Origin of the sequence: Streptomyces sp. TG1A-8 (assembly GCF_030499535.1) — a bacterium.
Taxonomy (GTDB): domain Bacteria; phylum Actinomycetota; class Actinomycetes; order Streptomycetales; family Streptomycetaceae; genus Streptomyces.
In genome coordinates, this window is record NZ_JASTLB010000001.1 from 2530576 (window position 1) to 2585863 (window position 55288).

Consider the following 55288-nt stretch of genomic DNA (forward strand, 5'->3'; position numbering starts at 1 on the left):
CCACCGCCGAAACCGCCGTGGACACGGCCGAGGCCACCGAAGCCAAGCCGCGCCGCCGCACCCGCAAGACGGCCGAGCCCACCACCGAAACGGCCCTGGACACGGCCGCAGGCACCGACGAGACCGCCCCGGAGACCAAGCCCCGCCGCACCCGCAAGACCGCCGCCACCGCCGAAACCGTCGAGGACGGTGCCGAGGTGGCCGCGCCCCGGGCGCGGCGGACCCGCAAGGCCGTTGCCGAGGCGGCTGTTCCGGAGATTCCGGCGCAGGCCACCGAGGAGCCGGAGGTCAAGCCGCGGCGCCGCACCCGCAAGGTCGCGGCGCCGGCCGCCGAAGCCGCCGGCGGGGCGGCCGAGGCCCGGCCCAAGGCGCGCCGGACGCGGAAGGCGACGGCGGCCGTGGAGGCTCCCGAGGCCTGATCCGGCACGCGCCGAACCCGCGCGCCACGTCCTCACCCGGTGGCCCGGTCCCTGCCCAGGGACCGGGCCACCGGTGCGTCCGCACGTGGAACCGACACCCCGCCCCCCACCCACATACACAGGCCGGCCCCACAGCCCGCGGCACTCCGCCCCTCCCTCCCCGGGGCCGCGAGGAGCCGAGCGACCGGCACCCGCACGCCGGTACCCGAGGGATCACCCCACCCCGCCGGGCGTCCCGCACTCCGCGCCCCCGATACCCTCTCCGCATGAGCAGGCCCCCCACCTTCGTCCCGCCCCCCGGCGCCCGTGCGTACGCGCTGCGGACCGCGCGCGGTGAGTTCGCCGTCGTCGACGCGCCCGTGGCCGACGGGGTCGAACCCAGGGGGGTCGCCCTGCTGGTGCCGGGGTTCACCGGGAGCAAGGAGGACTTCAACCCGGTGCAGGCGCCGCTGGCCGGGCGCGGGTACCGCACCGTCGCGGTGGACGGGCGCGGGCAGTTCGAGTCGGACGGACCCGACGGCGACGAATCCGCCTACGCCCAGGAGGAGCTGGCGCGGGACGTGCTGGCGCAGGCGGAGGCGGTCGGCGGGCCGGTGCACCTGCTGGGGCACTCGCTGGGCGGCCAGATCGCGCGTGCGGCCGTGCTGCTCGACCACTCGGCGTTCGCGTCGTTCACCCTGATGGCCTCCGGCCCGGCGCAGATCTCGGTCTCCCAGCAGCAGCGCGTCGAGCTGCTGCGGGACGCCCTCGCCGTGATGACGATGGCGCAGGTGTGGGACGCGATCCAGGCGATGGAGACGCCCGAGGAGACGGCCACGGGCGGCCTCGACGGCGGCCTGGACGACCGGGAGGATCTGCGGCGCCGCTGGCTGGGCACCAGGCCCGCCCAACTCCTGTCCACCGGACGCCAGTTGTGCGTAGAGCCGGACCGGGTCGCGGAACTGGCCGCCGTACCGCTGCCGTTCCACGTCCTGTCGGGCGAGCGGGACGACACCTGGCCGCCGGCGCTGCTCGACGACATGGCCGTACGGCTGGGCGCGCGTCGGACGGTCGTCGAAGGGGCCGGGCACTCGCCCAACACCGACCGCCCGCTCGCCACGGCCCGCGCCCTCGCGGACTTCTGGGACGGGTCCGCGAACCGGGACCGGACGGCGACCCCCGGGGGGTGCCCGCCCGAGCCGGAGGGGACCGCCTAGTACTGCGCCTGCAGGTGCTCCCAGAAGCCGTCGCGCAGGGCGCGGCGCAGGTCGGCCTGGCCGCGCAGGGAGTACTGGAGGAGCCCCTCGGCCTCGACCAGCAGGTCCTGGTCGACGGAGCCGGGCAGGTAGGGGTGGCCGGGGAGGAGTTCGGCCAGGGGCTCGCGGCCCCGTGCGGCCAGCCACTTGGCCGCGATCTGGGCGCCGACGAAGCGGACCTCCTCGCGGGTGGGCCGGGCCCCGGCGGTGGCCTCGTAGGCGGCGGCCGTGCGGCGCGAGACGTAGGGCTTGAAGAACTCCAGGTCGAGGGTGCGCTGGCTGTCGACCTCCCAGAGCAGCGGTTCGGCCTGGTTGCGCCCCTCGGGTGCCTCGATGCCCCACAGGTGGACGCGGGCGCCGTAGCCCTGGGCCGCCTCGACCGCGGACACCAGGTCCTCGTCGCCGCCGAGGAGGGCCGCGTCGCTGATGGCACGGTGGCGGGCTAGGGACTCCAGGTCGGAGCGGATGAGCGAGTCGACGCCCTTTTGCTGGTTGTTGGCGTTGAGGTTGCCCAGGCGGACCTTGACGTCGGGCAGTTCGGCGATGGTCTGCTGCTCGGCGGTGTGGATGCGGCGGCGGGCGCCGTCGTACCAGTAGACGCGCAGCAGGCGGCTGTCCGCGAAGATCGTGCGGGCCCTGTCGATGAGCGCTTCGATCAGGCCCTCGGCGTCGAGGTCGAAGGCGCGCCGGTCCTCCGTGCCGGCGACCAGCCGGCCGGCGGCCGCGTACAGGTAGCCCGCGTCGACGAAGATCGCGTGGGTGGAGGGCGTCTTCGCCACCTCGGCGAGCATGCGCTGCAGCAGCTCGTTCGTGCGGTCGATGCGGGCGCCCATGGCCGCCAGGTCGTCGTTCATCGCCTCCATTGTCCCGGTGGTCACGCTGCGAACACAACCGGTCCCGATCAGTTCCACGACTACCACTTACCGGTCAGTAATTAGTTGTTCGAAAAATTTTTTTAGCGTAGGGAATGTTTGTAACGTACGGACCGTTGGATACGTACGACACCACGTCACCCCAAGTAGTTCTCCGCAGGAGGATGACCAGACGAAGGGAGAAGCCATGCGCTTCGAAATCATGCGACTCGACGAGGTCGACGGCACCACCGTGGACAGCACCGTCGTGGACGCCGCCTCCGTCAACCGGATCGTGCAGCAGGCCGCCGCCATAGGGCAGCGCCTGTGGATCCGCCCGGCCGACACCCCGGCCTCGTAGCAGACACAGACGCGGATCACCGCAGACGCCTTCGAAGCCCCCGCACGGACCGACGCCGTGCGGGGGCCTCGTACGTCCGGGCACCGTGCGCCGGGGGCTCAGGCGCCCCTGATCACCTGCGTGACCCCGTTGATGATCTGCTGCACGGCGATCGCGGAGAGCATCATGCCCGCGAGCCGTGTCACCAGGACCACCCCCCCGTCCTTGATGACCCGGATGATCAGCAGCGAGTAGCGCATCACCAGCCACAGCACGACGTGGATCGCGAGGATCGCGGACCACACCGAGACCTGCGTGGACACGCTGTCGGCCCTCTGCACGGCCAGGATCACCGACACGATGGCGCCCGGGCCCGCCAGCAGCGGCATGCCCAGCGGGACGAGGGCGACGTTCACGTCCTTGGTCTGCTTGGGCTCGTCGGTCTTGCCGGTGAGCAGGTCCAGCGCGATCAGCAGGAGCAGCAGCCCGCCCGCGATCATCAGCGCGGGGACGGAGACGTGCAGGTAGTCCAGGATCCGGTGGCCGAGGACACCGAAGACGGCGATGACGCCGCCCGCCACGCAGACGGCCTGGAAGGCCATCCGCCTCTGCACCTTGGCCGGCCGTCCGGCGGTCAGGGCGAGGAAGATGGGGGTGATCCCCGGGGGATCCATGATGACGAAAAGGGTCAGGAACAGGGAGCCGAAGACGGCGGCGTCGAACATGGCGGTGCGCAAGGCCTTGCGGAAGAGGGGGTGACGGGGGGTGCGGGCGCGAGCGGGTGAGGCGCGCCGGCCTCGGCCTCAGGCTCCGCCGGTCCCCGGCACCGGGAACGCCCCGGTCGCGCGCCGGGTGATCTCCCCGTACACCTCGGGGTCCGTCGTGTGCGCGCCCAGCGACACGGTCTTGCGGCTGCCGTGGTAGTCCGAGGACCCGGTGACCAGCAGCCCCAGCTCCTTCGCCAGGCCCCGCAGCCGGGCCCGCGCGTCGGCGTCGTGGTCCATGTGGTCGACCTCGACGCCGTCCAGACCGGCCGCGGCCATCTCGGCGATCGCCGCCTCCGGGACCGTACGGCCGCGCTTGGCGGCGGCCGGGTGCGCGAAGACGGCCACGCCGCCCGCGCCCTTGATCAGCCGGATCGCCTCGAAGGGGTCGGTCTCGTGCTTCGCCACGAAGGCCCGGCCGCCGTCGGCCAGCCATTCCGGGGTGAACGCGTCGCCGACGGTGGGCACCACGCCCAGTTCGACGAGCGCGGAGGCGACGTGCGGGCGCCCCACGGAACCGCCGGCGGCGATCCGCTCGACCTGCTCCCAGGTGACGGGCACGCCCAGCGCGTTGAGCCTGGTGACCATGGCCCGGGCCCGCGGCACCCGGTCGTCCCGGACCAGTTCGCGCTCGGCGAGCAGGGCGGGCTCCCCGGGGTCGAAGAGGTAGGCCAGCATGTGCATGGAGACGCCGTCGATGCGGCAGGACAGCTCGGCGCCGGTGACCAGCGTGAGTCCCGCGGGCAGCGCGGCGATCGCCTCGGCGTGACCGCGGGTGCTGTCGTGGTCGGTCAGCGCGACGACGTCCAGTCCGGCCGCGGCGGCGTTGCGCACCAGCTCGGCCGGGGTGTCCGTGCCGTCGGAGGCCGTGGAGTGACAGTGCAGGTCGATGCGCACGGTGACTCCAAGCGGTGCCGGGGCGGAGGGGGACACCCAAGGATAACCGCAGCACGACATGCCCCGTCACACCCGCAGCGGGCCCGCACCCCCTACAACCCCCGCCCGCCCGGGTGCCGGGCCGCGTCCGGCCGGCAGCCGCGCGCCGGCCGGACGCGGGTCAGGGACGCAGCAGCCTCGGTGACAGCGCCCCGCACGGGACCAGGTCCAGCTCGGCCCCCGCCTCGCGCAGGTCCGTCAGCACCACTTCGTCGTACATCAGCAGCCCCGACTGCTCGGGCCACATCACCGCCCACAGCCACATGCCGAGGGCCTCGCCGGCGAAGACGGCACGGTCGTCGGGGGTGCGGAAGACGTGCCAGAGCGGGGTCGGGCGGCCGGCGGCCAGGACCTTCGCCTGGGGCGGCTTCTCCACGTTCATGTACGAACCCGGGTCCGGGCCGTCGATGCCCGCGTACCGGGCGCCGAGGCCGACGCCGAGCTCCTCGGCGACGAGGATCAGCTCGCCGGGTCCGCCGAGCGGGCCGGGTCCGGAGCAGGCCACGGCGGTCGCACGGCCCCCGGTGCGTTCGTCCCCCGCGTAGGTCACGCCCGTGAACAGCCAGCCGACCGGCAGCGGCCAGGGCATCCAGACCGGGACCCGGGTGCGTTGGACCACGACGCCGAGCGCCTCGACGCTGGGCGGGATCACGGGCTGCAGCGGATGCACCGGACCGTGCGCCTCGCACTGCCAGGTGTCGGCGAAGAGGCCGGGAGCCCTGACCCGGCCACCACACTTCGGGCAACTGGGTTCGCCCCTCATAGAGCTCCACGCTCCTACCCCGGCCCGCCCGCGTCAAGGACGATCACCCGTCCGGACGGAACCGGGCACCCGGCCCGGCCGGACACCGACTGGATGCACCTTGCATTAGTTAGCCCGGCTAACTTACTATGTGCATACAGCAACTACTTGTTCGCCGTGATGGGAGAAGCACATGGACCCCTTCGACGCGGGAGCCGGCGGCATCCTGCGACAGCCCAAGGCGGTCTGGGCCACGGCCGGCGCCTCGGTCGTCGCCTTCATGGGCATCGGCCTCGTCGACCCGATCCTGCCGTCCATCGCGCAGGGGCTGCACGCCACCGCCAGTCAGGTGTCCCTGCTCTTCACGTCCTACTTCCTGATCACCGCGGTCGCGATGCTGCTGACCGGCTTCGTCTCCAGCCGCATCGGCGGCCGCAGGACCCTGCTGCTCGGACTCGCCTTCGTGGTGGTCTTCGCGGGGCTGGCCGGCACCTCGGACACGGTCGGCCAGCTCGTCGGCTTCCGGGCCGGCTGGGGACTCGGCAACGCCCTGTTCGCCTCGACCGCCCTCGCCGTCATCGTCGGCGCCGCGGCCGGCGGCAGTGCGGCGGCGATCCTGCTCTACGAGTCCGCGCTCGGCCTCGGCATGGCCTGCGGGCCGCTGCTCGGCGCCGTGCTCGGCAACATCAGCTGGCGCTACCCGTTCTTCGGCACCGCCACGCTGATGGCGATCGGCTTCCTGTGCATCACGGCGTTCCTGAAGGAGCAGCCGAAGCCGGCCCGCAGGACCTCGCTGCTGGACCCGCTCAAGGCCCTCGGCCACGGCGGCCTGGCCTCGGCGGCCGCCTCGGCGTTCTTCTACAACTACACGTTCTTCACCGTGCTGGCCTTCACGCCGTTCGTGCTCGACATGACCCCGTACCGCTCGGGCGCGGTGTTCTTCGCCTGGGGCCTGCTCCTCGCCGTCTTCTCGGTGATCGTGGCACCGCGCATGCAGGAGCGCTTCGGCTCGCTGAAGGTCCTGGGTGGCTCGCTCGTGCTGCTCGCGGCGGACGTGCTCGTGCTCGGCTACGGCGGCCACACCACGGCCGTCGTGTGCACGATCCTGTCCGGCGCGTTCATCGGCGTGAACAACACGGTCTACACCGAACTGGCCCTCGGCGTGTCGGACGCGCCGCGCCCGGTGGCGAGCGCCGGCTACAACTTCGTCCGCTGGTTCGCCGCCGCCGCCGCGCCGTACTTCGCGCCGAAGATCGAGGAGTGGACCGACGTCCACGTCCCGTTCGCGGTCGCCGCGGTCACCGCGGTGCTGGGCGCGCTGGTCGTGCTCGTCCGGCGCCGCTCCCTCACCCACGAGGCGGAGGAACGGGCGCCGGAGCACGCCACCGAGGACGGCGTCACGGCCTTCGCCGGCTGACGCCCGCCGGCGGGAGGCCGGTGGGTCCGCTCACCCCAGCGGGACGGACGCGCGGGCGGGGTCCCGCAGGTCCGTCCCGTTCGCCAGCCAGCGCTCCTGCAGGGCCTGCGCGCCGTGCACCCGTTTCCAGGCGGCCTCGTTGGGGGTCATCGGCAGCAGCGGCAGGAACCGTACGGCCTCCATCGGGCCGTCCAGCTCCAGGTCCTCGACCAGGCCGCCGGGCTCACCGACCAGGACCGAGGTGAAGGGAGCGCCGGGCCACAGCGGCTCCCCCACGTCCAAGGAGGCGCCCGGAGCCACCACCACCCCCTCCACCTGCGGGGACGCGGCGAGGACGGCGAGCGGGCGGAGCACCTTGTCGGTGTCGGCGAGTCCGGCGCGCACGGAGAGGACCAGCTCGGCGCGGGGGCCCCTGACGGGGTCGGCGAGCTGGGCCGCGGGATCCGTCATGGGGTGCGCGGACATGCCGAGCGTGGCGTAGCGGACCAGGTCCCCCTCCTGGAACCGGAGCACCTCGATGCGGTCCGTGCCGAGGAAGGTGACCGCGGCCCGCGCGTCCGGTGCGCCCAGCGCGGTGTTCAACCGTGCCTCGACCAGAGGGAGAACTTCAACCATGCGGTGAGCATAGAACTCGTCAGCAGCGGGCAAAGCGGGGCCTTGACACTTCGGGCGACTGCTACGCTGAGCCGGTGGTTCGGGGCAGCACGCAGAAGCGTGGCTATCGGGTCCCGGCGCCGAGGAGACTCCCTTACGGGGGACCGACCGGAGGAGGTGGGGCTGTCATGGATCGAAGTCGACCTGGTAGTACCACTCGCTCTTCCGGTTGCTGATGTAGTTACTGCCGGCTGCCACCCTCACGTTCGCTTCGCCGTTCGGAAGAGCACTTCGTCTCGCTTTGCCTGATCTGTGTCAGTCCTGCATCAGCAGCGAAGTCGTCACCGCGACGGTGCGGTGCTCCCCGCTTTGTGGACGTGCCGAACATCCTTCCCTGCCCGACGGCGGGGGAACCTTCGCAGGACGTCCCCATTCCGGGTGGTTCCAACCGATCGCCGGCGCACGTTCGCCGCCCGTCTGCGAAGGAGCCTGCCCATGTCGATGATTCGCGACCTGCGCGCCGTGGTCCGCCCGTCGTCCCGCGTCTCGCTGCGCAAGGAGACGAGCGCGCCCTACGACGCCACGCGCGACCCGGCCACCCCCTCGGCCGTCGTCGACTGCGCCGTCTACCGCGACGGCGCCCGCGTGGAGAGCGGCAGGCCGCTGTCCCCGCAGGAGGCGATGCGGCTGGTGCGGCGGGACGGCGGATTCGTGTGGATCGGGCTCCACGAGCCGACCGAGTCGGAATTCGCCGGTATCGCCGGGGAGTTCGGGCTGCACCCGCTGGCCGTCGAGGACGCGGTGCAGGCGCACCAGCGGCCGAAGCTGGAGCGGTACGACGACTCGCTGTTCACCGTCTTCAAGACCATCCACTACGTCGAGCACGACCGGCTCACCGCCAACAGCGAGGTCGTGGAGACGGGTGAGGTCATGTGCTTCACCGGCCGGGACTTCTTCATCACCGTCCGGCACGGCGGCCAGGGCTCCCTGCGGGCGCTGCGGCACCGGCTCCAGGACGACCCCGAACTGCTCGCCAAGGGCCCCTCGGCCGTGCTGCACGCCATCGCCAACCACGTGGTGGACGGCTACATCGCGGTCGCCGACGCCGTGCAGGACGACATCGACGAGGTGGAGACCGAGGTGTTCTCCCCCGGCCGCAAGGGCGGGGTGTCGCGCGGTGTGGACTCGGCGCGGATCTACCAGCTCAAGCGCGAGGTGCTGGAGTTCAAGCGGGCGGTGGCCCCGCTGCTGCGGCCGATGCAGCTGCTGAGCGAGCGGCCCATGCGGCTGGTCGACCCGGACATCCAGAAGTACTTCCGGGACGTCGCCGACCACCTGGCCCGGGTCCAGGAGCAGGTCATGAGCTTCGACGAACTGCTCAACTCCATTCTCCAGGCCAACCTCGCGCAGGCCTCCGTCGCGCAGAACGAGGACATGCGCAAGATCACCGCGTGGGCCGCGATCATCGCCGTCCCGACGATGGTGTGCGGGGTGTACGGCATGAACTTCGACCACATGCCCGAACTGCACTGGAAGTACGGCTACCCGGTGATCATGGGCATCACGGTCGTCCTGTGCCTGGGCATCCACCGCACGCTGAAGCGCAACGGCTGGCTGTGAGCGGGGCTGGATAGGCTGGGCGCATGACAAGGGAGCTGTTCGACCAGGCCCTCATCGAGGAGGCCACCAAGAAGTCCGGCCTCGTCTGGGTCAGGGGTGCCGGGGCCCCGGCGGCGCGTGCGCTGTGGCACGTGTGGCACGGCGGTGCGGTGTGCCTGGTCGGCGACGGGCCCGGGGAACAGCCGCTGACCGGGCTGGCCGACGGGGGTTCGGCCGAGGTGACCGTGCGCAGCAAGGACAAGGGGGGCCGGCTGGTGAGCTGGCCGGCGACCGTGTCCGAACTGGCTCCCGGCTCGGCGGGGTGGGAGGCGGCGGTGGCCGAGCTGAAGGGCAAGCGGCTCAACGCCCCCGACGCCGAGGCGATGCCGCAGCGGTGGTCCCGCGAGTGCAGGGTGCTCCGTCTGGTGCCCGCCGGAGCTCCGGCTCCGCTGCCCGAGGACAACTTGGCGGCACGCCCCGTCCCGACCCCGGCGACCACCCGGCAGCCGGTCCCGGCTGCCCTGCCGCGGCTCCTGACGAGGCGTCGCCGCAAGAAGTGACGGCGGCCGGCCCCGGCGGCGCGCCACCGGCGAACGGCCGGACGGCGCACGGCGCCGCGGGAACGCGCCGGGCGGCCGGGCGCGGCGCCGGATCCGGGCGGCAGGTGTCCCGTCGGCCGCCCGCGCCCCACCGCGGTGCGCCCCGCCCGCCAGGGGCCCGCTAGGACGCCGGAAGCTGTTTGCCGTAGTCCACCGTCTGGGACCCGTCGGGCTGGGCGAGGCGGAAGTCCTTGCCCCAGTCGGAGAAGCGGAGCGTGCCCGCGCCGCCGGCGCGGACCAGACGGAGGGGGTAGGGGTCGCCCTGGAGGGAGACGTCCAGGGCGCCGCCGGCGCCCTTGTCGCCGGTGATCCGGATCGTGCGGGTACCCGCCTGCTCGTGGTGGCCGTCCGTCGCCAGCGTGCCGTGCAGCGTGAGCAGTCCGTCGAGGAGGACGTCCTTGTCCGTGAAGCCGCTGAACTTCTTGTACGCGGGATCCCCCTGCGGCACCTTCACGTACTTGCCGCCGAGCTTGCCCGCGGCCCCCGCGTCCCCGCTCCCGCCGGCGGGGCCGTCCGCCTGGGCCCAGAAGTCCGCGTCGGCCTTCAGGTACAGCTGTGTGCCGACCCGCAGCAGCCGGAAGGCCGCCCCCCGGGAGGTGACCGAGCCGATCCCGCCGTCGTCCTTCAGCCGCATGTCCAGCCGGTACGTACGGCCGCTGGTGACCACGCTCCCGGACAGCCGTACCATCGGCGCCGCGTCCGCCGCCGCCCGCGTCCTCGCCTGGATCCTGTCGGCGGGCAGCCTGCCCACCCCGTTCGTGCCCGCGTCCGGGTCCTCACCGCCGCAGCCCGACAGCACCGCCGCTCCCGCCACGGCGCACGCCGCGCCCACCAGCGTGGCCCGGTGAGCACGGCGGGTTCGGCCCTGGAGAATCGCAGTCACCGGTGGGGCTGCCTTTCTGACGGTTCCTGAGCGGCGTACGGCAGCGTACCGGGGCCCGGCCCGGCCGGCGGAGCCAGTCCGTGCGGACCGGCCACCGGGGCGTACCCCGTCGGTACGGGCTAGCCTGAAGCGCACCCGAGCGGGCAGAAGAGAACAAATCCCACGCAAGGCAAGCAAAGAGAGCAGAGCGAGCAAAGGAAGCAGAGCCATGGCAGCCGGCGTTCCCCGGATCTTCGTCTCGCACCTCGCCGGGGTCCCCGTGTTCGATCCGGCCGGCGACCAGGTGGGCCGCGTCCGCGACCTCGTCGTCATGCTGCGCGTCGGCCGGCGGCCCCCGCGCGTGCTCGGGCTGGTCGTGGAACTGGCCACCCGGCGCCGCATCTTCCTGCCCATGACCCGGGTGACCGGCATCGAGTCCGGGCAGGTCATCACCACCGGTGTGCTCAACGTGCGCCGCTTCGAGCAGCGGCCCACCGAGCGGCTGGCCTTCGGGGAGCTGCTCGACCGGCGGGTGACGCTGGTGGAGACCGGCGAGGAGGTCACCGTCCTCGACGTGTCCGTGCAGCAGCTGCCCGCGCGCCGGGACTGGGAGGTCGACCGCGTCTTCGTGCGCAAGGGCAGGAAGGGCGGCGCCTTCCGGCGGGCCAGGGGGGAGACGCTGACCGCCGAGTGGTCGGCCGTCACCGGCTTCTCGCTGGAGGAGCACGGGCAGGGCGCCGAGAGCCTGCTCGCCACCTTCGAGCAGCTGCGCGCCGCAGACCTCGCCAACGTCCTGCACCACCTGTCCGCCAAGCGGCGCGCCGAGGTCGCCGCCGCCCTGGACGACGACCGCCTCGCCGACGTCCTGGAGGAGCTGCCCGAGGACGACCAGATCGAGATCCTCGGCAAGCTGAAGGAGGAGCGCGCGGCGGACGTCCTGGAGGCCATGGACCCGGACGACGCGGCCGATCTGCTCTCCGAGCTGCCGGAGGAGGACAAGGAGCGGCTGCTGAGCCTGATGAAGCCGGCCGACGCGGCCGACATGCGGCGCCTGATGGCGTACGAGGAGCACACCGCGGGCGGTCTGATGACCACCGAGCCGATCGTGCTGCGGCCGGACGCCTCCGTCGCGGACGCGCTCGCCCGCGTCCGCAACCCCGACCTGTCCCCCGCGCTCGCCGCCCAGGTCTACGTCTGCCGGCCGCCCGACGAGACCCCGACCGGCAAGTACCTGGGCACGGTCCACTTCCAGCGGCTGCTGCGCGACCCCCCGTACACCCTGGTCAGCTCGCTCGTCGACGACGACCTGCAGCCCCTGTCCCCCGGGGCCGCGCTGCCGGTCATCGCCGGGTTCTTCGCCACGTACGACATGGTGGCCGCGCCCGTGGTGGACGAGTCCGGGTCGCTGCTCGGGGCGGTCACCGTGGACGACGTGCTGGACCACATGCTGCCCGAGGACTGGCGGGAGACGGAGTTCCACCTGGACGAGGAGACCGGCGAGCGCACCGCGGTGGACAAGGGGGCGCAGTCGCATGGTTCCTGAGCGCGAGGGCGGCCGCGAGCGCGGACCGGCCGGTGCCACGGCCACACCCCGGCGCACGCTCCGGCTGGACCAGCCGCGCCCGCCGCGCCGCCGGTTCCTGCCCGAGTGGGACCCGGAGGCCTTCGGCCGGCTGTCGGAGAGGATCGCCCGGTTCCTGGGCACGGGGCGCTTCATCGTCTGGATGACGGTCGTCATCGTGCTGTGGGTGCTGTGGAACATCGCCGCGCCGGCGGCTCTGCGCTTCGACCAGTACCCGTTCATCTTCCTGACCCTGATGCTGTCCCTGCAGGCCTCCTACGCGGCCCCGCTGATCCTGCTCGCGCAGAACAGGCAGGACGACCGCGACCGGGTCAACCTGGAGCAGGACCGCAAGCAGAACGAGCGGTCCATCGCCGACACCGAGTACCTGACCCGGGAGGTGGCCGCGCTGCGGACGGGGCTGGGCGAGGTGGCCACCCGTGACTGGATCCGGTCCGAGCTGCAGGACCTGCTCAAGGAGCTGGAGGAACGCCACCGCCGCGACGGCCGCGTCGTGTTCCCGGCGGAACGGGCGGACCACCCCGGCGGACGTGACGCAGAAGACCGCTGAGGAGTTACCCGCGGGCCCCTCGGCGCGCCGTACCATCGTCCTTATGGCTACGGAAGACGCGGTGCGCGAGGCACTGGCGACGGTGAACGACCCCGAGATCAACCGTCCCATCACCGAACTGGGGATGGTCAAGTCGGTGGAGATCGGCGCGGACGGAGCGGTCGCGGTCACCGTCTACCTGACGGTGTCCGGCTGCCCGATGCGCGACACCATCACGCAGCGCGTCACGGAGGCCGTCTCCCGGGTCGAGGGCGTCACCCGGGTCGACGTGACGCTGGACGTGATGAGCGACGAGCAGCGCAAGGAGCTGGCCCACGCCCTGCGCGGCGGCCAGGCCGAGCGCGAGGTCCCCTTCGCCAAGCCGGGCAACCTCACCCGCGTCTACGCGGTCGCCTCCGGCAAGGGCGGCGTCGGCAAGTCGTCGGTGACGGTGAACCTGGCCGCCGCCATGGCCGCCGACGGACTCAAGGTCGGTGTCGTGGACGCCGACATCTACGGCCACAGCGTGCCGCGCATGCTGGGCGCGGACGGCCGGCCCACCCAGGTCGAGAACATGATCATGCCGCCGTCGGCGAACGGCGTGAAGGTCATCTCCATCGGCATGTTCACCCCGGGCAACGCCCCGGTCGTGTGGCGCGGCCCGATGCTGCACCGCGCCCTCCAGCAGTTCCTGGCCGACGTGTACTGGGGCGACCTGGACGTCCTGCTCCTGGACCTGCCGCCCGGCACCGGTGACATCGCCATCTCGGTCGCGCAGCTGATCCCGAACGCCGAGATCCTGGTCGTGACGACGCCGCAGCAGGCGGCCGCCGAGGTCGCCGAGCGCGCCGGTTCCATCGCGGTCCAGACGCACCAGAAGATCGTCGGTGTGGTCGAGAACATGTCCGGCCTGCCCTGCCCGCACTGCGGCGAGATGGTCGACGTCTTCGGCACGGGCGGCGGCCAGCTGGTGGCGGACGGCCTGACCCGCACCACGGGCGCGTCGGTCCCGGTGCTCGGCAGCATTCCCATCGACGTCCGCCTGCGCGAGGGCGGCGACGAGGGCAGGCCGGTGGTGCTGACCGACCCCGCCTCCCCGGCGGGCTCGGCGCTGCGGGCCATCGCGGGGAAGCTGGGCGGACGCCAGCGGGGCCTGTCGGGCCTGTCCCTGGGCATCACGCCGAAGAACAAGTTCTGACACCTCGCGCGGCGGCGCGGGAAGCCGGTTCCGGGCCGCGCGGGGAGGGGGCGCCGCGGTGTGCGGCGCCCCCTCCTCACGCGTAGGCGGAGATGTCCTTCACCACGGCGAACCCGAGGCCGTACGCGCTCATCCCGCGCCCGTAGGCCCCCACGTGCACCCCGGCCCCGGTGGAACCGGCCAGCACCCACCCGAACTCGCTCTCCCGGTAGTGGAACGGGGTGGCCACCCCGTCCACCGGCAGGGAGAGCCGGGACCACTCCGGGCCGTCCAGGTCGTCGGCCAGCGCCCACGCGGTCTCGGTCTGCTGGTCCAGCCAGTCGTCCCGCAGGCTGTGGTCCATCTGCCCGGGCCAGGTGAAGGACAGCAGTCCCACACCCGCCAGCCAGGCGGCCGAGGACACCGACGTGGCCTCCAGCAGCCCCGTACCGTCGGCGCTCCTGCGGGTCGGGTTCGCGGCCACGGTGACCACCACCGCGAACTTTTCCCGAGCCTCGTCCGTGGCCGCGGCCACGTACTCGTTGCGCACCGAGGGCTCGTCGCCGTGCCCGATCGAACCGTGCTCCACGGCCCCGTCGGCCGCCGTGCCGACCTGCATCAGCCAGCGCGGGCCCGTGAACGCCTCGTCGAGGCCGTACCACGGGAACGGAGCCCGCAGGTATCCGTCGATCGCGCGGCGGGCGGAGGGGAACTGCTGGCCCTCCGCGGCCGGCGCCTGTGCGCCCACCCGACTCGTCGTCTCCATCTGACCGGACGCCTCCTCGCTCTCGTCGGACCGGGCGGCCCGCCCCCCTTCGGGCGTACTCGTCCGGTCCGCACAACAACTCGGCAGCATATCCACACCGCCGGGAGCAGCAGGGAAACCGCCCGGCGCGTGGGGCGTCCGAGGGACCTGTTCAGGCCGTGTGCGGCAGGTGCGCGCCATGAGACACGTCACACGCCCTCGCGCGGTCCCGCGTGTCGGGCCGGGCGGGGCGCCGGGTCAGGTGGCGTCCGCGTCGAAGACCGGGCGGTCGTCCTCGCCGGGGTCCTCGGGCTTCTTGGCCATGTCGACGCGTCCGCCGGGGGACGGGGTGTCGCCGCCGCGGCCGTGGACGGCGTCCGTGACCTCGGCCATCTCCTTCTTCAGGTCGAAGCCGTTGCGGATCTCCTTCAGCCCCAGGTCCTCGTTGTCCAGCTGCTTGCGCAGGAAGGTCTTGGGGTTGAGGTCCTCGAAGTCGAAGTCCTTGAAGTCGGGGCCCAGCTCGGCGCGGATGTCCTGTTTCGCGCTCTCCGAGAACTCTCGGATCTTCCGGATCGTGCGCATCACGTCCTGGATGACCTTCGGGAGCTTGTCCGGACCGAAGACGAGCACGGCGAGCACAATGATCGTCACCAGCTCGAGTGGTCCTATGTCATTGAACACCTGACGCTCCTTGCGCTGTCTCGGTCGCTCAACGGTACCCGGCACACCGGTGCGACCGGTACCGGCCCGAGGTGAGACTTGCGTCAGTTCCGCTCCGAAGCACCCGGCACGGGGGAACCCCCCGTCCACCGCCGCCGCGCGCCCGCCGGCCCGGGGCCGCCATCCGTGCGGGGACGGCTCCGGGACCGGCTCCGGGGCGGTCAGGGCATCCGGCGGGAGGCGGAAGCCGGGGCGGGTGGGGAGGCCGGGGCGGGAGCGGTGGTGGGGACGGGGACGGACAGCAGGCCGACGGCGGGGTCGGGGGCCGGGGCCCAGGCGATCAGGTCGGTCTCGTCCAGCGGGCGTATCAGCGCGGAGACCGCTGCCGCGCCGGCCATCACCGGCGCGGTCAGGGCGTGCAGCGGGTCCTCGGGCCGCACGCCGGCCGAGGAGGACACGCCGGGCAGCAGCGGCGCGGCCGCCGACACCGGCGCCACCGGGGTCGGGGCGAGCAGGCCGCCCTGGGTGAGGAGCGGTGCGACCGGGCGGCGGCGCTGGGTGTCGGGGGTGGCCGCGCCCGCGCCCCCGGTGCCCGCCGGGCGGACCGGGCCGACGGTGCCCGCGGCGCCGCCGCCACGGGCCTCCGCGGCCGTGTCGCCGGGGACGGCGCCGGTCATGCCGCCGAGGGCGACGGCGGCCAGGGACACCGCTCCGGCGGCGGCGAACGCGAACCGCAGCCCGCGCGAGGCGGCGCGGTCGCCGTCCGGGCGGCCCACGGGGTGGACCGGGAAGCCGCGTTCCCCGAAGGCCAGGGGCCGGGCGGGGACGGCGGAGACGGCGGGGACGTAACCGAACTCGAAGCGCTCGCCGCGCCGCACACCGAAGGCGCCGGTGCCGGAGTCCCGCCCGAGCGGTCCGTCCTCCGCCGAGGGCGGGCCGCCGTCCGCGTCACCGCCCCCGGGAAGGCCCTGGAGGCGGGCCAGGAAGCTCTCGGAGGGCGGGGGCGGGGCCGCCTGCGCGAACACGTCCTTCAGCCGCCGCTGGGCGTCCGCCTCCGCCTTGCACCGGGCACAGGTGGCCAGGTGGGCGAGGACGCGCTCGCGCGACTCGTGACCGAGTTCTCCGTCCACCAGGGCGGAGAGGCGGTCTCCCAGGTGCTGCTCTGCGAGGTGTGCCTCGACAGGTTTCGGCCGTGATCCACTCACGCGGTCGCGCCTCCTCCCCCCAGGGCCGGCACCCGGGGGACGAAGGAGCGCCGCTCGGCCCTCCTCGCCTCGGGCGAGCGGTGGGCGAGTGCCTTGCGCAGCTGGGAACGGCCGCGGTGGATGCGGGAGCGGACGGTGCCGAGCTTCACGCCGAGGGTCGCGGCGATCTCCTCGTAGGACAGTCCCTCGATGTCGCACAGGACGACGGCGGCGCGGAACTCCGGCGCGAGGGTGTCCAGGGCCTGCTGGACGTCCGCGTCGAAGTGGGCGTCGTTGAAGGCCTGCTGCGGGGTGGGCTCGCGGCTGGGCAGGCGCTCGGCCGCGTCCTCGCCGAGGGCGTCGAAGCGGATGCGCTGCTTGCGCCGGACCGTGTCCAGGAACAGGTTGGTGGTGATGCGGTGCAGCCAGCCCTCGAAGGTGCCCGGCGAGTACGTGGACAGCGAGCGGAAGACGCGGACGAAGACCTCCTGGGTGAGGTCCTCGGCGTCGTGCTGGTTGCCCGTGAGGCGGTAGGCGAGCCGGTAGACCCGGCCGCTGTGCGTGCTGACGATCTCCTCCCACGTGGGCGGAGTCCACGCCTGCCCGTCCGCGTCGGTGGAGAAGGTCGCGGTCTGGGCGGCGGCCGCGGCGGAGCCGGCGGCGGCGTGGCTGTGGTCAGCAGCGGTGTCGGTCACGGATCTCGGCCTGCTCGCCGGCCCGAGGAAGCGCCGCAGCACTCCTGCTCGGTCACCGGATGCGGCCGCACCTCCCCTGTCGGCTCTGGTGGTGTCCAGCGGAGCCCCTACCATAACCACCTCGCCCGTTAGCTCCGGATAAGGGGTTTTACGAGAATTTGATGCACACTGATGCGCCTCGTGCGGCTGCGTCAGCATGTGCTCGGCGTCCTGACCCACCTCATACCCCCCGTCGCGTCCCCGGCCACCTGCTCACCCGTATAAACGCCCGGTCCCATCTGCGGGTTCCCGGCGCCAGCGGATACAGTCACGCCCAGGCAACCATGGGCAAGGAGAGGGCCATTACCGGCAACCGGCAGACGAGCTGGGCGTTCGTCGACGCCTTTGTCGCCGAGGACGAGGCGCTGCGCTGGGCCCGTGACCGGGCCCACGAGGCAGGGCTGCGCTCGGTGTCGCCCAGTGCGGGCGCCGCGCTGCGGGTGCTGGCCGCCTCCGTGGACGCGAAGGCGGTCGCGGAGATCGGCACCGGGTGCGGCGTGTCCGGGATCCACCTGCTGCACGGCATGCGGCCGGACGGGGTGCTCACCACGGTCGACTCGGAGCCGGAGAGCCAGCAGTTCGCCCGGCAGGCCTTCCGGGCCTGCGGCTTCGCCAGCAACCGGGCCCGCTTCATCCCGGGCCGCGCCCTGGAGGTGCTGCCCCGGCTGGCGGACGCCGGGTACGACCTCGTCTTCTGCGACGGGGACCGCCTGGAGTACCCGGACTACCTCGCTGAATCGTTGCGTCTGCTGCGGCCCGGCGGCCTGGTGGTCTTCGAGGGCGTCTTCGCGGGCGGCCGCACGGTCGACTCGGGGCCGCAGCCGACGGAGGTGCTGCGGCTGCGGGAGCTGCTGCGGACGGTGCGCGAGAGCCCGGAGCTGGTGACGTCGCTGCTGCCCGTCGGCGACGGGCTGCTGTGCGCCGTCAAGCGGTGACCGGGGCGGCGCGGGAGGGCCGTGGACACGGCTGCCCCGGCACCGCGCACGATGCCGGGGCAGCCGCAGGGACAGCTTCGGTGGGACGTCAGACGACGACCTTCTTGAGGGCGTCGCCAAGCGCCTCGGCCTCGTCAGGGGTCAGCTCGACGACGAGTCGACCGCCGCCTTCGAGCGGAACGCGCATGACGATGCCCCGCCCCTCCTTGGTCACCTCGAGCGGGCCATCGCCCGTTCGCGGCTTCATGGCCGCCATGCTCGTTCCCCTTCCTGAAACCAGCTCATCGTCTGCCTACGACCCCTTCTGAAGGGCAACCGCAGTCCGCACGGACACGCGACACCGGCATCGAACACATTGCTTCCAGGCCATTATCCCGCATCTCAGGACCCGATGACCAACATCGGTCCGCATCACTTGGGCAACGCGCGCGAGCAAAACCACCCAATTCGGCGATGTGGCTGCGATACTTCGCCGCCGCCCGAAGGCGCCGCGACCGGCTCCTCCCGTGATTTCTTTGACGCAGGTCACACGTCGGGTGCGGCCCGGGGACGGCGATCTCCGCCATGCTGTCCTCCAGACGGCGGCGTACCGAGCGGTACGTCACCAGCCGCGACACCGGAGGGGATGCGCCCATGGCCGACACCGTGCTCTACGAGGTGAGCGACGGACTCGCGACGATCACGCTCAACCGCCCCGAGGCGATGAACGCGCTGAACGTCGAGACCAAGGCCGCCCTGCGGGAGGCGGCGGAATCCGCGGCCGGGGACACGGCCGTACGGGCGATCCTGCTGACCGCCGCCGGTGACCGGGCGTTCTGCGTGGGCCAGGACCTCAAGGAGCACATCACACTGCTCGCCGCCGACCGCGAGACGGGCTCCGGGCAGACGATGAGCACGGTCAGGGAGCACTACAACCCGATCGTGAGGGCCCTGGCCGGCGCTCCCAAGCCGGTGGTCGCGGCGGTGAACGGGGTCGCGGCCGGGGCGGGCTTCGGCTTCGCGCTCGCCGCCGACTACCGGGTGGTCGCGGACACGGCGGCCTTCAACACCTCCTTCGCGGGCGTCGCGCTGACCGCCGACTCCGGCGTCTCCTGGACGCTGCCCCGGGTGGTCGGCCCCGGACGCGCCGCCGACCTGCTGCTCTTCCCGCGCAGCATCGGCGCCCCGGAGGCGCTGGAGCTGGGCATCGCCAACCGGGTGGTGCCCGCGGCCGAGCTGCGCGACGAGGCCGGGCGGGTGGCGCGGGCGCTGGCCGAGGGGCCGACGGTGGCGTACGCGGCGCTGAAGGAGTCGCTGGCCCACGGGCTGACGCACTCCCTGGCCGAGACCCTGGAGAAGGAGGACGAGCTGCAGACGCGGGCCGGGCGCTCCGAGGACCACGCGATCGCCGTGCGGGCGTTCGTGAACAAGGAGAGGCCGCAGTACCTGGGCCGGTGAGCGGCGCTCACCGGGCGCTTCTGGCCGCGCAGGTCTCCAGGTGGTCGTCGACCAGCCCGCACGCCTGCATCAGGGCGTAGGCCGTCGTGGGGCCGACGAACCGCAGGCCCCGCTTCCTCAGGGCCTTGGACAGGGCCGTGGACTGCGGCGTGACCGCGGGGACGTCGGCGAGGGTCCTGGGGGCGGGGCGGGACGCCGGGTCGGGGGCGTGGGACCAGACGAGGCCGTCCAGCTCGCCGTCCGCCCAGCCGGCGAGCAGGCGCGCGTTGGCGAGCGTGGCGTCGATCTTGGCGCGGTTGCGGATGATGCCGGGATCGGCCAGCAGGCGCTCGCGGTCCTCGTCGGTGAAGGCGGCGACCTCCGCGATCCGGAAGCCGGCGAAGGCCGCGCGGAAGCCGGGGCGGCGGCGCAGGATCGTGATCCAGGACAGGCCCGACTGGAACGCCTCCAGGCTGAGCCGCTCGAACAGGGCGTCGTCGCCGTGGACCGGGCGGCCCCACTCCTGGTCGTGGTACGCCACGTAGTCCTCGGTGGACAGCGCCCAGGGGCAGCGCAGCCTGCCGTCGGGCCCGGCGAGGGCGGCTCCGTCGCTCACCGCTGGTCCTCCTGGCCGGTGCGGTGCGGGCGGGCGGGCGCGGCGGCGGCCCGGGCGCCGGCCAGCGCGGACTCCAGGTCGGCGATCCGGGCGTCGCGCTCGGCGAGTTCGGCGGCGAGGCGGCCGAGGGCGTCGTCGACGTCGGCCATGCGGTAACCGCGCACGGCGAGCGGGAAGCGCAGGGACTCGATGTCCGCCCCGGTCACCGGGCGGTCCGGGGGCAGCGGGTCCTGGAGCCGCTCCGCGGCCGTCTCCGGCAGCGGGCCGCTCCCGCCGCCGCCGACCACGGCGAGGGTCACCGCGGCCACCACGACGGCGAGGGCGACGACCAGGAACAAGAACATAACCATCGCTGGGGTCCCCACGCTCGATGTGCCGGAAGCTGAATGTGTCAGGGTCCGATCGTGCCATGAGGGCGGGGCGGTTAGGGTCACAGGCGGCCGTACCGCGGGACGTACTAGGAGAGGTCACAGGGGATGCTCAGGCTGGGCAGGCGCGTGTTCGGACCGCAGGAGCCGGTGATCATGGCGATCGTGAACCGGACCCCCGACTCCTTCTACGACCGGGGGGCCACCTTCCACGACGAGCCGGCGCTTGCGCGGGTGGAGCGGGCGGTGGCCGAGGGCGCCGCGATCGTCGACATCGGCGGGGTGAAGGCCGGGCCGGGCGAGGAGGTCACGGCCGAGGAGGAGGCGCGGCGGACGGTCGGGTTCGTCGCGGAGGTGCGGCGGCGCTTCCCCGACGTGGTCATCAGCGTGGACACCTGGCGGGCCGAGGTCGGCGAGGCGGTGTGCCGGGCGGGCGCGGACCTGCTGAACGACGCGTGGGGCGGGGTGGACCCGGAACTCGCGGAGGTCGCCGCGCGGTACGGGGCGGGGCTGGTGTGCACGCACGCGGGGGGCGCGCAGCCGCGGACCCGGCCGCACCGGGTGACGTACGACGACGTCGTGGCCGACATCCTGGAGGTGACCGTGGGCCTGGCCGAGCGTGCCGTGGCGCTCGGGGTGCCCCGGGAGTCGGTGCTGATCGATCCCGGGCACGACTTCGGGAAGAACACGCGGCACAGCCTGGAGGCGACGCGGCGGCTGGACGAGATGGTCGCCACGGGGTGGCCGGTGCTGGTGTCCCTGTCCAACAAGGACTTCGTGGGCGAGACGCTGGACCGGCCGGTCGAGGGGCGGCTGATCGGGACGCTGGCGACCACGGCGGTCTCGGCGTGGCTCGGGGCGCAGGTGTACCGGGTCCACGAGGTCGCCGAGACCCGTCAGGTGCTGGACATGGTGGCCTCCATCGCCGGCCACCGTCCCCCCGCGGTGGCCCGCCGCGGCCTGGCCTAGCGCCCCGGGGAGGGGCCCGGGGCGGGGCTAGCGGCCCGCCTCCTTCGACACCAGGGCCACCGCCTCCTCGACCTCGTCGGTCACGTGGAACAGCAGCAGGTCCTTCTCCGCCGCCTTGCCCTGGGCCACCAGCGTGTCCTTCAGCCAGGACACCAGGCCGCCCCAGTACTCGGTGCCGAACAGCACGATCGGGAAGCGGGTGACCTTCTGGGTCTGGACGAGGGTGAGGGCCTCGAACAGCTCGTCCAGGGTGCCGAGTCCGCCGGGCAGGACCACGAACCCCTGCGCGTACTTGACGAACATCATCTTGCGGACGAAGAAGTAGCGGAAGTTCAGGCCGATGTCGACGTAGGGGTTGAGGCCCTGTTCGAAGGGCAGCTCGATGCCGAGGCCCACCGAGGTGCCCCCCGCCTCGCTCGCGCCCTTGTTGGCCGCCTCCATGGCGCCCGGGCCGCCGCCGGTGATGACCGCCCAGCCGGCCTGGACCAGACCCCGGCCGAGCCGCACGCCCGCCTCGTACTCGGGTGAGTCCGCCGACGTCCGGGCGGAGCCGAACACGCTGATGGCGGGCGGGAGTTCGGCGAGGGTGCCGAAGCCCTCGATAAACTCCGACTGGATGCGCAGGACCCGCCAGGGGTCGGTGTGGACCCAGTCGGAGGGGGCGCGTTCGTCCAGCAGCCGCTGGTCGGTCGTGCTGGCCGTGACCTGCCCCCGCCGCCGGAGGACCGGCCCGAGCCGCTGCTCGTCCGGCGGCTGCTTCTTCCCCTCGGGGTTGCCGGTAGCCATGTGCGCTCCCTCCGCTTGCCGGTAGTTCCGTCCCAGCGTAGAGCCGAGCGGGTTACGGAGGGGGGACGCGCGCGTGTCCGCGGGGCCGCGGCGCGGCGGCCGTCACGCGGTGAGCCAGTTGCGCAGGCGCTCCTCGGCGGCCAGGATCTTCGCCGTCTCCACGCGCTCGTCCCGCTTGTGGGCCAGGAGCGGGTTCCCGGGGCCGTAGTTGACGGCCGGGACGCCGAGCGCGGAGAAGCGCGACACGTCCGTCCAGCCGTACTTGGGCATCGGGGTGCCGCCCACCGCCTCGATGAAGGCCGCCGCCGCCGGGTGGGACAGGCCGGGCAGCGCGCCGGGGCTGTGGTCGTCCACCACGAACTCCGCCACCCCGCAGTCCGCGAACACCTCGCGGACGTGGGCGACCGCCTCCTGTTCGGTGCGGTCGGGGGCGTAGCGGAAGTTGACCGTCACCACGCACTCGTCGGGGATGACGTTGCCCGCCACCCCCCCGCGGATACCCACGGCGTTCAGGCCCTCGCGGTACTCCAGCCCGTCGATGACGGGGCGGCGGGGCTCGTAGGCGGCCAGGCGGGCCAGGATCGGGGCGGCCGCGTGGACGGCGTTGGAGCCCAGCCAGCCGCGGGCCGAGTGCGCCCGTTCGCCCGTGGTCCGCAGCAGCACCCGCAAGGTGCCCTGGCAGCCGCCCTCGACCCGGCCGTCGGACGGCTCCAGCAGGACCGCGAAGTCGCCCGCCAGCCACTCCGGCCGGGCCTCGGCGACGTGCTTGAGGCCGTTGAGGTCGGCGGCGACCTCCTCGTTGTCGTAGAAGACGAAGGTGAGGTCGCGGTTGGGGGCCGGGACCGTGGCCGCGATGCGCAGCTGCACCGCCACGCCGGACTTCATGTCGCAGGTGCCGCAGCCCCACAGCACGCCGTCCGCGTCCAGCCGGGAGGGGACGTTGCCGGCGATCGGGACGGTGTCGATGTGGCCGGCCAGGACGACGCGCTGGGCGCGGCCCAGGTGCGTGCGGGCGACGACGTTGTTGCCGTACCGGTCGACCGTGAGGTGCGGCAGGGTGCGCAGGGCGGTCTCGACGGCGTCCGCGAGGGGCTTTTCGGTGCCGCTCTCGGAGGGGAGGTCGACGAGCCGTGCGGTGAGCGCGGCGGCGTCCAGCGTGAGGTCAAGGGAGGTGTCGGCCATGGCCACGACCCTAGCGCGGGAGGCCCGCCGGGGCGGGTCCGCGGTGCTCCCCGGGTCCGGCGCGGGGACACCGTGCGGCTCAAGTACCTTGTACGCGTGCCCGAGTCGTCCCCCACCCGTCCCAAGCGCCGCGGCCGCCTCGTGCGTACCGGTGCGGCGCTGCTGGTCCTGTCCGCCGTGGCCGCCTACCTCGTGGTGCAGTACGTCACCGGGGGCGGCGGCGCCCGGGGTTGCGAGGTGGTCTCGGGCGCGGGTGACGGGGCGTCGTACGAGTTCACGCCCGAGCAGGCGGTGAACGCGGCCACGATCGCCGCCGTCGGCACCGGGCGCGGCATGCCCGAGCGGGCGGTGACCATCGCGCTCGCCACCGCGCTGCAGGAGTCGGGGCTGCGCAACATCGCGCACGGCGACCGGGATTCGCTGGGCCTGTTCCAGCAGCGGCCCTCGCAGGGCTGGGGCACCGAGCGGCAGATCATGGACCCGGACTACGCGGCGGGCATCTTCTACGCGCACCTGGCCAGGGTGCCCGGCTACACCGGACTGCCGCTGACCGTGGCGGCGCAGCGGGTGCAGCGCAGCGGCTACCCGGAGGCGTACGCCAAGCACGAGCCGGACGCCGCGCTGCTGGCCGCGGCGCTGACCGGGCGGACGGCGGCCACGCTGACCTGTGACGGACGTCCGGAGCGCACGGCCGGGGCGACGGGACCGGACGCGGTGCGGGCCGCGCTGGTACGGGACTTCGGACGGGACGCGCTGCAGGAGACGGGCGCGGTGGTGGGCGGTGCGGCCGTTCCGTCGCCGTCGCCCTCCCCGAGCGTGACCGCGACCGCGCGCGGGCGGACGGTGACCGTGCCGGTGCCGCGGGGCGCGGAGCCGGACGCGACCGGGCGCACCGGGCGGGAGCGGGGTTGGCAGCTCGCGCACTGGGCGGTGGCCAACTCCGCGCTGCTGCACATCCAGCGGGTGTCGTACGCGGGGCGGGTGTGGACCGCCGGGGGAGACGGCGGGTGGCGCACGGCCGGGACGGCGGGGGCCGGGGGCGCGGAGCGGTCCGCGGGCACGGGGCGGTCCGCGGGGACGGGGGGATCCGCGGGGACGGTCCGGATCGTCACCGGACAGTAGTGCGGGGGCTCACCCGACCGGGTTGTGCGGCGCGGGGAGGCCCACGGTGCGCGGTGGCGGCCGCGGTGCGCTCCCGAGGCCCGGTGAATCAACGGCTGTAAGGATTCTGCAGGGCCTCGAGCAGGTGTTCTTTGCCCGTTTTTATCCACACCCGATAATGCGATGCGTTATCCATTCTTTACCCACGGCGTCCGCAACCTTCGCCGGGTTCGAGCGGTAGTCACGGCGTCCGAGTCGGACACGCCAGCGTTCACTCCCGTCGAATGGAGCATCATGTCCCTCCCCCTGACCCGCCGGATCGCCCGTGCCGCGCTGCTCGTCGCAGCGGGAGCGGCCGCCGGGGTCGGTGCGGCCGGCTCTGCCGGCGCGGCCACGACCCTGCCGGCGGCCACCCCGCACCTGGGCGGCCTGACCGCCCTGGACGGGGCGCACGCCGGCACCACCGTCGACGGCGCGGCCGAGGACGTCACCGCCGCCGCCGGCACGACGGGCGGCAAGGTGGTCGAGCAGGCGGTGCCGGCCGTGGGCAGGGTCGGCGGTGGAACCCTGGGGAAGGCGGCGCCGACGGCGCAGCACGCCACGACCGGGACGGCCGGCGGCGGCCTCGGAGGCACCCCGTCCACCACCGCGAGGGGGAGCCTGCCGACCGGCTCCCTGCCGAAGGGCGGCCTGCCCACCTCGTCGCTGCCCGTGTCGTCGCTGCCCATGTCGTCCCTGCCCGCCTCGTCGCTGTCGGGCAAGGGGATGTCGCTGGGCGGCTGACGCCCCCATCCGGCCGGCCGGCGGGGCCCGGGGGTTCCTCCGGGCCCCGCCGGCCCTCCCGCTCGCGCGGCGCGCGGGTCAGGAGGGCCGTACCGGCACGGGGAGGCCGTGTCGGCCCGGGAGGGTCACCGCGTCAGGCGGGCCACCGCCGCGCGGACGCGCTCGTCCGTCGCCGTCAGGGCCACGCGGACGAAGTTCCCGCCGGCCTCGCCGTAGAAGTCGCCCGGGGCGACCAGGATGCCGAGGTCGGCCAGGTGGGCGACGGTGCTCCAGCAGGACTCGTCGCGGGTGGCCCACAGGTAGAGGCTGGCCTCGCTGTGCTCGATGCGGAAGCCGTGGGCGAGGAGTGCCTCGCGCAGGAGGGCGCGGCGGGTCGCGTAGCGCTCGCGCTGCACTCGGACGTGCTCGTCGTCGCCCAGGGCCGCCACCACCGCCGCCTGCGTCGGGGCCGGGGTCATCATGCCGCCGTGCTTGCGGATCTCCAGCAGCGGGCCGAGGACGGCCGGGTCGCCGGCCAGGAAGGCGGCGCGGTAGCCGGCCAGGTTCGAGCGCTTGGACAGGGAGTGCACGGCCACGATGCCGTCGTGGGAGCCGCCGTTGACGTCCGGGTGCAGCACCGAGACGGGGTCGGTCTCCCAGCCCAGTTCCAGGTAGCACTCGTCGGAGAAGACCAGGATGCCGTGCTCGCGGGCCCAGGCGACGATCTCCGTCAGCTCCCGCTGCGGGAGCACCTTGCCGGTGGGGTTGGACGGCGAGTTCAGCCAGAGCAGCTTCAGGCCGGCCGGGTCCAGGTCGCGCGGGTCGTCGTAGGCCTCGTGGCCGGCGCGGGCGAGACGGGCGCCCACCTCGTAGGTCGGGTAGGCCAGCCGGGGATGGGCCACCTTGTCGCCGGGGCCGAGGCCCAGCTGGGTCGGCAGCCAGGCCACCAGTTCCTTGGAGCCGACGACCGGCAGGACGTGGCGGTGGGTGACGCCGCGGGCCCCCAGGCGGCGCTCCAGCCAGCCGGTGATCGCGTCACGCAGCGCGGGGGTGCCCCAGACCGTCGGGTAGCCCGGCGAGTCGGCCGCGTCGACCAGGGCCTTCCGGACCAGCTCGGGGACCGGGTCGACCGGGGTGCCGACGGACAGGTCGACGATTCCGTCCGGGTGGGCCGCGGCCGTCTTCTTGTACGGCTCCAGCTTGTCCCAGGGAAAGACGGGAAGACGGTCGGAGACTGCGGACACGGGGTCGCTCGCTTTCGTCGGTACGGCGAACGCCTCGGTCCCGTACGGCGGTGATCGGGCGGATCGGGGCCGTACGGGACCGAGGCGGCGCGGTGGTGCGGGTCGCCTACGGGATCAGTCGCCCTGCGGCGGCAGCGCGGCGACGAAGGGGTGGTCGCGCTCGATCAGCCCCAGCTTGCTGGCGCCGCCGGGGGAACCCAGCTCGTCGAAGAACTCGACGTTCGCCTTGTAGTAGTCCTTCCACTCCTCCGGGACGTCGTCCTCGTAGAAGATCGCCTCGACCGGGCAGACCGGCTCACAGGCACCACAGTCGACGCATTCGTCCGGGTGGATGTACAAGGACCGCTGGCCCTCGTAGATGCAGTCGACCGGGCACTCCTCGATGCACGCCTTGTCCTTGACGTCGACACAAGGCTGCGCGATGACGTAGGTCACGCTGTCGTTCCTCCTCGATAGGGCGCTGGCGGGCCTCCTCAGGCTCCGCCGCCTGGCGCGCGGGAGCGCGGCGTCGTCGATGCCCGCCCCTAGTATCTCCGTTCCGGAGCATGATCCGAACAGGAGGGGTGAACTGACCGGTGGAAATCTCGGCGCAAGGACGCCTCGAGGTCCGTATCACCACTGCTGACGTGGGCAAACGGATCTCCGTACGGTGCTTGAGCGAACCTGGGACGGCAAGGGAGAAGTTCACCGACACGGTCGGTGTTCTCACATCATGGGACGACGGCGTGCTCATGATCACACGACGGGACGGGCGGAGTGCCCGGATCGCGGAATCCGCCCTGGTCGCGGCCAAGGTGGTGCCGGCCGCTCCGGCGCGTCGCCGGGGTCCCGCGGCGAGCCATGCGGAACTGGCGCGCATCGCCTCGCGCGCGTGGCGGCCGGTGGAGAGCGAGTGGCTGGGCGAGTGGGAGCTGCGGGCCGCGTCCGGGTTCACGCGGCGCGCCAACAGCGTGCTGCCGCTCGGCGCTCCGGGGCTCGCGCTCGACGCGGCCCTGGCCGCCGTACGACGCTGGTACGGCGAGCGCGGCCTGCCCGCCTACGTGCAGGCCGCCACCGGAGCCGAGGGCACGCAGGAGCTGCTGTGCGCGGAACTGGAGCGGCGCGGCTGGATCCGTGAGGTGAGCGCCGAGCTGTGGGTCGGCGCCCTCGCGCCGGTCGCGGACCGGGCCGGGGGCACCGGGGTGGCGCTGTCCCGGACGGTGGACGGGGCGTGGCTCGCGCGGTACCGGCGCGAGGGGGTGAGCGAGGTGGCCCTGCGGGTGCTCGGCAGCGGGCCGTCGGTGTGGTTCGCCACCGTGCCCGGGACCGGGGACGCGGACGGCGCGGTCCCCGCGGCTGTCGGGCGGTGCGTCGTGGACGGGCGGTGGGCCGGGTTCGCGGCCGTCGGGGTCGCTCCCGGGCGGCGGCGCCAGGGGGTGGCCACCGAGGTGATGGCCGCGCTGGCCCGGCGCGCCCTGGACGAGGGCGCCTCGGCGGCCTGGCTGCAGGTCGAGGCGGACAACGAGGGCGCGCGGGCGCTGTACACCGCGCTGGGTTTCGCGCCGCACCACGCCTACCACCACTACCGGGCGCCGGAAGCCTCCGGCGACGAGCACCGGGTGCCGGGCCGTTCCGGCCCCGGACGAGCCTAGGGAGCGCCATGGAAGGACAGGAGCCCGCGCGGCGTCCTCCGTACGTACCGCCCCCGTACCCGGCCCCGCCGGCCCGGTCCGCCGAGGTGCGGCGGCGGTTCGCCGAGGAGGCGCGGTCCGAGCGGCCCGACCTGTCGGCGCTGTGCCTGCTGATCGGCGCCGAGGCGGACGGCACGCTCGACGAGGCCGGGATCGACGCGGCCCAGCTGGAGCTGGACCGGCTGGCCGGTGAGCTGCCGTACCGGCCGGGCGGGCCGCTCGCCTGGGCGCGGGCGCTGTCCCGGCTGCTGGGCGGGCGCTACGGGTTCTCCGGGGCGGCCGGGGACTACGAGCGGCTGCAGTCCTCGCTGCTGCACGAGGTGCTGCGGCGGCGGCGCGGGCTGCCGATCCTGCTGTCGGTGGTGTGGCTGGAGGTCGCCCGGCGGGCGGGGGCGCCGGTGTACGGGGTGGCGCTGCCGGGGCACTTCGTGGTGGGGTTCGGGCCGGCCGGGGAGCAGGTGCTGGCCGACCCGTTCGACGGCGGGCGGGTGCTGACGGGCACCGACGCCGAGACGCTCGTGGTGGGGGCGACCGGGGCGCCGCTGGAGCCCTCGATGCTGGTCCCGGCGGAGCCCCTGCAGGTGGTCCAGCGGATCCTGAACAACGTGCGGGCGTGGGCCGCGGCCCGGCCCGAGCGGTCGGACGTCGGCCTGTGGGCCGTGGAGCTGGCCCTCCTGCTGCCCTCGCACCCGGCCCGGCTGCGTTACGAGCGGGCCCAGCTGCTGGTGCAGCGCGGTGAGTTCGTGGCGGGGGCCGAGGAACTGGACGCCTACGCCCACCTGGTGGAGGTCGTCGACGAGGCGGCCGCCCGGCAGGCGCGGCAACAGGCGAACACGGCGCGGGCGATGCTCAACTGAGGTCCCGCTCCGCCCCCGGGCCGGGCACGCCGGACGGGTTCACAGCCAGCCCTTCTCCCGGGCGGTCCGCACCGCCTCGGCCCGGTTGCGCACGGCGAGCTTCTGGATGGCGGTGGAGAGGTAGTTGCGGACCGTGCCCTGGGACAGGTGCAGGGCCCGGGCCAGCTCGGCGTTGGTGGAGCCGTCGGCCGCCGCGCGGAGCACCTCGCGTTCGCGGTCGGTGAGGGGGTTGGCACCCTCGGCCAGGGCCGCCGCGGCCAGGGCGGGGTCGATGACCCGCTGGCCGGCGAGCACCTTGCGGACGGCTTCGGCGAGCTGGGCGGCGGGGGCGTCCTTGACGAGGAAGGCGTCCGCGCCGGCCTCCATGGCGCTGCGCAGGTAGCCGGGGCGGCCGAAGGTGGTGAGGACGACGAGCTTGACCGCCGGGTGCGCCCGGTGCACCCGGGCCGCCGCCTCGATGCCGGTGCAGCCGGGCATCTCGATGTCGAGCAGCGCCACGTCCACGCCGTGCTCGCCGACCGCCGCGAGCACCTCGTCCCCGCGCGCGACCTGGGCGACGACCTCGATGTCGTCCTCCAGGCCGAGCAGCGCGGCCAGCGCCTCGCGGACCATCGACTGGTCCTCGGCCAGCAGGACCTTGATCGTGCTCGTCATGCCCCGGATCCTATGTCGGCCGCGGGGGCCGCGGGGGACGCGGGGACGCGGGCGACCAGCCGGAACCCGTGCCGGGCCCGGCCCGCCTCCAGGGTGCCGCCGGCCTGCTCCAGCCGTTCGGCCAGACCGGTCAGGCCGTTGCCCGGGCCGTTGCCCGGGCCGCCGGACCCGTTGTCCTCGACGGCCAGTTCGAGGACCGGGCCGTCCAGGGTCTGGCGGTGCAGCAGCCGCACGGCGCACCGGTCGGCGCCGCTGTGCCGGACCACGTTGGTGACCGCCTCGCGCAGCGCCCAGGCGAGGGCGGACTCGGCCTCCTCCGGGACGGCGCCGAGCTCCGGTTCGGCGGGCACCAGGGCGGTGACGCCGGCGGCGGTCAGGGCGACCTGGACGCCGGCGAGTTCGGTGGCCAGGCGGGGGCGGCGGTAGCCGGTGACGGCCTCGCGCACGTCGACCAGGGCCTGGCGGCTGACCCGTTCGATGTCGGCGACCTGCTGGGCCGCCTTGCCGGGGTGGTCCGGCAGCATCCGGCCGGCCAGCTCGCTCTTGAGGGTGATCAGGGACAGCGAGTGGCCGAGCAGGTCGTGCAGGTCGCGGGCCAGGCGCAGCCGTTCCTCGTTGGCGGCGAGCTGGGCGACGGTGGCCCGGGCCCTGCGCAGCTCGACGGTCGTGCGGACCAGCTGGCCGACGCCGCTCATCGCGAACCCGATGAGCAGCACCAGCGGGAACAGGTCCCGGGCCTCGCCGATGCCGACGTGCAGCCCGACGAGCAGCATCAGGGCGCCGACCGCCGGGATCGCCCCGCAGGCGGCCCTCAGCGGCAGCGTGGCCCCGCAGGCGACCGACAGGTAGACGAACAGGCCCAGCCAGGCACTGCCCAGGGTGTAGGCCAGGACGGGGGCGAGGACGCCGAGGACCGCGCCCAGGGTGAGCACGGCGCGCGGGGAGAACGGCCGGCCGACGGCGCGGAAGACCAGCGCCAGGTAGGCCGCGACGAAGGCGGTCAGGCCGGCCCAGCCGGCGGCGGTGGCGCCGGCGCCGTGCCCGCCGCCGGCCAGGTCGCCGACCGGCGAGCTGAGGAAGACCAGCCAGACGCCGATCCAGAGTGTCTTGACCAGCAGCTCGCGCCGGTTGCGCGGCGGCCGTCCCACGGGCACGTGCCGCGTGCCCCCTGCCGTGCGGTCCTGCGTCATCGCGCTCACGCCTTCAGCGTGTCCTTCCGGTACAGCCAGGCCGCGCCGCCCGCGAAGAGGACGAAGAAGGCGACGAGGACGGCGACGTCCTGGAGGTGGGGCGCCCGGCTCTGCTCGATGGCCCGCCCGAGCGCGGCGTACGCGTGCGTGGGCAGCCACCTGGCGATCTCCTGGAGCCAGTGCGGGAAGGTGCTGGTCGGCATCCACAGGCCGCCGAGGATCGACAGGCCGAAGTAGGTGATCATGGTGATCGGGCGGACGGCGTCCCCGGAGGCGAGGTAGCCGATGGCGACGCCGAGCGCGGCGAAGACCAGGCTGCCGGCCCAGATGGCACCGGTCAGCGCCGCCCACTGCCAGGCGTCCAGGCGTACGTGCTTGACGGACGCGGCGACCAGGAAGACCACCACGATGGACGGCAGGCTGACGACGGCGGCGCTCGCCGTCTTGGCGAGGACGTAGCCGCGCCCCGGCAGCGCGGTCAGCCGCAGCTGCCGCACCCAGCCGCTCTCGCGCTCCTTGGCGATCCGCTCGCTGTTGCCCATGAGAACGGCCGTCAGGGCGCCGAAGGAGGCCATGGAGACCATCATGTACGTCGGCAGGCCCAGCCCGGTGCCGCCGACGGTGGCGTCCGCGCCGCCCTGGCCGGCGACCAGCAGGAAGATGATCGAGGGGTAGAGCACCGAGAAGAACAGGAACTTGCGGTTGCGCAGGGCGCGGGTCAGTTCGAGCTTGATCAGGCCGGTCATGACTGCTTGGCCTCCTCGGCCTCCGTGATGGCGACGAAGGCCTGCTCCAGTCCGAGCCCGGCGACTTCGAGGTTGCGGGGGTAGACGCCGAGGCCGTACAGGGCGTGGACGGTCGCGTCGGCGTCGGAGGACTGGATGCGCACGGTGTGGCCCGAGACGTCGACCGACGTGAGGAAGGGCAGGGTGCGCAGGGCGGCCTCGTCGATCCCGCCCTCCAGGTCGAAGGAGACGCGGCGGGCGCCGGCCCTGGCCTTGATCTCGGCGGCGGTGCCGTCGGCCAGCAGCCGGCCCCGGTGCAGCACCAGCACCCGGTCGGCGATGGCGTCGGCCTCTTCGAGGTAGTGGGTGGCGAACAGCACCGTGCGGCCCTGGTCGGCCTGTTCGCGCATGGTGGCCCAGAACGCCTGGCGGGCGGAGACGTCCATGCCGGTGGTCGGCTCGTCCAGGACGATCAGGTCGCTGTCGCCGGCGGTGGCGAGGGCGAAGCGCACGCGCTGGGCCTGGCCGCCGGAGAGCTTGTTGACCTTGCGGCCGGCGATCTGCGCGATGCCCGCGCGGGCGAGCACGTCGGCGGCCGGGTACGGCCTGGGGTGCAGCGAGCAGGCCAGCTTGACCAGTTCGGCGACGGTGACCTCGTCCATCAGCCCGCCGCTCTGCAGCATGGCCCCGACCCGCCCGGCGACGATCGCCTCGCGCGGACCGGTGCCGAACACGCTCACCGTGCCGCTGTCGGGCTGCTTGAGGCCGAGGAGGAGGTCGAGGGTGGTGGACTTGCCGGCGCCGTTCGGGCCGAGGAGGGCGACGGTCTCCCCCGGGTGCAGCCGGAGCGAGAGCCCGTCGACGGCCCGCACCGTCCCGTACGTCTTGGTCACCTGGTCGAACCCGGCCACCGGGGTGGCGGTGGCCGGTGCCGCTGTCGTTGTCATGGCGTCCATGCTGGCCCCCGGGGCCGGGTGCCGGGCAGTGTCGGCGGTCCCGGGTGCCGGGTGACGGATGTCATGCGGACCGGGTGACGGACCCGGCGGGGGCGCCCGGCGGACGCCCCCGTACGGCCGGACCGGTGGGACCCGGGCCTTCCGTCCGGATCCTGCCGGGCCCCGCGGGCCCGGCCCGGTCCGGACGGAAGGCCCTAGCTCGGGTCCGTCTCGATGACCGCGACCCGGTCGGTCCTGCTCACCAGTGCCTGGCGCAGGGCGCCGTAGACGTCCTCGGGGGTCACGGCCGTCTTCTGGCCGTTGGCCCGGGTGATGAGCACGCCGTCGAACGCCTGGCCGTAGAGCGCCTTCAGGGCGGTCAGGTCCGGCCTGTCGACCAGCTTGCCGCCGACCGGCACCACCCTCAGGAACTTCCACAGCGACTTCTGCGGGCTCATCGGGACCGAGTGCGCGGCGTCGGTCTGCACCGTCACGTTGGCGGACATCGCCGGCTCGGCGAACGCCTTCATCTCGCGGTCGACCTCGGCGTCGGACACCGTCGGCCGCCTGGTGGTCGTCGGCACGGTGACCGGGACCGCCGTGTCCGTCTCCACCAGCATGCGGTAGGCCCGTGCCACCGTCCGGGCCGAGCGGGCCACGTCGACGCCCCTGCCCGTCCTGCCGTGGACGGCGACGGCCCTGCCGGGCTCGAACGTGATGCCGCCCTCGGTGACCGCACCGGAGCCGCCGCCCGCCTGCTGGAGGGCGGCCTGGAGCTTCTCCTCGTCCACCGGCATGACCGGCTCGACCGCCCGCTTGCGTCCGAAGAGGGAACCGATGACGGAGACCGGGTTGTAGTCGCTCTTCGCGGCCTCGGCCACGGTCGCCTGGAAGTCGAACTGCAGACCCGCGTTGTCGGGGGCGAGGGAGACCGTCCGGCCGCCCACGGACAGCTTCAGCGGCTTGTCGACCCGGCTGCCGAAGGCGTCGTCGAGCTTCTCGACGGCGTCGTCGCGGGTGCTGCCGCCGATGTCCAGGCCCAGCACGGTGGTGCCCTTGGGCACGTCGGTGCGGTTCATCAGCAGGCCGGCGCCGTAGGCACCGCCCGCGACGACCACCACGCCGACGCACAGCAGCACCAGCTTGCTGCGGCCCTTCTTCTTCGGCTTGGCCGCGCCCTTGGGCGGGGCGGCCGGCCCGGCCGGGCCGGCGGAGCCGAAGGGGGTACCGCCGGCGGGGACGACCGGGATGCCGCTGGTGACGGTGTGTCCGGAGACGTTGTCCGGGGAGCGGTAGCCGGGCGTGCCCGGTTCGGGGGCCTGCTTCTGCGGGGTGAGGACCGCGGTGTCGTCGCTGAGTCCGCCGCCGGGCACGGTGAGCGCACCGCCGGGGCCCACCTGGTCGGCCGGGCCGCCGTAACCACCGGGGCCGGCGGGGCCAGTGGGGCCGGTGAGGTCACCGAAGGGCTCGCCGCGTTCCGGGCCGGGGCCGCCCTGCCCGCCCGTCCGGGCGGCCGGCGGGGCGAGGGGGCCGTCGCCGGTGACCGGACCGCCGGTCGGGCCCGTGGGACCCTGCGGACCGCGGCCGCCGGGGGAGCCCGGACCGCTGAAGCCGCCGGGGCCGCCGGCACCGGCGCCCGCGCCCGCGCCGCCGCCGAAGTCGTCCTGGCCGCCGCCGTCGGAGAAGTACGGCAGGCCGTCGCGGCCCGGTTCGCCGCCGCCGGCCGCGCCGGGACGGGAGCCGCCGCCCAGCGGGCCCGCGGCCAGCGCCTCGGTCACGTCGAAGGAGCCGGTGCCGCCGCCGTGCCCCGGGGCCACCGGGCCGCCGGTGGCCCCGGACAGGCCGGAGCCGTTCGTGGAGCCGGGGCGGGAGCCCGGCGCGCCCATGGAGCCGACCACGCCGCCGGGGCGGTTGCCGGACGCGCCCGGAGCAGCCGGCCGGGCGGCGACCGCCCCGGTGCCGGCGGAACCCGCGGACATCCCTGCCCCGTTCGTGCCGCCGCCCGCCTGACCGCTCTTGGCCGGGCCGGACCTGCGGGGTGCGAACCAGTCGCTGGCCTTCTCCTCGGCCTGCGGGACGGACTCGGCGGACGGTTCGGCGGAGCCGGTGCCGGCGGGGGTCCCCGCGGCGGGGGCGGGCGGCGCCCCGGCGCCCGCGTCGTCCGCGGCGCCCTCGCCGGTCGCGACGGGTTTGCGCACGACGACCGGCGGGATGGGCCGCGATCCGGGGATGTTGATCCGGATCCGGGTCGTCAGCGTGGTCTCGGTCTTGCGTTCCTCGGGCCGGCCGGACGGACGGCCCGCGTCCGCACCGGCGCCGGGAGCCACGGGGGTCCCGTACGGCGGCGTCCCCGAGGGGTAGGCGGCTCCGCCGCGCCCGTCGGGCCCGGAGGACGGAGTGTCAGTTTCACGACTCAAGGCAGGTTCTCCCGGTTGGCTCCGCCGCCCGTTACGACCTCGGCGGGCAGCTCGGCGGCGCGCACCACCATACTGGCCACTTCTGGCGCGTATCCCACGACCGCCGGGGAAACCCGCACGGGACTCCCCCGCGTACCGCACGGCGAAGTGGTACGTCACTTGCCAAGTCGGGCGGAGCCGCCGCCGGGTTGCCGTCCGGGCCCGAGCGTGGCGCAGATCACAGCCACGGCCATGCCGCCGAGCAGGAAGAGGTAGGACCCCCAGCCCGCGCCGAACAGGAAGTCCCCCTCGGGCCGGCTGGCGGTCAGCAGGACGACGGCGACGATCCAGCCGGCCACCGGGGCCGCCGCCCCGCCCCGGCCGCCGAGCGCGTACGCCCCGCCGAGGAACAGCCCGGCCGCGCCCGCGAGGGCGAGCAGCAGCCCGCCCGGGAACCAGGCGGCCTGCACCAGCGCCCCGGCGAGCGCGGCGGCCGCGCCGAGCACGAACAGCACGGCGTGGGCGGCGATCCGCCCGGCCGGGGGGCGTTGCAGCGGCCGGGCGAGCGCCGAGCCGCGTCCGGCGCCGCTCACGCGCCCTCCCCGGTGCCGACGCCGGCGAACAGGTCGCTCTCCCCGGGCTGCGCCTCGCCGCGCACCAGCTCGTAGTACTCGGTGGTGAACAGCGGCTGGGCGAGGTCGTTGGAGAGGGCGAAGTACGGCTCGGCCACGGCGATCTGGGTGGCGTGGGCGCGCATCGCGGCGGCCTTGGCGCGGGCGTGCGCACCGCCGTCGACGGCGGTGGTGATCCGCTCGTCCTCGACCACGCCCGGCAGGTCGGCCACGGAGCCGCTCGCGCCAAAGGGGAGGCCGGCCAGCTCGCCCCGGAGGCGGGCGAAGGCGGACTCGGCGACGGAGCGCGGGATGCGGTTCCAGTAGACCTTGTCGATCCGGTGTCCCCGTTCGGCCGCGAGACCGACGGCGCGCATGGCGACGCGGTGGGCCTGGATGTGGTCCGGGTGGCCGTAGCCGCCGTTGTCGTCGTAGGTGACGAGGACCTGCGGGCGGACCTCCAGGACCACCTCGGCGAGGAGTCCGGCGGCCTCGTCCACGTCGGCCCGCCAGAAGCAGGCGGGATCGTCGTTGTCGGGGGTGCCCATCATCCCGGAGTCGCCGTAGCGGCCCGCCCCGCCGAGCAGCCGCACGTCCTCGACGCCGAGCTCGCTCAGGGCCGCCGTCAGTTCGCCGCGCCGGTGCGCGCCCAGCGCGGCTCCCGTCAGGTGCCGCAGCGACGGCGGGATGACCTCGCCGCGCTCGCCGAGGGTGCAGGTGACCAGGGTCACCTGGACACCCTCGGCCGCGTACCGGGCCATGGTCGCGCCGTTGTTGATCGACTCGTCGTCCGGGTGCGCGTGCACCAGCAGCAGACGCCGGGCGGGCAGTTCCGTCATGGGACCACCCTACGAGGTCCCGCCCCGCGGGGGTTCCGTGAGAGGAGCCGTCAGAACTTGATGCTGCCGATCATGCTGGCGACGTTGGTCGTCAGGTCGCTGATCGTGGGAGCGACGGTCGAAGAGGCCAGGTAGAAGCCGAGCAGCATGCAGATGACCGCATGACCGCCCTTCAGCCCCGACTTCTTGATCAGCAAGAAGACGATGATCGCCAGCAGCACCACCGCCGAAATCGAGAGTGCCACGGCGGCTCACCTCCAAGGGATCCCAGGGACGGGGGGGGTTCGGACTTATGGGGATTGTTTCTCGGTTCTGGATCGGCGGGGCCGATCCATGCACGCGTGCGCCGGCAGGTTCATACCCACTCAGCGGTAGTGATCATAACTATCCGTACTCGCGCATCGCTCGGCGCACAGCCGCACAAGGGGGCGCATGGCCAATATGGTCGGGGTATGACGACCCAGGCCGACTCCTTCCCCCGCCGGTACGCCCGCACCCAGCGCTTCACGCGCGGCGCGCCGCGCGCGTTCACCGTGGCGCCCGACGGCTCGCGCGTCGTGTTCCTGCGCTCCGGCTCGGGCACGGACCGGACCAACTCCCTGTGGGTCCTGGACCTGGCGGAGGGCACCGAACGGGTCGCGGCCGACCCGCGCGCACTGCTGCGGGGGGCAGCGGAGGAGCTCCCGCCCGAGGAGCGGGCGCGCCGCGAACGCAGCCGGGAGGGCGGTGCGGGCATCGTCGGCCACGCCACCGACGCGGCCGTGGAGTTGGCCTCTTTTGCCTTGTCAGGGCGGCTTTTCGCGGTCGGACTGCGGGCCGGCCCGGCACGTGAACTGCGTGTTCCGGGGCCGGTGGTCGACCCGCGTCCGTCCCCCGACGGGCGGCACATCGCCTACGTCGCCCGGGGCGCGCTGCGGGTGGTGGACGCGACGGGCGGGGACGACCGGGTGCTGGCGGCGCCGGAGGCGGAGAACGTGACCTACGGGCTCGCCGAGTTCATCGCGGCCGAGGAGATGGGGCGTTCGCGGGGGTTCTGGTGGGCTCCCGGATCGGACCGGCTGCTGGTGGCGCGGGTGGACGACACGCCGGTGCGGCGCTGGTGGATCGCCGATCCGGCGCACCCCGGGCGTGAGCCGCACCACGTCGCCTACCCCGCGGCGGGCACGGCGAACGCGGACGTACGGCTGTTCGCGCTCGGGCTCGGCGGGGAGCGCACGGAGGTCGTCTGGGACCGGGTGCGCTATCCGTACCTGGCCCGTGTGCACTGGTCAGGGGCGGGTGCGCCGCTGCTGCTGGTGCAGGCCCGGGACCAGCGCAGCCAGGTGGTCCTGGCGGTGGACCCGGACTCCGGGGCGACCCGGACGGTGCACGCCGATGACGACCCAACATGGCTGGAACTTTTCCCCGGGGTGCCCTGCTGGAGTCCCTCCGGACAGCTCGTCCGGATCGCGGACGAGGCGGGCGCGCGGGTCCTGGTGGTGGGCGAACGTCCGTTGACGGGACCGCAGTTGCACGTCCGCGCAGTCCTCGACGTGACGGACGACGACGTGCTGGTCTCGGCCTCGGCAGGCGAGGAGGCGGAGGCCCCGGAGACGGGTGAGGTGCACGTGTACCGGGTGAACGAGCTCGGCCGGGAGCGCGTGTCGCGGGAGCCGGGCGTCCATGCGGCGGTGCGCGCCGGGAGGGTGACGGTCCTGGTGTCCGCCACACTGGACAGGCCGGGCACCCGTGTCCAGGTGCTGCGCGACGGAAAACCGGTGGCCACCGTCCCGTCGTACGCCGAAGACCCCGGTATGTCCCCGCGGGTGACGCTCACCGAGGGGGGCGCACGCCGAATTCCGTGCGCCCTGCTTATGCCACGGGACTACCACGGTGACACTCCCCTGCCGGTCCTCCTGGACCCCTACGGCGGCCCGCACGGCCAGCGGGTGACCGCCGCGCACAACGCGCACCTGACCTCGCAGTGGTTCGCCGACCAGGGCTTCGCGGTGATCGTGGCCGACGGCCGGGGCACGCCGGGGCGCTCCCCGGCGTGGGAGAAGGCCATCCGGGACGACGTGGCCGCCGTCGCGCTGCAGGACCAGGTCGACGCGCTGCACGCCCTGGCGGAGCGGTTCCCGCTGGACCTGGGCCGGGTGGCGGTGCGGGGCTGGTCCTTCGGCGGCTACCTGGCCGCGCTGGCGGTGCTGCGCCGCCCCGACGTCTTCCACGCGGCCGTGGTCGGCGCGCCCGTCACGGACCTGCGGCTGTGCGACACCCACTACGAGGAGCGCTACCTGGGCCACCCGGACGAGCAGCCGGAGGTCTACCGCCGCAACTCGGTGATCGACGACGCGGGTCTGGTCGACCCGGCCGAGCCGCACCGGCCGATGATGATCATCCACGGGCTGGCGGACGACAACGTGGTCGTCGCCCACTCCCTGCGGCTGTCCTCCGCCCTGCTGGCCGCCGGTCGGCCGCACGAGGTCCTGCCGCTGTCCGGGGTGACGCACATGACCCCGCAGGAGGCCGTCGCGGAGAACCTGCTGCGGCTGCAGCTGGACTTCCTCCGCCGCTCGCTGGCATGACCGCGCGAACCGGCCCGAACACCGTTAACACACGGGTAACTTCGCCGAAGCGGTGGCGACGCGGGGACGCGCCACGCTGGAGGCGTACGGCCGTGCGGGTGCCGTGGACGGGCCGGGATGCGCCATGTCATCCCGGCCCGTTGCCGTTCCCCGCGGGCTCCGGCGCGGCGTCCCGCGCCGGCGGGGTGTGCCCCCGCGACAGCGTCTGCGCGAAGTGGCACGCCGACTCGTGGGCCGCCGGCCCCGGGGCGTGCCGGAACTCGGCGGGGACCGCCAGCACCGGCACCTCCCGGGCGCAGCGCTCACGGGCCTTCCAGCAGCGGGTGCGGAAGCGGCATCCGGAGGGGACGTCGGCCGGCGAGGGGACGTCGCCGGTGAGGATGATCCGCTCGCGGTGGGCGCGGGCCTCCGGGTCGGGCACCGGGACCGCCGACAGCAGCGCCTGCGTGTAGGGGTGCGTGGCGTGCTCGTAGATCTCGGCGTCCCGGCCCGTCTCCACGATCCGGCCGAGGTACATGACCGCGACCCGGTCAGAGATGTGCCGGACGACCGACAGGTCGTGCGCGATGAAGACGTAGGAGAGGCCGAACTCCGCCTGGAGCCGGTCCAGGAGGTTGATCACCTGGGCCTGTACGGACACGTCCAGGGCCGACACCGGCTCGTCCGCCACGATCACCTCGGGCCGCAGGGCCAGCCCCCGGGCGATGCCGATGCGCTGGCGCTGGCCGCCGGAGAACTGGTGCGGGTAGCGGTCGACGTGCTCGGGGTTGAGACCGACCACGTCCAGCAGTTCCCGGACCCGGCGGCGCCGGTCGCCCTTCGGGGCCGCCTCGGGGTGGATGTCGTACGGCTCCCCGACGATGTCGCCCACGGTCATGCGGGGGTTGAGGGAGGTGTAGGGGTCCTGGAAGACCATCTGGATGTTGCGGCGGACGGCCTTCAGCGCCCGGCCGCTCAGCCCGGTGATGTCCTCGCCCCTGAACCGGATCGTGCCCGCCGTCGGGCGTTCCAGGCTGCACAGCAGCTTCGCGACCGTCGACTTGCCGCAGCCCGACTCGCCGACGACGCCCAGCGTCTCACCCCTGCCGAGGGTGAGGTCGACGCCGTCGACGGCCCTGACCGCGCCGGTCCGCCTCCTGAACAGGACCCCCCGGGTGAGCGGGTAGTGCTTGACGAGGCCGCCGACCTCCAGGATCGGCTCAGTGGTCGGGGCCATGCAGGCACTCCCTCCAGAAGTGGCAGGCGCTGCCGCGGGCTCCGGCGACCTCGTACAGCGGGGGCACGTCCGTGCGGCACACGTCCCGGACCAGCGGGCAGCGGGGGTGGAAGGGGCAGCCGGCGGGGATGTCCGTCAGGCTCGGCGGCAGTCCCCCGACGGCGTACAGCTCCCGGTCCTTGCGGTCCAGGCGCGGGACGGAGTCCAGCAGGCCGCGGGTGTAGGGGTGCGCGGGGCTCTTGTAGAGGTCGTGGACGGGCGCCGACTCCACGATCCGGCCCGCGTACATCACGGCGATCCGGTCCGCGACGTCCGCGACGACCCCGAGGTCGTGGGTGATCAGGACCAGTCCCATGCGGTACTCGCGCCGCAGTTCCGCGAGCAGGTCCATGACCTGGGCCTGGACCGTGACGTCCAGGGCGGTGGTGGGCTCGTCGGCGATGATGAGCGCCGGCTCCAGCGCCATCGCCATGGCGATCATGATGCGCTGGCGCATGCCGCCGGAGAACTGGTGCGGATAGTCCCGCACCCGCTGGGCGGCGGCCGGGATGCGCACCCGGTCCATCAGCTCCACGGCCCTGGCCCGCGCGTCCTTCCTGGACATCCCCCGGTGCACCACGAACATCTCGCCGAGCTGGTCGCCCACGGACAGCACGGGGTTGAGGGCGGACAGGGCGTCCTGGAAGATCATGGCCATGCCGGTGCCCCGGATCCTGCGCCGCTCCCCCTCCTTCAGCGTGAGCAGGTCCTGGCCCCGGAAGAGGATCCGCCCGCCGGTGATCCGCCCGGGCGGCATGTCGAGGATCCCCATCACGGCCTGCGCGGTGACCGACTTGCCGGAGCCGGACTCGCCGAGCACCGCCAGGGTCTCCCCCGCGTCCACCGCGCAGGTCACCCCGTTGACGGCGTGGGCGACCCCGTCCCGGGTCGGGAACTCCACGTGCAGGTCGCGGACTTCGAGCAGCACGGCGCGCGTCACCTCAGTTTCGGGTCCAGGGCGTCGCGCACCGCGTCGCCGAGCATGATGAAGGCCAGGACGGTGACCGCGAGCGCGCCGGAGGGCCACAGCAGCGCGTGCGGGGCGTTGCGGACGTAGGGGGAGGCGGCGGAGATGTCGATGCCCCAGGAGACGCTGGGCGGCTTCAGGCCGACGCCGAGGTAGGACAGGGTCGCCTCCAGCGCGATGTAGGTGCCCAGCGCGATGGTCGCCACGACGATCACGGGGGCCACGGCGTTGGGCGCGATGTGCCGCAGCAGGATGCGGGAGTGGGAGGCGCCCAGGGCCCGGGCGGCCTGGACGTAGTCGTTCTGCTTGACGGTGATGACCGAGCCGCGGGCGATGCGGGAGATCTGGGGCCAGCCGAGCAGCACCATGAACCCGATGACCGGCCAGACCGTGTTGCCGGTCACCACCGACAACAGGACCAGGCCGCCGAGGACGACGGGGATCGCGAAGAAGACGTCGGTGACCCGGGAGAGCACCGAGTCCCAGGTCCCGCCGAAGTACCCGGCGAGCCCGCCGAGCACCGAACCGAACAGGGACACCCCGAGGGTGGCGCAGACGCCCACCGTGACGGACGCGCGGGCGCCGTACACGGTCCTGGTGTAGACGTCGCAGCCCTGGCCGTCGAAGCCGAGGGGGTGGCCCGGCCGGGAGCCCTCCTGGGCCCTGGCGAGGTCGCACTCGAGGGGGTTGCCGGGGGCGATCGCCGAGGGCCACAGGGAGACGAGGAGCAGGAAGAGGATGACGAGGGCCGAGAGGAGGAAGACGGGGTTGCGGCGCAGGTCCCGCCGGGCGTCGGACCACAGCGAGCGCGGCCTGCCCGCCGGTCCCGCCTCCCGCGGCCCGCCACAGGCGGCCGGCGGGCGCTGCTCCCGCTCGGTCGCCCCGCCCGCCGCGAGGTCCGTCGCCCCGCCCGTGCCGGTGCCGGCGATCGCGCCGTCGGGCCCGTAGTGCTGCTCAGGCATAGCGGATCCTCGGGTCGAGTACGGCGTACAGCAGGTCCACGAGCAGGTTGGCAGCCAGGAAGACCAGGACGAGCACGGTCACGAAGCCGACGACCGTCTGGGTGTTCTGCCGCAGGATGCCCTGGTAGAGCTGGTAGCCGACGCCGTGGATGTTGAAGATCCGTTCGGTGACGATCGCGCCGCCCATCAGCGCGCCGATGTCGGTGCCGACGAAGGTGAGCACGGGGATGAGGGAGTTGCGCAGCAGGTGCCGGGTGACGACCCGGTGCCGGGGCAGGCCCTTGGCGACGGCCGTGCGGACGTAGTCGGACCGCTTGTTCTCCGCGATGGAGGTGCGGGTCAGGCGGGTAACGTAGGCGAGCGAGACGGAGGCGAGGACCAGGCCGGGCACGATCAGCTCGCCGAAGGTGCCGTCCTGCACGGAGGGCCTGGTCCACTGCCACTCGATGCCGAGCAGCAGTTGCAGCAGCAGGCCGGTGACGAAGGTGGGCACGGAGATCACGACCAGGGTGGCGAGCAGCACGCCGGTGTCGGCCGGCCGGCCGCGTCCCAGGCCGGTCACGACGCCGAGTGTGATCCCGATGACGATCTCGAGGACGACGGCCACGACGGTCAGCCGGACGGTGACGGGGAACGCCGTCCCCATCAGCTCGGTGACCTCCTGGCCGTTGAACGCCGTCCCGAAGTCGCCGGTGAAGACCTTCCCCATGTACGTGAGGTACTGCTGCGGGAAGACCGGCCGGTCCAGACCGAACTCCCGTTCGAGCTGGGCGGCCGTCGCCGGGTCGCACCGCCGTTCGCCGCACAGGCCCGCGACGGGGTCGCCCATCACGTTCACCATGAGGAAGATCAGCAGGGTGGACCCGATGAACACCGGGGCCATCTGGAGCAGTCGCCGCAGGACGTAGCGCCCCATGGCGGCTCAGCCGACCCTGATCTCGTTGTAGACGGGGACGCTGAACGGGTTGAGCGCCACGTCGGACAGCCGCTCGGAGTATCCGGCGTTGCCGTTCTGGTACCAGAGCGGGATGGCGGCCATGCTGTCCCGGACGACCTCCTCGGCCTTCTGGAAGCCGGCGACCGCCCGGCCGGCGTCCGTCTCGGAGTTGGCCCGGTCGACGAGCCGGTCGAACCGGTCGTCGGACCACCTGCCGTCGTTGGAGGAGGCGCCGGTGTAGTAGAGCGGCTGGAGGAAGTTCTGGATGAGCGGGTAGTCCATCTGCCAGCCCGCCCGGAAGGGCCCGGTCATCCGGTGCTGCCCGATCCGGTTGCGGAAGTCGGCGAAGGTGCCGACCGGGTTGCCGACGCACGCCCCGTCGTCGCCGAGGGCGTTGTTGATGGAGTTGCACACGGCGTCCACCCACTGCTTGTGCGAGCCCGTGTCCGCGTTGTAGGTGATCTTCACCTGGCCACCGGGGATCCCGCCGCCCTCCTCGATCAGCCTCCTGGCCCCGGCGGGGTCGTAGTCGCAGGCCCTGCCGCACAGGCCGGCCCGGTAGCCACCGTCCCCGCCCAGCACGGGCGAGGTCCAGTCGGTGGCCGGGGTGCGGGTCCCGCGGAAGATCGTGCCGGTGATCTGCCGGCGGTTGATCGCCATGGACAGGCCGGTGCGGACCTTCTCGGCGCCCGGCTTGTTCCAGGCCTTGTCGTAGTACGGGAAGGCGAGGGTCTGGAGGATGCCGGCCGGGGTGTTGATGTAGCGGTCGCCCAGGTCGCTGCGGACGTTCTTCAGCTGGGCGGCGGGGACGTCGTCGGCGAGGTCGAGGTTGCCGGCCATGAGGTCGGTGTAGGCGGTGTTGCTGTCGGTGTAGACCTTCAGGGTCACGCCGTCGTTGCGGGCCCTGTCGTCGCCGGGGTAGCCGTCCCACTTCCGCAGGGACATCTGCGAGCCCCTGGTGTAGGACGCGACCGCGTAGGGGCCGTTGCCGACCGGTTTGCGCAGCCAGGCCGCGTGGTCGGTGAAGAACGTGCGGGGCAGCGGGGCGAAGGCCGGGTAGCCGAGGGTGTCGGGGAAGCCGGAGAACGTCTGGTTGAGCCTGACGGTGAAGGTGCGGTCGTCGACGACCTTCAGACCGGACAGCGCCCCGGCGCTCTGCGCGCCACTGGCGGGGTGGACCTTGTCGTAGCCCTCGATGTAACCGAAGAAGTAGGCGTTCTTCTGGTTGTTCCTCAGGCTCGCCCCGTAGTTCCAGGCGTCCACGAAGGAGCGGGCGGTCACCTCCTCGCCGTCGGAGAAGGTCCAGCCGTCCTTGAGCCTGACCGTGAACGTCCGCGAGTCGTCGGTGTCGATGGACCGGGCGAGCATGTCGGTCGCCCTGCCGCTCCTCGGGTCGTACCTCTTCAGTCCCCGGAAGATCATGTCGAGGACCTTGCCGCCCTGCACCTCGTTGGTGTTCGCCGGCTCCAGCGGGTTCTGCGGGTCGCCCCAGGAGGAGCTGAGCACGGCGCCACCGCTCCCGCCGGCGGTGTCCGCGCCGTTGCCCGCGCATCCGGTGGCGACGAGCGCCACCGCCACCGCGCCGGCCGCCCACCGGGCATGCGTGGTTCCCCGCATGGCGTGCCTCCTCCGTGCCGATTGACCCACTATTCGCCAATATCAGCGCACAAGGCGCATATCGCACGCCCATCGCCGGATTGAACGCCCTTTGGAGGAAGACGTCATCCGAATGCAGGCAGGACCCGCGGCGGACCGGGACGATCATGCGGCCGGAACGCAATGGATCTACGCGTAACGATGCCGAAACGTTGGAAAGCGGCGTGGCGATGTACGCATGTCGACACACCACCGTCCGCATATCGAACGCATTGCCCGAATAGTCCGACTGGCCCGATGTGAAGCACGGATTGATTACGGCGCGCTACCCGCGTAGCTACGGATCGACCAAGGTGAGGCAAAGAAGGTAAAGAGAAACTCAAGTCGGCCGAGAATTTATTGACCTTGAATGAATTGCGTTGAAAAAGTCCGGCGTAGCCCGTAGGGGAGTGCCCTGCGGAGTCATCAGACCCTCCCTTGGGCCAGGAGCACCATGACCCCCCCAACTCCATCTGCGGCTGTCCCCCTTGAGGTGACCATCGAGTCCGTCGCGAAGTCGACCACTTCCGGCGACCTGAAGGGCAGCGAGGGGCGTTCCCCGGGACGACTCGCCTGGAAGCGCTTCAAGCGCGACCGAACGGGCGTCATATCGGCCTACGTCGTGATCTTCTTCTTCGTCATCGCGGTCGCAGCACCGCTGATAGCCAAGCTGTACGGCAAGAACCCGTACACCACGTATGCCAGCCAGGACCCGAGCCTGCTCGACGCCTTCTCGTACCCCGCAGGCCCTAACGGCGGCATGAGCTCGCAGTTCTGGTTCGGCATCGAACCGCAGCTCGGCCGGGACGTCTTCACGTTCCTGCTGTACGGCATCCGGACCTCGCTGAGCCTCGCCCTGGCCGCCACGATCCTCACCGTGGTCATCGGCGTCGTGGTCGGCGTCACGGCCGGCTACCTGGGCGGCAAGACGGACTACCTCGTCGGCCGGATCATCGACATCCTGCTGTCGTTCCCGTCGACGCTCTTCTTCATCGCCTTCATGCCGGTCGTCTACGGCATCTTCGTCGCCCCGGACGACGACATCCCGACCTGGCTGCGCGCCACCGCTCTGATCGTGGTGCTGACCACGTTCGGCTGGGCTTCCATCGCACGTCTGCTGCGCGGTCAGGTACTGGGCCTGCGTGAGCGCGAGTTCGTCGAGGCGGCCAGAGTCACGGGTGCGTCCCCGAGGCGCATCGTGTTCAAGGAGCTGCTGCCGAATCTGTGGACGCCGATCATCATCCAGTCCACGCTGCTGCTCCCAGCCCTCGTGACGACCGAGGCCGGTCTCTCCTTCCTGGGTGTCGGCATCATCGACCCGACCCCGGACTGGGGCGTCATGATCGCCCGGGGTGCCCAGTTCTACTCACAGGACATCACCTTCATGCTCTTCCCGGGCATCTCAATGGTGATCTTCGTCGTCGCCTTCAACCTGCTCGGTGACTCCGTGCGCGACGCGCTCGACCCGAAGTCCAAGCGGTAGCAAGCCGGTTCACCCGGCCCGGTGCAATGACGTCCGGCCGATACCGACCACCCCAATTGACCCGTATAGGCAGGCTCAGTATGTCCTTTTCCCGTAGAAACTTCCTGATCGCCACCGGCGTGGCCGCAGCCTCCACGACCGTGCTGAGCGCCTGCAGCAGTGGCGACAAGGACTCCACCGACAGGGACATCCCGTCGATGAGCAAGGCCAAGACCATGAACATCCCGGTCGGCACCAAGGCCGACTCGACGGGCCCGGCCCCCGAGGTCCCGGGTGCGGTCAAGGGCGGGACGATCTACTCGCTCGACCAGTTCGACATGGACCACCTGGACCCGGCCCAGATCTACGTCGCCACCGAGGGTGCCATCACCCGCCCGATCCTGCGTGGTCTGACCGGCTACAAGATCGACAGCAAGGGCGGCTGCACCCTCGTCGGCGACGTCGCCACCGACGCCGGCAAGATGACGAACGGCGGCAAGACCTGGTCGTTCACGATCAAGGACGGCATCAAGTGGGAGGACGGCTCGGACCTCTCCACGGAGGACGTTCGGCATACCTTCGAGCGCCTCTTCGCGTCCTTCGTCACCGAGGGTCCGCGCTACGTCCAGCAGTGGCTGGTCGGCGGCGACACATACAAGGGCCCGTACAGCGGTAAGCACATCGACTCGGTCGAAGTGTCCGGGAAGACCATCACTTTCCACCTCACCGAGCCGCGCACCGACTTCAACTACACGCTCGCCATGCCGGGCTACGGTCTCGTGAACAAGAAGCACGACACCAAGGAGAAGTACGACAAGCGTCCCTACTCGCTCGGCCCCTACAAGATCGGTGACCGCCAGATCGGCAAGTCGCTGACCTACGTACGCAACGAGCACTGGGACCCGAAGACGGACGCGATCCGCAACGCCTACCCGGACAAGTTCATCTTCCAGTTCGGCTTCGAGCCGGTCGCCTCCACGGACCGCTACATCGCGGACAGGGGCAACGACCAGTACGCAATGTCGATCTTCAACGAGGTCGCGGCCGAGCGCATCGCCCAGGTCCTCACCAACGCCAAACTGAAGCAGCGCGTCCTCACCCAGGTTGACACGGTCACCTACTACTGGCCGATCAACACGACCCGCATCAAGGACGTCAAGGTTCGCCAGGCCATCAACTACGCGTGGCCGCACCAGCAGCTGCAGACCATCCGTGGCGGCAAGGCGACCAGCGAGCTGGCCACCACCATCCTCAGCCCGGTCACCCCCGGATACCAGAAGTTCGACCTGTACGGCACCGACAAAAAGCCCGGTGGCGATCCGGTCAAGGCCAAGGCCCTGCTGAAGGAGGCCGGCAAGGTCGGCCAGAAGCTGGTCATCGCCTACCAGCAGTCCGACAACGCGGTGAAGCAGGCCGTTGCGATCAAGAACGCTCTGGAGGCCGCCGGTTTCCAGGTCGTCAACAAGCAGGTCGACAAGTCGACCTTCTACACGCAGATCGGAAAAATCGACAACGACTACGACTTGTTCGCGGCCGGCTGGAGCCCGGACTGGCCGAACGGTTACTCGGTCTTCTACCCCTGCTGGAGCGGCAAGAACATCGGCGACGGCCGCAGCAACTACGCGCAGCTGAACGACCCGAGCGTGAACAAGGCGATCGACGCCGCCGCCAAGATCGCCGACGTGGACGAGGCCAACAAGGCCTGGGGCGCCATCGACCGCCAGATCATGGAGCTGGCTCCGGTGGTCCCGGATTACCACTCCATCCGCAACTGGATGCACGGGTCGAAGGTCGGCAATGTCGTCTACGACGCCGGCAACACCTGCGTCGCGCTCACCAAGCTGTACGCCAAGAAGTAAGCGCGCTCGACCCCTCGGGGGCGGCCATGCCCTGGCCGCCCCCGGCCCACCCCCCGTACCCCCGGCGACGGCGCCCCATCCGGAAAGTCACGCCCCATGCTCCGCTTCCTTGTCCGCCGAGTTTTCGGCGCGCTGGTCATCCTATTGGTCATCAGCGCCGTCACCTTCTGGCTCTTCTACGCCATCCCGCGTGACCCCGCGATGATGTCGTGCGGCAAGAACTGCACGCCCGACATGCTCAAGCAGGTCCGGCACAACCTGGGCATCGACCACCCGGTCCCGGTCCAGTACTGGTACTGGCTCAAGGGCATCTTCGTCGGTCGCAGCTACGGCGACTTCGGTGACTGCAGCGCGCCGTGCCTCGGCTACTCCTTCGCCAACCGCGAGCCCGTCCTCGGCACGATCATCGACCGGCTCCCACTGACACTCTCGCTCGCCTTCGGCTCGGCCATCGTCTTCCTGATCTTCGGTATCGGCGCGGGCATGATCGCCGCCATCAAGCAGGGCAAGTGGCAGGACAAGCTGGCCAGCTCGGCGTCGCTGGTCGCTTCCTCCTTGCAGATCTACTTCGTCGGTTACATCGCGATGTACTTCCTCGTCTCCAAGCTGGACATCCTCGACAACCCGTCGTACACGCCCATCACCGAAGACCCCATCCAGTGGGCCTCCGGCCTGCTGCTGCCGTGGCTGGTGCTGGCCCTGATTTGGACCGCGAACTACACCCGTATGACGCGCTCCCAGCTGGTCGAGACGCTCAGCGAGGACTACGTCCGCACGGCCCGTGCCAAGGGTCTGTCCTCGCGCAATGTGTTCTTCCGGTTCGCCTGGCGCGGTGCCATGGGTCCGATTGTTACCATCTTCGGCATCGACCTCGCCACGCTCATCGGTGGCGCGATCATCACGGAATCCGTCTTCAGTCTCCAGGGCGTCGGCCGACTCGCGCTGAGGTCCGTGGAACAGAGCGACCTTCCCATGGTGCTCGGTGTCACCCTGCTGTCCGCCGGCACGATCGTGATTTTCAACATCATCGTCGACGCCGTCTACGCCATGATCGACCCGCGGATCCGGCTCGCCTGACCCCGCCCGCCCCCACCAGCTACCCCGCATCACCCCCTCTGGAGCGTCCCCGTGACGAGCACCGATCAGCAGCCCTTCCTGTCCGTCAAGGACCTGAAGGTGCACTTCTCGACCGAGGACGGCACCGTCAAGGCCGTCGACGGTCTCTCCTTCGACCTCGCACGTGGCAAGACGCTGGGCATCGTGGGGGAGTCGGGGTCCGGCAAGTCCGTCACCAACCTGACCATCCTGGGCCTGCACAACCCGGACAGCACCCTGGTCGAGGGCTCCATCGAGCTGGACGGCGAGGAGCTGAACGGGGCCTCGGAGAGGACGCTCGAAAAGCTCCGCGGCAACAAGATGTCCATGATCTTCCAGGACGCGCTGGCCTCCCTGTCGCCGTACCACACCATCGGCGCGCAGATCGGCGAGGTGTACCGCAAGCACACCGGCGCCTCCAGCGGCCAGGCCCGGGCCCGGGCCGTCGAGATGCTCCGGAGGGTCGGCATCCCGCAGCCCGACGTCCGGGTGGACGACTACCCGCACCAGTTCTCCGGCGGTATGCGCCAGCGCGCGATGATCGCCATGGCGCTGGTCTGCGACCCGGAACTGCTGATCGCCGACGAGCCGACGACCGCGCTCGACGTGACGGTCCAGGCGCAGATCATGGACCTGCTCAAGGACCTCCAGCAGGAGTTCGGCACCGCGATCATCTTCATCACCCACGACCTGGGCGTGATCGCCGAGGTCGCGGACGAGGTGCTGGTGATGTACGGCGGCCGGTGCGTGGAACGGGGCACCAAGGAGGAGGTGCTGCGCGCGCCGCAGCACCCGTACACCTGGGGCCTGCTCGGCTCCATGCCGAGCCTGGACGGCCCGGTCGACGTGCCGCTGAACCCGATCCCGGGCTCGCCGCCCTCGCTGCTGAACCCGCCGCCCGGCTGCCGCTTCCACCCGCGCTGCGCCTTCGCCGAGAAGGTGGAGGGCAACCGGTGCGCCACCGAGCGCCCGCTGCTGGACGTCGTGAACGGCCGCGGCAACGCCTGCCACCTGACCGACGACCAGCGCCGCGAGTTCCTCGCCGACCTTGCCTCCAGCAAGGCCCACTGACGTACAAGAGACGGGATTTCACCACCATGAGCAGCACCACTCCCCTCCTGGACGTCTCCGGGCTCACCAAGCACTTCCCGATCAAGGGCGGCTTCCCGATCCGCCGCACCGTCGGCGCGGTACAGGCCGTCGACGGGCTGGACTTCCAGGTGTCCGAGGGCGAGAGCCTGGGTCTGGTCGGCGAGTCCGGCTGCGGCAAGTCGACCACCGGCCGGCTGATCACCCGGCTGCTGGAGCCCACGGCCGGCACGATCTCCTACCGGGGCCAGGACATCACGCACGCCAACCGCAAGCAGCTGGCGCCGGTCCGCTCCGAGATCCAGATGATCTTCCAGGACCCCTACGCCTCGCTGAACCCCCGGCACACGGTCGGCAGGATCATCTCGGGCCCGATGGAGGTCAACGGCATCGACCCGGCCGGCGGCCGGGAGGCGCGCGTCCGCGAGCTGCTGGAGACCGTCGGTCTCAACCCCGAGCACTACAACCGCTTCCCGCACGAGTTCTCCGGCGGCCAGCGCCAGCGCATCGGCGTGGCCCGCGCGCTGGCCCTCGAGCCCAAGCTGATCGTGGCGGACGAGCCGGTCTCCGCACTGGACGTCTCCATCCAGGCCCAGGTTGTGAACCTGCTGCAGAAGGTGCAGCGCGAACTGGGCATCGCGTTCCTGTTCATCGCCCACGACCTCGCGATCGTGCGCCACTTCTCCCAGCGGGTCGCCGTCATGTACCTCGGCAAGATCGTCGAGATCGCCGACCGCGAGGACCTGTACGGCAACCCGCGCCACCCCTACACGCGGGCCCTGCTGTCCGCCGTGCCCGAGGCGACGGTGGACGAGGAGCCGCGCGAGCGGATCCGTCTGACCGGCGACGTGCCCTCCCCGATCAACCCGCCCTCCGGCTGCCGCTTCCGCACCCGCTGCTGGAAGGCGACGGAGAAGTGCGCCACGGAGGTTCCGCCGCTGGCCCAGGTCGAGGGCGACGGCCCCGGCCACCTGACGGCCTGCCACTACCCGGAGACGGCGCAGACCGTGCCGGCCCCCCGTCTCTCCAAGGACCCCCAGGAAGCGGTCTGACACACCCCTTTTCCGTCAGCCGCCTCCCGCGGATCGGACTTCTCCGGCCCATTGACCCGAGCCCGCGAACGTCCGTTCCAGGGGAAACGAAGGCCCGCGTCCCCCCGGACGCGGGCCTTCTCCCGTTCCAGCCGGTGGTCCCGCCGGACCGCCAACTGCCCCAGAGAGTAAGGGAATCAAAAAGACGGTACGAAGATCCCCGATCCCGGCCCGCCGTCCGGCATCCTGTGGCACACTGCCGCGGTGGTAGATCACGCGTTCACCGACCTCACGCTCGCGGGGCTGTACGACGGACTCAACCCCTGGGGCCCGGGGGACGACTTCTACCTGGGGCTGGTGATGGCCGCCGGGACCGTGCTGGACGTCGGGTGCGGCACCGGGCAGTTACTGCGGCGGGCCCGGGCCGAGGGGCACCGGGGCCGGCTGGTGGGGCTCGACCCGGCCGCCGCCATGCTCGTCCAGGCCCGGCGGGCCGCACCGGACGTCGAGTGGGTGCTCGGGGACATGCGGGCGCGGCTGTGGGACCGGGAGTTCGACCTCGCCGTGATGACCGGGCACGCCTTCCAGACGCTGCTGGGCGACGAGGAGATCCGGGTGTGCCTGCGGGCGGTGCGGGAAGCGCTCGCGGACGGGGGCCGGTTCGTCTTCGAGACGCGCAATCCGGCCGCCCGGGCCTGGGAGGCCTGGACGCCGGACCGGGTGCGGCACGTCACCGCGGCCGACGGCTCCCGGGTGCGCGTGTGGCACGAGGTCCAGGGCGGCGGCCCGTCCCACGGGCGCGTGCGGTTCACGGAGACCTTCGAGGCCGACGGCTGGCCGGCCCCCCGGGTCAGCCGCAGCGTCCTGCGCCTGCTGGACGTGAAGGCGCTGGAGCGCTTCCTGGCGGAGGCCGGGCTGACGGTGGTGGAGCAGTACGGCGACTGGGGGCGGGGGCCGCTCACGCCCGACGCCCCGGAGATCGTCACCGTGGCACGGGCCGGTTAGGGCCCTTCGTCCGGATCGGGCCGGACCCCGCGAGCCCGGCAGGGTCCGAACGGGAGGCCCGGGTCCTGGTCCTCCGCGTCCTCCTCCAGCGCCGCGAGGGCCGGGTCCAGGACGATGTCGTCCCGCCTGGCCCGCGTCGTCGGGTCCTCCGGGAAGTGGCAGGCCGTCAGGTGGCCGGAGCGGTTGCCGGAGATCCGGACCAGCGGCGGGACCTCGGCCGCGCACTTCTCCGTCGCCTTCCAGCAGCGGGTGCGGAAGCGGCAGCCGGAGGGCGGGTTGACCGGGGAGGGCACGTCGCCGGCCAGGCGGATCCGCTCGCGTGCGGGCGCGTCGCCGTCCCTCATGCCGACCTCGGGGACGGCGGACAGCAGGGCGTGGGTGTAGGGGTGGCGCGGGCGGTGGTAGATGGAGTCGCGGTCGCCCACCTCGATGATCTTGCCGAGGTACATGACGGCGACCCGCTGGGAGAAGTGGCGCACGATCGCGAGGTCGTGGGCGATGAACAGGAACGCGATGCCCAGTTCGCGCTGCACCTTCTGCAGCAGGTTCACGACCTGGGCCTGGATGGAGACGTCCAGTGCGGAGACCGGCTCGTCCGCCACGATCAGCTTGGGCTCGAGGGCCAGCGCGCGGGCCACGCCGATGCGCTGGCGCTGGCCGCCGGAGAACTCGTGCGGGAAGCGGTTGTAGTGCTCGGGGTTGAGACCGACGGTCTCCAGCAGCTCGCGGACGCGCGCCTCCCGGCCGCCGGCCGGGTCGATGCCGTTGACCTCCATCGGGCCCGAGATGATCCTGCCGACCGTCTGCCGGGGGTTCAGCGACGAGTAGGGGTCCTGGAAGATCATCTGGATCTCGGGGCGGATCGGCGCCAGTTCCCTGCGCGAGGCGTGGCCGATGTCCCGGCCCCGGTAGGAGATCGTGCCGGCCGTGGGCTCCAGCAGCCGGGTGATCAGCCGGCCGGTGGTCGACTTGCCGCAGCCGGACTCGCCGACCAGGCCGAAGCTCTCGCCGGCGCGCACGGTCAGGTCGACGCCGTCGACGGCCTGTACCGCGCCGACGGTGCGGCGGATCGGGAAGCCGCCCTTGATCGGGAAGTGCTTGGTCAGGCCCGAGACCCGCAGCAGCGGCTCCTCGTCCGCGCCGGCGGTCGTCTCCCGGGGGGCCGGGAGGGCCAGGTCCTCTGACATGCCGGTGTCCTCCTGTGCCCTAGCCGAGCCGGGGCTTGATCTCGTCGATGAAGATGGTCCGCTTCTGCTCCTCGGTCAGGTGGCAGGCGGAGTCCCGGCCGGGGCCCAGCAGCGGGCGTTCGTTCACGCAGCGGCCCGTGCCCGGGACGCGGTCCCGGAAGGTGCAGCGCGGGTGGAAGCGGCAGCCCGGGGGCGGGGTGAGGAGCGAGGGCGGGGTCCCGGGGATGGGGGCCAGCGGGGCGCCCGGGTCGGAGTCGAGGCGCGGCATGGAGTTCAGCAGGCCCCAGGTGTAGGGGTGCCGGGGGGCGCGCAGCACCTCGTCGACCGTGCCCCGCTCCACCGCGCTGCCCGCGTACATCACCATGATGTCGTCGGCCATGTCGGCGATCACCCCCAGGTCGTGGGTGATGAAGATGATGCCCGAGCCGAACTCCTGCTGCAGGTTCTTCAGCAGGTCGAGGATCTGCGCCTGGACCGTCACGTCGAGCGCCGTGGTGGGCTCGTCGGCGATGAGCAGGTCGGGGTCGCAGACCAGGGCCATGGCGATCATCGTGCGCTGGCGCATGCCGCCGGAGAACTGGTGCGGGTAGTCCTTGGCCCGCTCCCCGGGGTGGGGGATGCCGACCTTGCCGAGCATCTCCACCGCGCGGTCCCAGGCCTCCCGCTTGGAGGCGCCGGTGTGCTTCCTGTACGGCTCGGCGATCTGCCGGCCGATGGTGTAGTAGGGGGAGAGCGCGGTGAGCGGGTCCTGGAAGATCATGGCGGCCTTGTTGCCGCGCAGCCCCTCCAGCTCCTGCTCGCGCGCCGTCGTCAGCTCCTGCCCGTCCAGCAGGATCTCGCCCTCGACGGTGGTGAACATCGGGTTGTGCAGGCCGAGGACGGTCAGGTTGGTGACCGACTTGCCGGACCCCGACTCCCCCACGATGCCGAGGGTCCGGCCGCGCTCCAGGTCGAAGGAGAGCCCGTCCACGGCCCGTACGACACCGTCTTCGGTCCGGAAGCTGACGTGCAGGTCCCGCACGGACAGCAGGGGTTCCGGGCCGGCCGGGGCCGGGGCGCCGGCGTCCTTGGTCTCAGTGGTCACGACAGCGCTCCTAGGCCAGCCGTACGCGCGGGTCGATGAAGGCGTACGCGGCGTCGACGACGATGTTGAACAGCAGGATCATGGTGGCGGCGAACAGCATGACGCCGAGCAGCAGCGGCAGGTCGCTGAAGAAGACGGACTGGACGGCGAGCTGACCGATGCCGGGCAGGCCGAAGGTGTACTCGGTGATGATCGCGCCACCGAGCAGGGAGCCGAGGTCGATGCCGAAGATGGTGACGATGGGGATCAGGGAGCCGCGCCAGGCGTAGCGGAAGAAGACGTACTGCCGGGACATGCCCTTGGCGCGGGCGGTGCGGACGTGTTCCTCCTGGAGCTGCTCGATCATCGAGGAGCGGGACATGCGGGTGTACTGCGCGGCGAAGATCGTGGACAGCACCACCCAGGGGATGAGCAGGCCCGTGAACCAGGTGGCGGGGTTCGCGGTGAAGTCGTTGTAGGCGGGTTTGTCGAACCAGTGGGTCTGGTAGACGAGGACCGCCAGGGCCAGCGGGCCGAGGAAGTAGATCTGCATCGAGCTGAGGACCATCGCCCCGGCGGTGGCCGTCTTGTCGATGAGCGAGCCGCGCCGCCACGCGGCCAGCAGTCCGGTGCCGAGGCCGACGAGCAGGAAGCAGACGGCCGCGCCCAGGGTGAGCGAGACGGTGGTGGGCAGCCGGTCCAGCAGCGTGCTCCAGACCTGCTCGTTGGTGTGGTACGAGTAGCCGAAGCACGGGGCCGGGCAGGGGCCCTGGGCGAAGGCGTCGCTGCCCAGGACGAGGTTGTGCAGGAAGATCCCGTACTGCTCGACGATCGGCTTGTCCAGGCCGAGCACGTGGTGGATGTTCGCGATGCTGTCCGGGTTGCAGGTCTTGCCGCACATCAGCAGCGCCGGGTCCCGGGGCACCCCGAAGAACAGCAGGAACGTGAC

The 55288-nt window shown here is 72.6% G+C and carries 56 protein-coding genes (2 of these 56 running past the window's edge); 23 read left to right on the forward strand and 33 right to left on the reverse strand.

Features of this window, described 5'->3' with window-relative positions; all coding sequences use genetic code 11:
- Positions 1–419 carry the final stretch of a DEAD/DEAH box helicase gene (locus QQY24_RS10595; RefSeq protein WP_301972422.1) on the forward strand. The gene continues 2155 nt to the left of window position 1, outside the view, so 419 of the gene's 2574 nt are visible here — the last part of the coding sequence; its start codon lies off the left edge, out of view; the stop codon is at positions 417–419.
- A 266-nt stretch (positions 420–685) separates the two neighbouring features.
- The gene (locus tag QQY24_RS10600) at positions 686–1615 is read left to right on the forward strand and encodes an alpha/beta fold hydrolase (RefSeq protein WP_301972423.1); all 930 of its coding nucleotides are present in this window, start codon (positions 686–688) and stop codon (positions 1613–1615) included.
- Here the strand turns inward: QQY24_RS10600 and QQY24_RS10605 are convergent.
- Positions 1612–2508, reverse strand: a complete 897-nt coding sequence (locus QQY24_RS10605) for an NYN domain-containing protein (protein WP_301972424.1) — start codon at positions 2506–2508, stop codon at positions 1612–1614. The two genes, QQY24_RS10600 and QQY24_RS10605, sit on opposite strands and share 4 nt — an antisense overlap.
- A 205-nt stretch (positions 2509–2713) precedes the next feature.
- On the opposite strand from QQY24_RS10605, the gene QQY24_RS10610 reads away from it, so the two are divergent.
- Positions 2714–2866 carry a hypothetical protein gene (locus QQY24_RS10610; protein WP_018571269.1) on the forward strand — a complete coding sequence of 51 codons (153 nt, stop codon included), beginning with the start codon at positions 2714–2716 and terminating at the stop codon, positions 2864–2866.
- A gap of 98 nt (positions 2867–2964) precedes the next feature.
- Here QQY24_RS10610 and QQY24_RS10615 read toward each other — a convergent pair whose 3' ends face one another.
- The 3 genes from QQY24_RS10615 to QQY24_RS10625 all read right to left on the reverse strand — a co-directional run bounded on the left by QQY24_RS10615 (position 2965) and on the right by QQY24_RS10625 (position 5308).
- Positions 2965–3570 (reverse strand): MarC family protein, encoded by a 606-nt coding sequence (locus QQY24_RS10615; protein ID WP_301976203.1) that lies wholly within the window; start codon positions 3568–3570, stop codon positions 2965–2967.
- A gap of 78 nt (positions 3571–3648) precedes the next feature.
- Positions 3649–4506, reverse strand: a complete 858-nt coding sequence (locus tag QQY24_RS10620) for a PHP domain-containing protein (protein WP_301972425.1) — start codon at positions 4504–4506, stop codon at positions 3649–3651.
- 160 nt (positions 4507–4666) lie between these two features.
- Entirely contained in the window at positions 4667–5308 is a 642-nt protein-coding gene (locus QQY24_RS10625) for a DUF6758 family protein (protein ID WP_301972426.1), read from the reverse strand.
- 172 nt (positions 5309–5480) lie between these two features.
- Between QQY24_RS10625 and QQY24_RS10630 the strand changes: the two genes are divergently transcribed.
- Entirely contained in the window at positions 5481–6704 is a 1224-nt protein-coding gene (locus QQY24_RS10630) for an MFS transporter (protein ID WP_301972427.1), read from the forward strand.
- Between the two features lie 30 nt (positions 6705–6734).
- Here QQY24_RS10630 and QQY24_RS10635 read toward each other — a convergent pair whose 3' ends face one another.
- Positions 6735–7319 (reverse strand): suppressor of fused domain protein, encoded by a 585-nt coding sequence (locus QQY24_RS10635; RefSeq protein WP_301972428.1) that lies wholly within the window; start codon positions 7317–7319, stop codon positions 6735–6737.
- A gap of 474 nt (positions 7320–7793) precedes the next feature.
- On the opposite strand from QQY24_RS10635, the gene QQY24_RS10640 reads away from it, so the two are divergent.
- On the forward strand, positions 7794–8918 hold the full coding sequence (locus tag QQY24_RS10640) for a magnesium and cobalt transport protein CorA (protein WP_301972429.1): 1125 nt from the start codon (positions 7794–7796) through the stop codon (positions 8916–8918).
- 23 nt (positions 8919–8941) lie between these two features.
- Positions 8942–9457: a hypothetical protein gene (locus QQY24_RS10645; RefSeq protein WP_301972430.1), complete on the forward strand. Its 516-nt coding sequence runs from the start codon at positions 8942–8944 to the stop codon at positions 9455–9457.
- Positions 9458–9617: 160 nt separating this feature from the next.
- Here the strand turns inward: QQY24_RS10645 and QQY24_RS10650 are convergent, their stop codons facing one another.
- Positions 9618–10379 carry a hypothetical protein gene (locus QQY24_RS10650; RefSeq protein WP_301972431.1) on the reverse strand — a complete coding sequence of 254 codons (762 nt, stop codon included), beginning with the start codon at positions 10377–10379 and terminating at the stop codon, positions 9618–9620.
- 208 nt (positions 10380–10587) lie between these two features.
- On the opposite strand from QQY24_RS10650, the gene QQY24_RS10655 reads away from it, so the two are divergent.
- From QQY24_RS10655 to QQY24_RS10665, 3 genes are read left to right on the forward strand one after another with little or no spacing between them, the layout of a single operon-like run.
- Entirely contained in the window at positions 10588–11901 is a 1314-nt protein-coding gene (locus QQY24_RS10655; protein WP_301972432.1) for a CBS domain-containing protein, read from the forward strand.
- Positions 11891–12490: a DUF1003 domain-containing protein gene (locus QQY24_RS10660; protein WP_301972433.1), complete on the forward strand. Its 600-nt coding sequence runs from the start codon at positions 11891–11893 to the stop codon at positions 12488–12490. Before QQY24_RS10655 ends, QQY24_RS10660 begins: the two co-directional genes overlap by 11 nt.
- A 43-nt stretch (positions 12491–12533) precedes the next feature.
- A complete protein-coding gene (locus tag QQY24_RS10665; RefSeq protein WP_301972434.1) occupies positions 12534–13667 on the forward strand; it encodes an Mrp/NBP35 family ATP-binding protein in 1134 nt (377 codons plus the stop codon).
- A 76-nt stretch (positions 13668–13743) separates the two neighbouring features.
- Here the strand turns inward: QQY24_RS10665 and QQY24_RS10670 are convergent, their stop codons facing one another.
- From QQY24_RS10670 to sigE, 4 genes are all read right to left on the reverse strand, one after another.
- Positions 13744–14412 carry a hypothetical protein gene (locus QQY24_RS10670; RefSeq protein ID WP_301972435.1) on the reverse strand — a complete coding sequence of 223 codons (669 nt, stop codon included), beginning with the start codon at positions 14410–14412 and terminating at the stop codon, positions 13744–13746.
- A gap of 237 nt (positions 14413–14649) precedes the next feature.
- Complete coding sequence (locus QQY24_RS10675) at positions 14650–15072, reverse strand: sec-independent translocase (RefSeq protein WP_301972436.1); 423 nt, start codon at positions 15070–15072, stop codon at positions 14650–14652.
- A 200-nt stretch (positions 15073–15272) separates the two neighbouring features.
- Complete coding sequence (locus QQY24_RS10680; protein WP_301972437.1) at positions 15273–16256, reverse strand: anti-sigma factor; 984 nt, start codon at positions 16254–16256, stop codon at positions 15273–15275.
- Entirely contained in the window at positions 16253–16972 is a 720-nt protein-coding gene (gene sigE, locus QQY24_RS10685; protein ID WP_301972438.1) for an RNA polymerase sigma factor SigE, read from the reverse strand. The genes QQY24_RS10680 and sigE overlap by 4 nt, the downstream gene beginning before the upstream one ends.
- A gap of 281 nt (positions 16973–17253) precedes the next feature.
- Between sigE and QQY24_RS10690 the strand changes: the two genes are divergently transcribed.
- Positions 17254–17904: an O-methyltransferase gene (locus QQY24_RS10690; protein WP_301972439.1), complete on the forward strand. Its 651-nt coding sequence runs from the start codon at positions 17254–17256 to the stop codon at positions 17902–17904.
- An 88-nt stretch (positions 17905–17992) separates the two neighbouring features.
- On the opposite strand, the gene QQY24_RS10695 is transcribed toward QQY24_RS10690, so the two are convergent.
- Positions 17993–18160: a DUF3117 domain-containing protein gene (locus tag QQY24_RS10695; protein ID WP_018544333.1), complete on the reverse strand. Its 168-nt coding sequence runs from the start codon at positions 18158–18160 to the stop codon at positions 17993–17995.
- A 377-nt stretch (positions 18161–18537) separates the two neighbouring features.
- Here QQY24_RS10695 and QQY24_RS10700 point away from each other — a divergent pair, with 377 nt between their 5' ends.
- The gene (locus tag QQY24_RS10700; protein WP_301972440.1) at positions 18538–19341 is read left to right on the forward strand and encodes an enoyl-CoA hydratase/isomerase family protein; all 804 of its coding nucleotides are present in this window, start codon (positions 18538–18540) and stop codon (positions 19339–19341) included.
- A gap of 7 nt (positions 19342–19348) precedes the next feature.
- Here the strand turns inward: QQY24_RS10700 and QQY24_RS10705 are convergent, their stop codons facing one another.
- Complete coding sequence (locus tag QQY24_RS10705) at positions 19349–19936, reverse strand: DNA-3-methyladenine glycosylase I (protein WP_301972441.1); 588 nt, start codon at positions 19934–19936, stop codon at positions 19349–19351.
- The gene (locus tag QQY24_RS10710) at positions 19933–20286 is read right to left on the reverse strand and encodes a DivIVA domain-containing protein (RefSeq protein WP_301972442.1); all 354 of its coding nucleotides are present in this window, start codon (positions 20284–20286) and stop codon (positions 19933–19935) included. The genes QQY24_RS10705 and QQY24_RS10710 overlap by 4 nt, the downstream gene beginning before the upstream one ends.
- A 126-nt stretch (positions 20287–20412) precedes the next feature.
- On the opposite strand from QQY24_RS10710, the gene folP reads away from it, so the two are divergent.
- On the forward strand, positions 20413–21273 hold the full coding sequence (gene folP, locus QQY24_RS10715) for a dihydropteroate synthase (RefSeq protein WP_301972443.1): 861 nt from the start codon (positions 20413–20415) through the stop codon (positions 21271–21273).
- 27 nt (positions 21274–21300) lie between these two features.
- On the opposite strand, the gene QQY24_RS10720 is transcribed toward folP, so the two are convergent.
- On the reverse strand, positions 21301–22059 hold the full coding sequence (locus QQY24_RS10720) for a TIGR00730 family Rossman fold protein (RefSeq protein WP_301972444.1): 759 nt from the start codon (positions 22057–22059) through the stop codon (positions 21301–21303).
- A 102-nt stretch (positions 22060–22161) separates the two neighbouring features.
- The gene (gene dapE / locus QQY24_RS10725; protein WP_301972445.1) at positions 22162–23241 is read right to left on the reverse strand and encodes a succinyl-diaminopimelate desuccinylase; all 1080 of its coding nucleotides are present in this window, start codon (positions 23239–23241) and stop codon (positions 22162–22164) included.
- A gap of 96 nt (positions 23242–23337) precedes the next feature.
- On the opposite strand from dapE, the gene QQY24_RS10730 reads away from it, so the two are divergent.
- Both QQY24_RS10730 and QQY24_RS10735 read left to right on the forward strand, forming a co-directional pair.
- Positions 23338–24363, forward strand: a complete 1026-nt coding sequence (locus QQY24_RS10730; protein ID WP_301972446.1) for a heavy metal transporter — start codon at positions 23338–23340, stop codon at positions 24361–24363.
- A gap of 273 nt (positions 24364–24636) precedes the next feature.
- A complete protein-coding gene (locus QQY24_RS10735; protein WP_301972447.1) occupies positions 24637–25125 on the forward strand; it encodes an ATP-binding protein in 489 nt (162 codons plus the stop codon).
- 125 nt (positions 25126–25250) lie between these two features.
- On the opposite strand, the gene QQY24_RS10740 is transcribed toward QQY24_RS10735, so the two are convergent.
- Positions 25251–26348 carry a bifunctional succinyldiaminopimelate transaminase/glutamate-prephenate aminotransferase gene (locus tag QQY24_RS10740; protein WP_301972448.1) on the reverse strand — a complete coding sequence of 366 codons (1098 nt, stop codon included), beginning with the start codon at positions 26346–26348 and terminating at the stop codon, positions 25251–25253.
- A 114-nt stretch (positions 26349–26462) separates the two neighbouring features.
- Positions 26463–26783: a ferredoxin gene (gene fdxA, locus QQY24_RS10745; protein WP_301972449.1), complete on the reverse strand. Its 321-nt coding sequence runs from the start codon at positions 26781–26783 to the stop codon at positions 26463–26465.
- 140 nt (positions 26784–26923) lie between these two features.
- Between fdxA and QQY24_RS10750 the strand changes: the two genes are divergently transcribed.
- Positions 26924–27979 (forward strand): GNAT family N-acetyltransferase, encoded by a 1056-nt coding sequence (locus QQY24_RS10750; protein ID WP_301972450.1) that lies wholly within the window; start codon positions 26924–26926, stop codon positions 27977–27979.
- An 8-nt stretch (positions 27980–27987) separates the two neighbouring features.
- Positions 27988–28875, forward strand: a complete 888-nt coding sequence (locus QQY24_RS10755; protein WP_301972451.1) for a transglutaminase-like domain-containing protein — start codon at positions 27988–27990, stop codon at positions 28873–28875.
- Positions 28876–28914: 39 nt separating this feature from the next.
- Here the strand turns inward: QQY24_RS10755 and QQY24_RS10760 are convergent, their stop codons facing one another.
- From QQY24_RS10760 to QQY24_RS10795, 8 genes are all read right to left on the reverse strand, one after another.
- The gene (locus QQY24_RS10760; protein WP_301972452.1) at positions 28915–29529 is read right to left on the reverse strand and encodes a response regulator transcription factor; all 615 of its coding nucleotides are present in this window, start codon (positions 29527–29529) and stop codon (positions 28915–28917) included.
- Positions 29526–30719, reverse strand: a complete 1194-nt coding sequence (locus tag QQY24_RS10765) for a sensor histidine kinase (RefSeq protein ID WP_301976204.1) — start codon at positions 30717–30719, stop codon at positions 29526–29528. The genes QQY24_RS10760 and QQY24_RS10765 overlap by 4 nt, the downstream gene beginning before the upstream one ends.
- 5 nt (positions 30720–30724) lie before the next feature.
- Entirely contained in the window at positions 30725–31465 is a 741-nt protein-coding gene (locus tag QQY24_RS10770) for an ABC transporter permease (protein ID WP_301972453.1), read from the reverse strand.
- Positions 31462–32391, reverse strand: coding sequence for an ABC transporter ATP-binding protein (locus QQY24_RS10775; protein WP_301972454.1), 930 nt, complete (start codon positions 32389–32391; stop codon positions 31462–31464). Before QQY24_RS10775 ends, QQY24_RS10770 begins: the two co-directional genes overlap by 4 nt.
- A 203-nt stretch (positions 32392–32594) precedes the next feature.
- On the reverse strand, positions 32595–34796 hold the full coding sequence (locus QQY24_RS10780) for a hypothetical protein (protein ID WP_301972455.1): 2202 nt from the start codon (positions 34794–34796) through the stop codon (positions 32595–32597).
- A gap of 155 nt (positions 34797–34951) precedes the next feature.
- Complete coding sequence (locus tag QQY24_RS10785; RefSeq protein WP_301972456.1) at positions 34952–35368, reverse strand: DUF6113 family protein; 417 nt, start codon at positions 35366–35368, stop codon at positions 34952–34954.
- Positions 35365–36225: an N-acetyl-1-D-myo-inositol-2-amino-2-deoxy-alpha-D-glucopyranoside deacetylase gene (gene mshB / locus QQY24_RS10790; protein ID WP_301972457.1), complete on the reverse strand. Its 861-nt coding sequence runs from the start codon at positions 36223–36225 to the stop codon at positions 35365–35367. Before mshB ends, QQY24_RS10785 begins: the two co-directional genes overlap by 4 nt.
- Before the next feature lie 50 nt (positions 36226–36275).
- The gene (locus tag QQY24_RS10795) at positions 36276–36470 is read right to left on the reverse strand and encodes a hypothetical protein (RefSeq protein ID WP_258783264.1); all 195 of its coding nucleotides are present in this window, start codon (positions 36468–36470) and stop codon (positions 36276–36278) included.
- Positions 36471–36677: 207 nt separating this feature from the next.
- Here QQY24_RS10795 and QQY24_RS10800 point away from each other — a divergent pair, with 207 nt between their 5' ends.
- A complete protein-coding gene (locus QQY24_RS10800; RefSeq protein ID WP_301972458.1) occupies positions 36678–38792 on the forward strand; it encodes a S9 family peptidase in 2115 nt (704 codons plus the stop codon).
- A 127-nt stretch (positions 38793–38919) separates the two neighbouring features.
- Here the strand turns inward: QQY24_RS10800 and QQY24_RS10805 are convergent, their stop codons facing one another.
- From QQY24_RS10805 to QQY24_RS10825, 5 genes are read right to left on the reverse strand one after another with little or no spacing between them, the layout of a single operon-like run.
- The gene (locus QQY24_RS10805) at positions 38920–40008 is read right to left on the reverse strand and encodes an ABC transporter ATP-binding protein (RefSeq protein ID WP_301972459.1); all 1089 of its coding nucleotides are present in this window, start codon (positions 40006–40008) and stop codon (positions 38920–38922) included.
- A complete protein-coding gene (locus tag QQY24_RS10810) occupies positions 39992–40975 on the reverse strand; it encodes an ABC transporter ATP-binding protein (protein ID WP_301972460.1) in 984 nt (327 codons plus the stop codon). The genes QQY24_RS10805 and QQY24_RS10810 overlap by 17 nt, the downstream gene beginning before the upstream one ends.
- Before the next feature lie 8 nt (positions 40976–40983).
- Positions 40984–41976 (reverse strand): ABC transporter permease, encoded by a 993-nt coding sequence (locus QQY24_RS10815; RefSeq protein WP_301972461.1) that lies wholly within the window; start codon positions 41974–41976, stop codon positions 40984–40986.
- Entirely contained in the window at positions 41969–42892 is a 924-nt protein-coding gene (locus QQY24_RS10820; RefSeq protein ID WP_301972462.1) for an ABC transporter permease, read from the reverse strand. Before QQY24_RS10820 ends, QQY24_RS10815 begins: the two co-directional genes overlap by 8 nt.
- 6 nt (positions 42893–42898) lie before the next feature.
- Positions 42899–44530: an ABC transporter substrate-binding protein gene (locus QQY24_RS10825; protein ID WP_301972463.1), complete on the reverse strand. Its 1632-nt coding sequence runs from the start codon at positions 44528–44530 to the stop codon at positions 42899–42901.
- A 511-nt stretch (positions 44531–45041) separates the two neighbouring features.
- Here QQY24_RS10825 and QQY24_RS10830 point away from each other — a divergent pair.
- The 6 genes from QQY24_RS10830 (at position 45042) to QQY24_RS10855 (ending at position 52089) form a co-directional block, all read left to right on the forward strand.
- Entirely contained in the window at positions 45042–46031 is a 990-nt protein-coding gene (locus QQY24_RS10830; protein WP_301972464.1) for an ABC transporter permease, read from the forward strand.
- Positions 46032–46111: 80 nt separating this feature from the next.
- Positions 46112–47869, forward strand: coding sequence for an ABC transporter substrate-binding protein (locus QQY24_RS10835; protein WP_301972465.1), 1758 nt, complete (start codon positions 46112–46114; stop codon positions 47867–47869).
- Positions 47870–47965: 96 nt separating this feature from the next.
- Entirely contained in the window at positions 47966–48946 is a 981-nt protein-coding gene (locus tag QQY24_RS10840; protein WP_301972466.1) for an ABC transporter permease, read from the forward strand.
- 51 nt (positions 48947–48997) lie between these two features.
- Positions 48998–50035: an ABC transporter ATP-binding protein gene (locus tag QQY24_RS10845; protein ID WP_301972467.1), complete on the forward strand. Its 1038-nt coding sequence runs from the start codon at positions 48998–49000 to the stop codon at positions 50033–50035.
- A gap of 26 nt (positions 50036–50061) precedes the next feature.
- Positions 50062–51105: an ABC transporter ATP-binding protein gene (locus QQY24_RS10850; RefSeq protein ID WP_301972468.1), complete on the forward strand. Its 1044-nt coding sequence runs from the start codon at positions 50062–50064 to the stop codon at positions 51103–51105.
- Positions 51106–51348: 243 nt separating this feature from the next.
- Positions 51349–52089, forward strand: a complete 741-nt coding sequence (locus QQY24_RS10855; protein ID WP_301972469.1) for a trans-aconitate 2-methyltransferase — start codon at positions 51349–51351, stop codon at positions 52087–52089.
- Here the strand turns inward: QQY24_RS10855 and QQY24_RS10860 are convergent.
- The 3 genes in view from QQY24_RS10860 to QQY24_RS10870 are tightly spaced (at most 19 nt apart) and all read right to left on the reverse strand, a layout consistent with a single transcriptional unit that may run on beyond the window.
- Entirely contained in the window at positions 52086–53276 is a 1191-nt protein-coding gene (locus QQY24_RS10860; RefSeq protein ID WP_301972470.1) for an ABC transporter ATP-binding protein, read from the reverse strand. The genes QQY24_RS10855 and QQY24_RS10860 overlap by 4 nt on opposite strands.
- Before the next feature lie 19 nt (positions 53277–53295).
- A complete protein-coding gene (locus tag QQY24_RS10865; protein WP_301972471.1) occupies positions 53296–54360 on the reverse strand; it encodes an ABC transporter ATP-binding protein in 1065 nt (354 codons plus the stop codon).
- A gap of 10 nt (positions 54361–54370) precedes the next feature.
- A protein-coding gene (locus QQY24_RS10870) for an ABC transporter permease (protein WP_301972472.1) crosses the window boundary here: on the reverse strand, positions 54371–55288 show its 3' portion. 63 nt of this gene lie beyond the right edge of the window; the window shows 918 of its 981 coding nt (coding positions 64–981); the start codon falls outside the window, past its right edge; its stop codon occupies positions 54371–54373.

What these genes read in the sequence shown, in the direction of transcription:
- QQY24_RS10600 (WP_301972423.1), top strand. Translation starts at nt 686, where the DNA reads ATGAGCAGGCCCCCCACCTTCGTCCCGCCCCCCGGCGCCCGTGCGTAC.
- QQY24_RS10605 (WP_301972424.1), bottom strand. Translation starts at nt 2,508, where the DNA reads ATGAACGACGACCTGGCGGCCATGGGCGCCCGCATCGACCGCACGAAC.
- QQY24_RS10610 (WP_018571269.1), top strand. Translation starts at nt 2,714, where the DNA reads ATGCGCTTCGAAATCATGCGACTCGACGAGGTCGACGGCACCACCGTG.
- QQY24_RS10615 (WP_301976203.1), bottom strand. Translation starts at nt 3,570, where the DNA reads ATGTTCGACGCCGCCGTCTTCGGCTCCCTGTTCCTGACCCTTTTCGTC.
- QQY24_RS10625 (WP_301972426.1), bottom strand. Translation starts at nt 5,308, where the DNA reads ATGAGGGGCGAACCCAGTTGCCCGAAGTGTGGTGGCCGGGTCAGGGCT.
- QQY24_RS10630 (WP_301972427.1), top strand. Translation starts at nt 5,481, where the DNA reads ATGGACCCCTTCGACGCGGGAGCCGGCGGCATCCTGCGACAGCCCAAG.
- QQY24_RS10635 (WP_301972428.1), bottom strand. Translation starts at nt 7,319, where the DNA reads ATGGTTGAAGTTCTCCCTCTGGTCGAGGCACGGTTGAACACCGCGCTG.
- QQY24_RS10640 (WP_301972429.1), top strand. Translation starts at nt 7,794, where the DNA reads ATGTCGATGATTCGCGACCTGCGCGCCGTGGTCCGCCCGTCGTCCCGC.
- QQY24_RS10645 (WP_301972430.1), top strand. Translation starts at nt 8,942, where the DNA reads ATGACAAGGGAGCTGTTCGACCAGGCCCTCATCGAGGAGGCCACCAAG.
- QQY24_RS10655 (WP_301972432.1), top strand. Translation starts at nt 10,588, where the DNA reads ATGGCAGCCGGCGTTCCCCGGATCTTCGTCTCGCACCTCGCCGGGGTC.
- QQY24_RS10660 (WP_301972433.1), top strand. Translation starts at nt 11,891, where the DNA reads ATGGTTCCTGAGCGCGAGGGCGGCCGCGAGCGCGGACCGGCCGGTGCC.
- QQY24_RS10665 (WP_301972434.1), top strand. Translation starts at nt 12,534, where the DNA reads ATGGCTACGGAAGACGCGGTGCGCGAGGCACTGGCGACGGTGAACGAC.
- QQY24_RS10670 (WP_301972435.1), bottom strand. Translation starts at nt 14,412, where the DNA reads ATGGAGACGACGAGTCGGGTGGGCGCACAGGCGCCGGCCGCGGAGGGC.
- QQY24_RS10690 (WP_301972439.1), top strand. Translation starts at nt 17,254, where the DNA reads ATGGGCAAGGAGAGGGCCATTACCGGCAACCGGCAGACGAGCTGGGCG.
- QQY24_RS10695 (WP_018544333.1), bottom strand. Translation starts at nt 18,160, where the DNA reads ATGGCGGCCATGAAGCCGCGAACGGGCGATGGCCCGCTCGAGGTGACC.
- QQY24_RS10700 (WP_301972440.1), top strand. Translation starts at nt 18,538, where the DNA reads ATGGCCGACACCGTGCTCTACGAGGTGAGCGACGGACTCGCGACGATC.
- QQY24_RS10710 (WP_301972442.1), bottom strand. Translation starts at nt 20,286, where the DNA reads ATGGTTATGTTCTTGTTCCTGGTCGTCGCCCTCGCCGTCGTGGTGGCC.
- folP (WP_301972443.1), top strand. Translation starts at nt 20,413, where the DNA reads ATGCTCAGGCTGGGCAGGCGCGTGTTCGGACCGCAGGAGCCGGTGATC.
- QQY24_RS10720 (WP_301972444.1), bottom strand. Translation starts at nt 22,059, where the DNA reads ATGGCTACCGGCAACCCCGAGGGGAAGAAGCAGCCGCCGGACGAGCAG.
- dapE (WP_301972445.1), bottom strand. Translation starts at nt 23,241, where the DNA reads ATGGCCGACACCTCCCTTGACCTCACGCTGGACGCCGCCGCGCTCACC.
- QQY24_RS10735 (WP_301972447.1), top strand. Translation starts at nt 24,637, where the DNA reads ATGTCCCTCCCCCTGACCCGCCGGATCGCCCGTGCCGCGCTGCTCGTC.
- QQY24_RS10755 (WP_301972451.1), top strand. Translation starts at nt 27,988, where the DNA reads ATGGAAGGACAGGAGCCCGCGCGGCGTCCTCCGTACGTACCGCCCCCG.
- QQY24_RS10760 (WP_301972452.1), bottom strand. Translation starts at nt 29,529, where the DNA reads ATGACGAGCACGATCAAGGTCCTGCTGGCCGAGGACCAGTCGATGGTC.
- QQY24_RS10765 (WP_301976204.1), bottom strand. Translation starts at nt 30,719, where the DNA reads ATGACGCAGGACCGCACGGCAGGGGGCACGCGGCACGTGCCCGTGGGA.
- QQY24_RS10770 (WP_301972453.1), bottom strand. Translation starts at nt 31,465, where the DNA reads ATGACCGGCCTGATCAAGCTCGAACTGACCCGCGCCCTGCGCAACCGC.
- QQY24_RS10775 (WP_301972454.1), bottom strand. Translation starts at nt 32,391, where the DNA reads ATGACAACGACAGCGGCACCGGCCACCGCCACCCCGGTGGCCGGGTTC.
- mshB (WP_301972457.1), bottom strand. Translation starts at nt 36,225, where the DNA reads ATGACGGAACTGCCCGCCCGGCGTCTGCTGCTGGTGCACGCGCACCCG.
- QQY24_RS10800 (WP_301972458.1), top strand. Translation starts at nt 36,678, where the DNA reads ATGACGACCCAGGCCGACTCCTTCCCCCGCCGGTACGCCCGCACCCAG.
- QQY24_RS10805 (WP_301972459.1), bottom strand. Translation starts at nt 40,008, where the DNA reads ATGGCCCCGACCACTGAGCCGATCCTGGAGGTCGGCGGCCTCGTCAAG.
- QQY24_RS10815 (WP_301972461.1), bottom strand. Translation starts at nt 41,976, where the DNA reads ATGCCTGAGCAGCACTACGGGCCCGACGGCGCGATCGCCGGCACCGGC.
- QQY24_RS10820 (WP_301972462.1), bottom strand. Translation starts at nt 42,892, where the DNA reads ATGGGGCGCTACGTCCTGCGGCGACTGCTCCAGATGGCCCCGGTGTTC.
- QQY24_RS10825 (WP_301972463.1), bottom strand. Translation starts at nt 44,530, where the DNA reads ATGCGGGGAACCACGCATGCCCGGTGGGCGGCCGGCGCGGTGGCGGTG.
- QQY24_RS10835 (WP_301972465.1), top strand. Translation starts at nt 46,112, where the DNA reads ATGTCCTTTTCCCGTAGAAACTTCCTGATCGCCACCGGCGTGGCCGCA.
- QQY24_RS10840 (WP_301972466.1), top strand. Translation starts at nt 47,966, where the DNA reads ATGCTCCGCTTCCTTGTCCGCCGAGTTTTCGGCGCGCTGGTCATCCTA.
- QQY24_RS10850 (WP_301972468.1), top strand. Translation starts at nt 50,062, where the DNA reads ATGAGCAGCACCACTCCCCTCCTGGACGTCTCCGGGCTCACCAAGCAC.
- QQY24_RS10860 (WP_301972470.1), bottom strand. Translation starts at nt 53,276, where the DNA reads ATGTCAGAGGACCTGGCCCTCCCGGCCCCCCGGGAGACGACCGCCGGC.